Annotated in this window: 54 protein-coding genes, 1 tRNA gene and 4 pseudogenes; 27 read left to right on the forward strand and 32 right to left on the reverse strand. The window is 70.4% G+C overall.

The genetic code is table 11. The features are described from left to right. Positions 1-174: 174 nt before the first annotated feature. A complete protein-coding gene (locus ACF08M_RS31180) occupies positions 175-1,122 on the reverse strand; it encodes a CBM35 domain-containing protein (RefSeq protein ID WP_392188612.1) in 948 nt (315 codons plus the stop codon). Positions 1,123-1,275: 153 nt separating this feature from the next. Then, a complete protein-coding gene (gene cdgB / locus ACF08M_RS31185; protein WP_392188613.1) occupies positions 1,276-2,919 on the reverse strand; it encodes a diguanylate cyclase CdgB in 1,644 nt (547 codons plus the stop codon). Between the two features lie 370 nt (positions 2,920-3,289). Here cdgB and ACF08M_RS31190 point away from each other — a divergent pair, with 370 nt between their 5' ends. Next, on the forward strand, positions 3,290-3,796 hold the full coding sequence (locus tag ACF08M_RS31190) for a flavin reductase family protein (RefSeq protein WP_392188614.1): 507 nt from the start codon (positions 3,290-3,292) through the stop codon (positions 3,794-3,796). A gap of 182 nt (positions 3,797-3,978) precedes the next feature. Here ACF08M_RS31190 and arfB read toward each other — a convergent pair whose 3' ends face one another. Then, positions 3,979-4,413, reverse strand: a complete 435-nt coding sequence (gene arfB, locus ACF08M_RS31195; RefSeq protein ID WP_392188615.1) for an alternative ribosome rescue aminoacyl-tRNA hydrolase ArfB — start codon at positions 4,411-4,413, stop codon at positions 3,979-3,981. 282 nt (positions 4,414-4,695) lie between these two features. Here arfB and ACF08M_RS31200 point away from each other — a divergent pair, with 282 nt between their 5' ends. Together ACF08M_RS31200 and ACF08M_RS31205 are read left to right on the forward strand one after the other, a co-directional pair. Continuing rightward, positions 4,696-5,271, forward strand: coding sequence for a TerD family protein (locus tag ACF08M_RS31200; RefSeq protein ID WP_392188616.1), 576 nt, complete (start codon positions 4,696-4,698; stop codon positions 5,269-5,271). A 284-nt stretch (positions 5,272-5,555) separates the two neighbouring features. Next, a complete protein-coding gene (locus ACF08M_RS31205; protein ID WP_392188617.1) occupies positions 5,556-7,136 on the forward strand; it encodes a M4 family metallopeptidase in 1,581 nt (526 codons plus the stop codon). Between the two features lie 28 nt (positions 7,137-7,164). On the opposite strand, the gene ACF08M_RS31210 is transcribed toward ACF08M_RS31205, so the two are convergent. Both ACF08M_RS31210 and ACF08M_RS31215 read right to left on the reverse strand, forming a co-directional pair. Beyond that, positions 7,165-8,574, reverse strand: a complete 1,410-nt coding sequence (locus tag ACF08M_RS31210) for a M1 family metallopeptidase (protein ID WP_392188618.1) — start codon at positions 8,572-8,574, stop codon at positions 7,165-7,167. A 67-nt stretch (positions 8,575-8,641) separates the two neighbouring features. Further along, positions 8,642-8,917: pseudogene (locus ACF08M_RS31215) on the reverse strand (heme-binding protein); the annotation flags it as partial. A 119-nt stretch (positions 8,918-9,036) separates the two neighbouring features. Between ACF08M_RS31215 and ACF08M_RS31220 the strand changes: the two are divergent. Further along, positions 9,037-9,534: a hypothetical protein gene (locus ACF08M_RS31220; protein ID WP_392188619.1), complete on the forward strand. Its 498-nt coding sequence runs from the start codon at positions 9,037-9,039 to the stop codon at positions 9,532-9,534. A gap of 68 nt (positions 9,535-9,602) precedes the next feature. Here the strand turns inward: ACF08M_RS31220 and ACF08M_RS31225 are convergent, their stop codons facing one another. Then, positions 9,603-10,280 carry a pentapeptide repeat-containing protein gene (locus ACF08M_RS31225; RefSeq protein WP_392188620.1) on the reverse strand — a complete coding sequence of 226 codons (678 nt, stop codon included), beginning with the start codon at positions 10,278-10,280 and terminating at the stop codon, positions 9,603-9,605. Positions 10,281-10,475: 195 nt separating this feature from the next. On the opposite strand from ACF08M_RS31225, the gene ACF08M_RS31230 reads away from it, so the two are divergent. Continuing rightward, positions 10,476-11,477, forward strand: a complete 1,002-nt coding sequence (locus ACF08M_RS31230) for a zinc-binding dehydrogenase (protein ID WP_392188621.1) — start codon at positions 10,476-10,478, stop codon at positions 11,475-11,477. A 25-nt stretch (positions 11,478-11,502) separates the two neighbouring features. Here ACF08M_RS31230 and ACF08M_RS31235 read toward each other — a convergent pair whose 3' ends face one another. After that, entirely contained in the window at positions 11,503-11,979 is a 477-nt protein-coding gene (locus ACF08M_RS31235; protein ID WP_392188622.1) for a GNAT family N-acetyltransferase, read from the reverse strand. Between the two features lie 22 nt (positions 11,980-12,001). Beyond that, positions 12,002-12,931, reverse strand: a complete 930-nt coding sequence (locus tag ACF08M_RS31240) for an aminoglycoside phosphotransferase family protein (RefSeq protein WP_392188623.1) — start codon at positions 12,929-12,931, stop codon at positions 12,002-12,004. A 24-nt stretch (positions 12,932-12,955) separates the two neighbouring features. Between ACF08M_RS31240 and ACF08M_RS31245 the strand changes: the two genes are divergently transcribed. Continuing rightward, positions 12,956-13,636, forward strand: a complete 681-nt coding sequence (locus tag ACF08M_RS31245; RefSeq protein ID WP_392188696.1) for a rhomboid-like protein — start codon at positions 12,956-12,958, stop codon at positions 13,634-13,636. 61 nt (positions 13,637-13,697) lie between these two features. Continuing rightward, positions 13,698-15,098, forward strand: a complete 1,401-nt coding sequence (locus tag ACF08M_RS31250; protein ID WP_392188624.1) for an NAD(P)/FAD-dependent oxidoreductase — start codon at positions 13,698-13,700, stop codon at positions 15,096-15,098. Between the two features lie 177 nt (positions 15,099-15,275). On the opposite strand, the gene ACF08M_RS31255 is transcribed toward ACF08M_RS31250, so the two are convergent. Both ACF08M_RS31255 and ACF08M_RS31260 read right to left on the reverse strand, forming a co-directional pair. Further along, positions 15,276-16,184 carry an aminoglycoside phosphotransferase family protein gene (locus ACF08M_RS31255; protein WP_392188625.1) on the reverse strand — a complete coding sequence of 303 codons (909 nt, stop codon included), beginning with the start codon at positions 16,182-16,184 and terminating at the stop codon, positions 15,276-15,278. Positions 16,185-16,453: 269 nt separating this feature from the next. Continuing rightward, a tRNA-Thr gene (locus ACF08M_RS31260) sits at positions 16,454-16,527 on the reverse strand. Positions 16,528-16,706: 179 nt separating this feature from the next. Here ACF08M_RS31260 and ACF08M_RS31265 point away from each other — a divergent pair. From ACF08M_RS31265 to ACF08M_RS31275, 3 genes are all read left to right on the forward strand, one after another. Continuing rightward, entirely contained in the window at positions 16,707-17,843 is a 1,137-nt protein-coding gene (locus tag ACF08M_RS31265) for an ABC transporter ATP-binding protein (protein ID WP_392188626.1), read from the forward strand. A 232-nt stretch (positions 17,844-18,075) separates the two neighbouring features. Then, positions 18,076-18,489 carry a hypothetical protein gene (locus ACF08M_RS31270; protein WP_392188627.1) on the forward strand — a complete coding sequence of 138 codons (414 nt, stop codon included), beginning with the start codon at positions 18,076-18,078 and terminating at the stop codon, positions 18,487-18,489. 34 nt (positions 18,490-18,523) lie between these two features. Next, positions 18,524-19,234, forward strand: a complete 711-nt coding sequence (locus ACF08M_RS31275) for an NDP-sugar synthase (RefSeq protein ID WP_392188628.1) — start codon at positions 18,524-18,526, stop codon at positions 19,232-19,234. A 129-nt stretch (positions 19,235-19,363) separates the two neighbouring features. On the opposite strand, the gene ACF08M_RS31280 is transcribed toward ACF08M_RS31275, so the two are convergent. From ACF08M_RS31280 to ACF08M_RS31310, 7 genes are all read right to left on the reverse strand, one after another. Further along, on the reverse strand, positions 19,364-21,001 hold the full coding sequence (locus ACF08M_RS31280) for a DoxX family membrane protein (protein ID WP_392188629.1): 1,638 nt from the start codon (positions 20,999-21,001) through the stop codon (positions 19,364-19,366). Between the two features lie 182 nt (positions 21,002-21,183). Then, complete coding sequence (gene rlmB / locus ACF08M_RS31285) at positions 21,184-22,140, reverse strand: 23S rRNA (guanosine(2251)-2'-O)-methyltransferase RlmB (protein ID WP_351075296.1); 957 nt, start codon at positions 22,138-22,140, stop codon at positions 21,184-21,186. An 83-nt stretch (positions 22,141-22,223) separates the two neighbouring features. Continuing rightward, complete coding sequence (cysS, locus tag ACF08M_RS31290) at positions 22,224-23,627, reverse strand: cysteine--tRNA ligase (RefSeq protein WP_392188630.1); 1,404 nt, start codon at positions 23,625-23,627, stop codon at positions 22,224-22,226. A 146-nt stretch (positions 23,628-23,773) separates the two neighbouring features. Beyond that, the gene (locus tag ACF08M_RS31295) at positions 23,774-24,178 is read right to left on the reverse strand and encodes a PPOX class F420-dependent oxidoreductase (RefSeq protein WP_392188631.1); all 405 of its coding nucleotides are present in this window, start codon (positions 24,176-24,178) and stop codon (positions 23,774-23,776) included. A 121-nt stretch (positions 24,179-24,299) separates the two neighbouring features. Next, positions 24,300-24,803 carry a 2-C-methyl-D-erythritol 2,4-cyclodiphosphate synthase gene (ispF, locus tag ACF08M_RS31300; protein ID WP_392188632.1) on the reverse strand — a complete coding sequence of 168 codons (504 nt, stop codon included), beginning with the start codon at positions 24,801-24,803 and terminating at the stop codon, positions 24,300-24,302. After that, the gene (gene ispD, locus ACF08M_RS31305) at positions 24,793-25,539 is read right to left on the reverse strand and encodes a 2-C-methyl-D-erythritol 4-phosphate cytidylyltransferase (RefSeq protein ID WP_392188633.1); all 747 of its coding nucleotides are present in this window, start codon (positions 25,537-25,539) and stop codon (positions 24,793-24,795) included. Before ispD ends, ispF begins: the two co-directional genes overlap by 11 nt. A 333-nt stretch (positions 25,540-25,872) precedes the next feature. After that, entirely contained in the window at positions 25,873-26,355 is a 483-nt protein-coding gene (locus ACF08M_RS31310; RefSeq protein ID WP_006380568.1) for a CarD family transcriptional regulator, read from the reverse strand. Positions 26,356-26,984: 629 nt separating this feature from the next. On the opposite strand from ACF08M_RS31310, the gene ACF08M_RS31315 reads away from it, so the two are divergent. Beyond that, complete coding sequence (locus tag ACF08M_RS31315) at positions 26,985-27,644, forward strand: DUF461 domain-containing protein (protein WP_392188634.1); 660 nt, start codon at positions 26,985-26,987, stop codon at positions 27,642-27,644. 94 nt (positions 27,645-27,738) lie between these two features. Here the strand turns inward: ACF08M_RS31315 and ACF08M_RS31320 are convergent, their stop codons facing one another. Then, a complete protein-coding gene (locus ACF08M_RS31320) occupies positions 27,739-28,419 on the reverse strand; it encodes a response regulator (protein WP_392188635.1) in 681 nt (226 codons plus the stop codon). Beyond that, positions 28,416-29,690 carry a sensor histidine kinase gene (locus ACF08M_RS31325; protein ID WP_392188636.1) on the reverse strand — a complete coding sequence of 425 codons (1,275 nt, stop codon included), beginning with the start codon at positions 29,688-29,690 and terminating at the stop codon, positions 28,416-28,418. Before ACF08M_RS31325 ends, ACF08M_RS31320 begins: the two co-directional genes overlap by 4 nt. 198 nt (positions 29,691-29,888) lie before the next feature. Here ACF08M_RS31325 and phoU point away from each other — a divergent pair, with 198 nt between their 5' ends. After that, complete coding sequence (gene phoU, locus ACF08M_RS31330; RefSeq protein WP_392188637.1) at positions 29,889-30,566, forward strand: phosphate signaling complex protein PhoU; 678 nt, start codon at positions 29,889-29,891, stop codon at positions 30,564-30,566. Between the two features lie 251 nt (positions 30,567-30,817). After that, positions 30,818-30,967 (forward strand): hypothetical protein, encoded by a 150-nt coding sequence (locus ACF08M_RS31335; protein ID WP_392188638.1) that lies wholly within the window; start codon positions 30,818-30,820, stop codon positions 30,965-30,967. Between the two features lie 172 nt (positions 30,968-31,139). Here ACF08M_RS31335 and ACF08M_RS31340 read toward each other — a convergent pair whose 3' ends face one another. After that, complete coding sequence (locus ACF08M_RS31340) at positions 31,140-32,441, reverse strand: MDR family MFS transporter (protein WP_392188639.1); 1,302 nt, start codon at positions 32,439-32,441, stop codon at positions 31,140-31,142. Positions 32,442-32,678: 237 nt separating this feature from the next. Here ACF08M_RS31340 and ACF08M_RS31345 point away from each other — a divergent pair, with 237 nt between their 5' ends. Further along, positions 32,679-33,437: a phosphoglyceromutase gene (locus ACF08M_RS31345; protein ID WP_352279017.1), complete on the forward strand. Its 759-nt coding sequence runs from the start codon at positions 32,679-32,681 to the stop codon at positions 33,435-33,437. A gap of 130 nt (positions 33,438-33,567) precedes the next feature. On the opposite strand, the gene ACF08M_RS31350 is transcribed toward ACF08M_RS31345, so the two are convergent. Both ACF08M_RS31350 and ACF08M_RS31355 read right to left on the reverse strand, forming a co-directional pair. After that, positions 33,568-33,975 carry a hypothetical protein gene (locus ACF08M_RS31350; protein ID WP_392188640.1) on the reverse strand — a complete coding sequence of 136 codons (408 nt, stop codon included), beginning with the start codon at positions 33,973-33,975 and terminating at the stop codon, positions 33,568-33,570. 92 nt (positions 33,976-34,067) lie between these two features. Then, the gene (locus ACF08M_RS31355) at positions 34,068-34,679 is read right to left on the reverse strand and encodes a hypothetical protein (RefSeq protein WP_392188641.1); all 612 of its coding nucleotides are present in this window, start codon (positions 34,677-34,679) and stop codon (positions 34,068-34,070) included. Between the two features lie 135 nt (positions 34,680-34,814). Between ACF08M_RS31355 and ACF08M_RS31360 the strand changes: the two genes are divergently transcribed. Together ACF08M_RS31360 and ACF08M_RS31365 are read left to right on the forward strand one after the other, a co-directional pair. Next, complete coding sequence (locus tag ACF08M_RS31360; protein ID WP_392188642.1) at positions 34,815-35,063, forward strand: hypothetical protein; 249 nt, start codon at positions 34,815-34,817, stop codon at positions 35,061-35,063. Continuing rightward, a complete protein-coding gene (locus ACF08M_RS31365; RefSeq protein ID WP_392188643.1) occupies positions 35,060-35,302 on the forward strand; it encodes a hypothetical protein in 243 nt (80 codons plus the stop codon). Before ACF08M_RS31360 ends, ACF08M_RS31365 begins: the two co-directional genes overlap by 4 nt. Before the next feature lie 44 nt (positions 35,303-35,346). On the opposite strand, the gene ACF08M_RS31370 is transcribed toward ACF08M_RS31365, so the two are convergent. From ACF08M_RS31370 to mshA, 4 genes are all read right to left on the reverse strand, one after another. Beyond that, a complete protein-coding gene (locus ACF08M_RS31370) occupies positions 35,347-35,688 on the reverse strand; it encodes an SCO0607 family lipoprotein (RefSeq protein ID WP_392188644.1) in 342 nt (113 codons plus the stop codon). A 113-nt stretch (positions 35,689-35,801) separates the two neighbouring features. Next, positions 35,802-36,593: a hypothetical protein gene (locus ACF08M_RS31375; RefSeq protein WP_392188645.1), complete on the reverse strand. Its 792-nt coding sequence runs from the start codon at positions 36,591-36,593 to the stop codon at positions 35,802-35,804. 533 nt (positions 36,594-37,126) lie between these two features. After that, positions 37,127-37,645: a YbjN domain-containing protein gene (locus ACF08M_RS31380; RefSeq protein WP_392188646.1), complete on the reverse strand. Its 519-nt coding sequence runs from the start codon at positions 37,643-37,645 to the stop codon at positions 37,127-37,129. Further along, entirely contained in the window at positions 37,638-38,990 is a 1,353-nt protein-coding gene (gene mshA, locus ACF08M_RS31385; protein WP_392188647.1) for a D-inositol-3-phosphate glycosyltransferase, read from the reverse strand. Before mshA ends, ACF08M_RS31380 begins: the two co-directional genes overlap by 8 nt. A 208-nt stretch (positions 38,991-39,198) precedes the next feature. Here mshA and ACF08M_RS31390 point away from each other — a divergent pair, with 208 nt between their 5' ends. From ACF08M_RS31390 to ACF08M_RS31400, 3 genes are all read left to right on the forward strand, one after another. Next, entirely contained in the window at positions 39,199-39,990 is a 792-nt protein-coding gene (locus ACF08M_RS31390; RefSeq protein WP_392188648.1) for a class I SAM-dependent methyltransferase, read from the forward strand. Between the two features lie 317 nt (positions 39,991-40,307). Further along, a complete protein-coding gene (locus ACF08M_RS31395) occupies positions 40,308-41,390 on the forward strand; it encodes an NlpC/P60 family protein (protein ID WP_392188649.1) in 1,083 nt (360 codons plus the stop codon). 480 nt (positions 41,391-41,870) lie between these two features. After that, positions 41,871-43,265, forward strand: coding sequence for a PP2C family protein-serine/threonine phosphatase (locus tag ACF08M_RS31400; protein ID WP_392188650.1), 1,395 nt, complete (start codon positions 41,871-41,873; stop codon positions 43,263-43,265). Here ACF08M_RS31400 and ACF08M_RS31405 read toward each other — a convergent pair. From ACF08M_RS31405 to ACF08M_RS31415, 3 genes are all read right to left on the reverse strand, one after another. Further along, positions 43,247-43,582 carry a DUF2516 family protein gene (locus tag ACF08M_RS31405; protein ID WP_392188651.1) on the reverse strand — a complete coding sequence of 112 codons (336 nt, stop codon included), beginning with the start codon at positions 43,580-43,582 and terminating at the stop codon, positions 43,247-43,249. The two genes, ACF08M_RS31400 and ACF08M_RS31405, sit on opposite strands and share 19 nt — an antisense overlap. 123 nt (positions 43,583-43,705) lie before the next feature. Then, entirely contained in the window at positions 43,706-44,392 is a 687-nt protein-coding gene (locus ACF08M_RS31410; RefSeq protein WP_392188652.1) for a hypothetical protein, read from the reverse strand. Positions 44,393-44,419: 27 nt separating this feature from the next. Beyond that, positions 44,420-44,905 carry a helix-turn-helix domain-containing protein gene (locus tag ACF08M_RS31415; protein ID WP_392188653.1) on the reverse strand — a complete coding sequence of 162 codons (486 nt, stop codon included), beginning with the start codon at positions 44,903-44,905 and terminating at the stop codon, positions 44,420-44,422. A 424-nt stretch (positions 44,906-45,329) separates the two neighbouring features. Between ACF08M_RS31415 and ACF08M_RS31420 the strand changes: the two genes are divergently transcribed. From ACF08M_RS31420 to ACF08M_RS31430, 3 genes are all read left to right on the forward strand, one after another. Beyond that, positions 45,330-46,409 (forward strand): protein phosphatase 2C domain-containing protein, encoded by a 1,080-nt coding sequence (locus ACF08M_RS31420; RefSeq protein ID WP_392188654.1) that lies wholly within the window; start codon positions 45,330-45,332, stop codon positions 46,407-46,409. Positions 46,410-46,950: 541 nt separating this feature from the next. Then, entirely contained in the window at positions 46,951-47,571 is a 621-nt protein-coding gene (locus ACF08M_RS31425; protein WP_392188655.1) for a histidine phosphatase family protein, read from the forward strand. A gap of 875 nt (positions 47,572-48,446) precedes the next feature. Continuing rightward, positions 48,447-48,920: a hypothetical protein gene (locus ACF08M_RS31430; protein WP_392188656.1), complete on the forward strand. Its 474-nt coding sequence runs from the start codon at positions 48,447-48,449 to the stop codon at positions 48,918-48,920. On the opposite strand, the pseudogene ACF08M_RS31435 reads toward ACF08M_RS31430, so the two are convergent. Then, positions 48,917-49,771, reverse strand: a pseudogene (locus tag ACF08M_RS31435) (IS200/IS605 family accessory protein TnpB-related protein); the annotation flags it as partial. The gene ACF08M_RS31430 and the pseudogene ACF08M_RS31435 sit on opposite strands and share 4 nt — an antisense overlap. Positions 49,772-49,907: 136 nt before the next feature. Here ACF08M_RS31435 and ACF08M_RS31440 point away from each other — a divergent pair. Together ACF08M_RS31440 and ACF08M_RS31445 are read left to right on the forward strand one after the other, a co-directional pair. Further along, entirely contained in the window at positions 49,908-51,383 is a 1,476-nt protein-coding gene (locus ACF08M_RS31440; RefSeq protein WP_392188657.1) for a hypothetical protein, read from the forward strand. Further along, a complete protein-coding gene (locus ACF08M_RS31445; protein ID WP_392188658.1) occupies positions 51,380-52,345 on the forward strand; it encodes a DUF6801 domain-containing protein in 966 nt (321 codons plus the stop codon). The genes ACF08M_RS31440 and ACF08M_RS31445 overlap by 4 nt, the downstream gene beginning before the upstream one ends. A 192-nt stretch (positions 52,346-52,537) precedes the next feature. Here ACF08M_RS31445 and ACF08M_RS31450 read toward each other — a convergent pair whose 3' ends face one another. Beyond that, on the reverse strand, positions 52,538-52,909 hold the full coding sequence (locus tag ACF08M_RS31450) for a VOC family protein (RefSeq protein ID WP_392188659.1): 372 nt from the start codon (positions 52,907-52,909) through the stop codon (positions 52,538-52,540). Positions 52,910-53,265: 356 nt separating this feature from the next. Here ACF08M_RS31450 and ACF08M_RS31455 point away from each other — a divergent pair, with 356 nt between their 5' ends. Together ACF08M_RS31455 and ACF08M_RS31460 are read left to right on the forward strand one after the other, a co-directional pair. After that, positions 53,266-53,760 carry a hypothetical protein gene (locus tag ACF08M_RS31455; RefSeq protein WP_392188660.1) on the forward strand — a complete coding sequence of 165 codons (495 nt, stop codon included), beginning with the start codon at positions 53,266-53,268 and terminating at the stop codon, positions 53,758-53,760. A 27-nt stretch (positions 53,761-53,787) separates the two neighbouring features. After that, positions 53,788-53,916, forward strand: a pseudogene (locus tag ACF08M_RS31460) (ArsR family transcriptional regulator); the annotation flags it as partial. 225 nt (positions 53,917-54,141) lie between these two features. Here the strand turns inward: ACF08M_RS31460 and ACF08M_RS31465 are convergent. Next, positions 54,142-54,672 (reverse strand): hypothetical protein, encoded by a 531-nt coding sequence (locus ACF08M_RS31465; protein ID WP_392188661.1) that lies wholly within the window; start codon positions 54,670-54,672, stop codon positions 54,142-54,144. Positions 54,673-54,956: 284 nt separating this feature from the next. Between ACF08M_RS31465 and ACF08M_RS31470 the strand changes: the two are divergent. Continuing rightward, positions 54,957-55,109, forward strand: a pseudogene (locus ACF08M_RS31470) (MFS transporter); the annotation flags it as partial. Positions 55,110-55,249 lie beyond the last annotated feature (140 nt).

Raw genomic sequence — 55,249 nt, forward strand, 5'->3', positions numbered from 1 at the left:
CCGCACCCGAACCAGCCACTTCGCAGCACTTCGCTCCGCCGATCGCCAGATCGACGGAGCGAAGCAGACGGGCCCCGAATAAACCAACAGCATCCGCACCTGGCGTGAGGCGGGGCCTTCTGGTTCTCGGCAGCCGGCACGCGCCCCGCGGAGACAGAGACGCGTCGGGAGAACTCAGCCCTTCGCGGGCGTGACCTCGAGCCAGTCGAGGATCACGTCACACTGATTTCCGTCCTGGCACGAGATGTTGATCTCGTTCTCGCCCTTCATCAGGTCGACCGGCGCCCAGGTGGTCTGCCAGTTCTTCTCCCAGTTCGGGTCCGAGGACTCGATGAAGTTCTTGAGACCGATCGGCTGTGAGTTCGGCTTCCCGTTGACCGTCAGCGTGGCGTTGGCGTCCTTGGCCGGGATCGCGTAGCGCACCGTCAGTCGGTACGAACCGCTGGTCTGCATGTTCGCCCGCCATGTCACGGACGACCCGACCGCGTTGAAGCCGGTGACGTACGAGCCGTTGGGGCCTTCCGCACCCTTGACGGTCTTGTCGAGGGTGGCCGAACCGCCGAGCTTCAGCGTCGCCGCGTCCTGCTTCGGCAGCTCGGCCGGCGCCTCGGGGCTCGCGGACTCCTTGGGCTTCGGGGACTCCTCGACCTGGTCGCCGGGGCCGGCGGAGGTGGTGGCCTCTTCCTTCTTCTGGTCCTTCTTGTCGTTGCCCGTGAGCAGCGCGGCACCGATGCCGATGAGCACGACCAGGACCACCGCGACCGCGCCGATCAGCAGGCCCTTGGTGTTCGGGCCGCCCTTGCCGCGGCCGCCCTGCTGCGGGGCATGCCCGGGGGAGGCGCCGCCGGGGTACGTCTCCGGTGCGGCGTACTGCGCGTTCGGCTGGCTGTACGGCTGGCCGTACGGCTGCTGCGGCACCTGCTGCCCGTACTGGCGCTCGCCCACGGTCCGCACCTGGTTGTACGAGGTCCGGGGCACACCGGGCTGCTGGGCCGCCGGACCCGGGTAGCCGTAGCCGCCCGTCCGCGGTGGCTGGGCGCCCGCTGCCTGTCCGTCCTCGTACAGGTAGCCGAACGGATCGTCGTCCTCGGGCTTGTTTGCGCCGTTGTTCCCGGCCGTCATCCCTGGGTCACTCCTCACCATGTCGCCAGCCGTCGCCGAATATCGCCAGCCGTGGCCGACCGGCCGAGCCTACCCCGAACGGACCCCACCAAGAATTGCCGTCGCACGTCCTGGAACCGCCCCGGGGCGGGGAAACACGCACCGCCGTGAACGTCAGCCGGCCCTGCGGTGAACCTTCGCCCTGGACCGCTTCTCCACGTACATCCGCTGGTCGGCGGAGCGCAGCACCTCTTCGGCGGTCATGCCGCAGGCGGCCCAGCCGATGCCGAAACTCGCCCCGACGCGCACCGCCCGCCCGTCGACCCGGATGGGCGGGATGATCGCGTTGCGCAGCCGTACGGCCAAGTCCGCGGCATCCGCGGCGCCGAGCCCGTCGGCGAGGACGACGAATTCGTCACCCCCGAGCCGGGCGACGGTGTCACCGTCGCGGACACAGGTGGTGAGGCGGCGGGCGACCTCGATCAGGACGGCGTCACCGGTGTGGTGGCCGAAGCGGTCGTTGATGGACTTGAAGCCGTCGAGGTCGCAGAAGAGGACCGCAAGGCCCTTCGCGCCGTCGTCGTGCTCGGTGTCGGGCGCGACGGCGTGCACGTGATGGTCGTACGGGCCGCCGGGGGCCGAGTCCACGTCGTAGCCGGAGGTCCGTGCGTCCGGGTCGTCGGCGTCGCCGTACGCCGCATCCAGCACCTCGACCGCGGAGGTGGCCTCCGAGTGCGGGCGCTCGCACAGCCGGGAGCCGAGCCGGGAACGCAGCTCGGCGCTGTTGGGCAGGCCGGTGAGCGCGTCGTGCGAGGCGCGGTGCGCGAGATTCAGCTCGTGGCGCTTGCGCTCCTCGATGTCCTCGACATGGGTGAGCAGGAAACGGGGGCCGTCCGTGGTGTCGGCGACGACGGAGTTGCGCAGCGAGACCCAGAGGTAGGTGCCGTCCCGCCGCCCGAGCCGCAGCTCGGCGCGGCCGCCCTCGGCGGAGGTGCGCAGCAGGGTGCCGATGTCCTCCGGGTGGACGAGGTCGGCGAAGGAGTAGCGGCGCAGGGCGGACGCCGGGCGGCCGAGAAGCCGGCACAGGGCGTCGTTGGTGCGCAGCAGCCGGCCGTGCTGATCACCGCCCATCTCGGCGATGGCCATGCCGCTGGGGGCGTACTCGAAGGCCTGGCGGAAGGACTCCTCGCTGGCCCGCAGCGCCTGCTGTTCACGCTCCAGACGGACCAGGGCGCGCTGCATGTTTGCTCTGAGCCGGGCGTTGCTGATCGCAATGGCCGCCTGCGACGCGTACATCTGGAGTGCCTCACGGCCCCAGGCACCGGGGCGGCGGCCGTTGCGCGGGCGGTCGACGGAGAGGACACCCAGGAGGTCGTTGCCGCCGCCGGACGCGTACATCGGGGCGTAGAGCCGGTCCAGGGGGTGCCACTCGTCCTCGAAGCGGGGCTCGGGGCCCTCGGTGTGCCACTGCGGTACGTCGTCGTCGAGAAGGACCCAGCCGTCGGTGTGGGGTATGAAACGGAGCTCGTCCCATTCCTCACCCATCGACAGCCTGCGCTCCCAGGAACTGCGCGAGCCGACACGGCCGGTGATCAGGGCTTCCGCGGCGCTGTTGCCGGCGAAGGCGGCGACGACGAGATCGCCGTCGGCACGGACCAGGTTCACGCAGGCGAGCTCGTAGCCGAGACCGTCGACGATTCCGTCGGCCACGGTCTGCAGTGTGTCGGCCAGGCTCCGCGCCGTGTTGAGATCGGCCATGGCCTGGTGCAGCTGCCGCATCGTCGCAAGACGGACGTACGGCTCCGACTCGGCCTCCATTGCCCGCACTCCCCGAGACCCTCGACAGCACTCCAGGTTTCATATCGACGTACTTACTGCAGTGTCACGGCCACTGAATCACAGTGAGCTGTGCAGTCGGTACACAGGGTCAGCAAATATTGCACTCTGTGACTCAAGTCACAACAGATGGTGAAGGGGCTCCGGTGCCGCGTCGGCGCGGTCCGTCCTTTTCTTGAACGCAAATCCGGGCGTTGCAGTGCCGGCCCCCCGGCGCTCCGGGTCGGGGTCCTAGGACCAGGCTGGTCCCCTGGCCCGATGCGACGGCGCGCCGTCCGCGGCTAGCGTGCCGGATGTGTTGCAGACGAAACCTCCCGCCCCGCGTTCCGAGCCCGTCCCCCATGCTGAGGGGGTGAGCAACGATGAGTTCCGGGCCGCCCTCGCCCGGCTGGCCGCCGGTGTCGTGCTGATCACCGCCGAGGAGCCGCCGCTCGACGAGAACGGGCTCGGCGAGGATGTCGGGATGACGGCGACCGCCTTCATGTCGGTGTCGCTGGACCCGCCCCTCGTCATGGTCAGCCTGCGCAACGACTCGCGGATGGACGACCTGCTGTCGGAGCAGCCGCTGTGGGCGGTCTCCGTACTCACCGAGAGCCAGCGGCACATCGCCGGACGGTTCGCGATGAAGGGCCGGATCAGCGACCGGCTGCTGTTCGAGGACATCCCCTACCGGAGGGGAGAGGTCACCGGCGCGCCCCTGGTCGGCGGCGCACTGGCAACACTGGAGTGCCGCACCGAGCAGCGGGTCCTGGCGGGCGACCACACCCTGGTGATCGGCCGGGTCCTGAGCGCGGACCTGCCGAGCGGGGACGGCTCACCGCTGACGTACTTCCGGGGACGGTACCGGCGGCTGGGCTGAGGGGACATCGCGGAAAGCCGCACGGCCGGGGCGAGAGGGCTCCGGTGCCGCGCCGCCGCCGAAACGCGGCCGGGACGAGAGGCAGACGCCGATGGCCGCGTGGTCGGGGCGAGGGGACCCCAGTGCCGCACCGCCGCCGAAACGCGGCCGGGCAAGGGGGTGCCGGAAGGGTGCGGGCGCGGTCACCAGTCGCGGCCGGAGCGGCCGCGCTTCGTCTCGCCGCGCTGCTTCTTCTCGCGCAGACGGCGTTCGTTGATGCCGCGCGGAATCCTGGTCCTGCGGCGCGGCCTGGGGGGCGGCGCCGTGGCCTCGGCCAGCAGGGAGGCGAGCCGCACGAGAGCCGTCTCGCGGTTGCGCCACTGGGAGCGGTGCTCGGACGCCCGTACCGCGATCACCCCGCCCACGAGCCTGCCCTCCAGACGCTGGAGCGCCCGCTCCTTCCACACCGGAGGAAGCGACTCGGTCGCCGCGAGGTCGAAGCGGAGCTCCACCTGGGAGTCGCTGGTGTTGACATGCTGCCCGCCGGGCCCGGAGGACCGCGAGAAACGCCACATGAGCTCGGCCTCCGGCAGGGAGACCGAACCGCGGATGACATAGGGCCCGGACATGGCACCCATGTTCCCCGGCCCACCGGGCGTTCGTCACCTTCTTTTGCCGTACGCGCGCCCTTTTTGCCGTACGTGCGCCTTCTTTTGCCGTACGCGCGCCGTACGGGCCCTGCCGGCCGCCGTACGGGCCCCCAGCCGGTAAGGATCCCCCGGGCCGCCGTACCGGCCGGGGGACTTCGGTAAAGAAAGCAAAGGGAGCAGGAACCTCCTGGTCCCTTGCCCACGTTATGACCTGTGACGGTAGCTTCGTGATGGCATGAAGCCCGCACTCGACGATGAAAGGGACTTCCCATGGCTGTAAGCCTGTCCAAGGGCGGCAACGTCTCGCTCACCAAGGAGGCCCCGGGCCTGACCGCCGTCACGGTCGGCCTCGGCTGGGACGTCCGCACCACCACCGGCACCGACTTCGACCTCGACGCCTCGGCGATCGCGGTCGACCCGGCCGGCAAGGTCGTCTCCGACGGCCACTTCGTCTTCTTCAACAACAAGTCGACGCCGGACCAGACCATCGTCCACACCGGTGACAACGTCACGGGCCAGGGCGAGGGCGACGACGAGCAGATCAACGTCAACCTGGCGGGCCTGCCGGCCGAGGTCGACAAGATCGTCTTCCCGGTCTCGATCTACGACGCCGAGACCCGCAGCCAGAACTTCGGCCAGGTGCGCAATGCGTTCATCCGCATCATCAACCAGGCCGGCGGCACCGAGATCGCCCGCTACGACCTGAGCGAGGACGCCGCCACCGAGACCGCCATGGTCTTCGGCGAGCTCTACCGCAACGGCGCGGAGTGGAAGTTCCGCGCCGTCGGCCAGGGTTACGCCTCCGGCCTGCGCGGCATCGCCCAGGACTTCGGCGTCAGCATCTGACACGTACGGCGCCGCTCTCCGGCCCGAGAGCTCACCCCACGGAAGCCCCCGACCGTCGCGGTCGGGGGCTTCCGTGCGCGCCGACCGGGTTTCACTCCCCGGCCGTTCTCCACAAACACCCTGCGAACATTCACAGTTGACCGAATAGCGAACCCAAGCGAACCCCATTCGGACAAGAAGTGGTCAAAAAAATGTGAGGCATTTGTTAGTACACCGTCAATCTTGGTCATTCGGTGGCACGCTCTCGGCTCGTAACCCCCCACGGAACGAGCAACGGAGAGAACATGACCCCCCACATGAACACCCGTCGCGCCGCAGCCCTGGCCGCCGCGGCCGCGATGGTCGTCGTCGGCGTCCAGTCGGGTGCGGCAAGCGCCGCTCCCGACAACGGCAATGACGGTCCCTCCGCCTCTCGCAGCGCCGTCCCCTTCGGCGCGAACACTGCCTCGCAGCGCACCGCCGCCATCAAGTCGGCGCAGACCGACGCCTCCTCGACCGCCGAGTCCCTCGGCCTCGGCGGTCAGGAGAAGCTGATCGTCCGTGACGTGATCAAGGACGCCGACGGCACCGTCCACACCCGCTACGAACGTACCTACGCCGGGCTCCCGGTCCTCGGCGGCGACCTCGTGACCCACACCGCCCGCAGTGGAAAGCTCAAGGGCGTCACCAAGGCGACCAAGGCCCGGATATCCGTGCCGTCGACGACGGCGAAGATCAAGACCGCGGCCGCCGCCCGCAAGGTGATCTGGGCGGCCGGCTCCAAGCCCGTCCTCGCCCTGGAGACGGTCAAGAACGGGGTGCAGAAGGACGGCACGCCCAGCAGGCTGCACACCATCACCGACGCCACCACCGGCAAGAAGCTCCGGAGCTTCGAGGCGATCGAGACCGGCATCGGCAACAGCCAGTACAGCGGTAAGGTCGACCTGACGACCACCGCGGCCGGTTCCGGTTTCGAGCTGGTCGACGGCGACCGCGGCGGCCACAAGACGTACGACCTCAACCAGGGCGAGAACGGCACCGGTGACCTCGTCAAGGACGACGACGACACCTGGGGCGACGGCACCGGCAACGACCGTCAGACCGCCGCCGTCGACGCCGCCTACGGCGCCGCGCAGACCTGGGACTTCTACAAGTCGGCGTTCGGCCGCGACGGCATCGCGGGTGACGGCAAGGCCGCGTACTCGCGGGTCCACTACGGCGACGCGTACGTCAACGCCTTCTGGGACGACAGCTGCTTCTGCATGACGTACGGCGACGGCGCCGACAACAAGAGCGCCCTCACCGCGCTCGACGTCGCGGGCCACGAGATGAGCCACGGCCTGACCGCGTCCACCGCCAACCTCAACTACTACGGCGAGTCCGGCGGCCTGAACGAGGCGACCAGCGACATCCTCGGCACCTCGGTGGAGTTCGCCGCCGACAACAGCACCGATGCCGGCGACTACCTCATCGGCGAGAAGATCGACATCAACGGCGACGGCACCCCGCTGCGCTACATGGACAAGCCGAGCAAGGACAGCGGCTCGGCGGACTACTGGGACAGCAACGTCGGCGACCTCGACGTGCACTACTCCTCCGGCGTCGCCAACCACTTCTTCTACCTGCTGTCCGAGGGCAGCGGCGCGAAGACCATCAACGGGGTCGACTACGACTCCCCGACCAAGGACGGCTCCACGGTCACCGGCATCGGCCGGGACAAGGCCGTCCAGATCTGGTACAAGGCCCTCGCCGAGTACATGACCTCGACCACCGACTACGCGGGCGCCCGTGAGGCGACCGAGAAGGCGGCGACCGACCTGTACGGGGCCGACAGCGCCGAGCTCAAGGCCGTCGACGCCGCCTGGACCGGCGTCAACGTGAAGTAGGTTCCGACAGCGGTACGACGGGAGCCGGTCAGCCCTTCGAGGCGGGCCGGCTCCTGCCGTACAGCCAGGTGTTCCACAGCTTCGTCAGATCCTTGCCGGTCGTCTTCTCCACATAGGCGGTGAAGTCCGCGGTCGACGCGTTGCCGTGCCGGTGGGCCTTCGTCCAGCCCCTGACGAGCGCGAAGAAACGTTTGTCGTCGCCCACGGCCTGCCGGATCTTGTGGATGACCATCGCCCCGCGCCCGTACACCGGCGCCTGCGAGATGTCCGCGGCCGTCGGCGGATCGGCGGGCGGGAAGGCCCAGTTGTCGTCGTTGGCGAAGGCGGCGTCGAACCGCTTCTGGACCGGCTTGCCCTCCTGGTCGTCCTCCCACAGCCACTCCGCGTACGTCGCGAAGCCCTCGTTGAGCCACATGTCCCGCCAGCTCTTGGGCGTGACGGAGTCCCCGAACCACTGGTGGGCCATCTCGTGGACGAGGAGCCCGGCGTCCGGCGGCCCGGGGAAGAACGGCCGGTTCTGGGTCTCCAGGGCGTATCCGGCGTCCCCGGAACGGTCGATGATCGCCCCCGTGGCCGAGAAGGGGTACGGGCCGAAACGTTCCGCCTCCCATGCCACGATCTCGGGGACCCGGGCGAGAATCCGCGCGCTCCGCGCCGCCACCGTCGTCTCCGCGGCGGTGAACACCTTGATGCCCTCCGGGGTGGTCGATGTCTTCGTGTCGAAGTGGCCGATGGCGACCGTCGCCAGGTAACTCGCCATCGGTTCGGCGACGTGCCAGTGGTACGTGGCGGTGTCGCCCGAGGTCCTGCGCGACATCAGCTCGCCGTTGGAGACGGCCGTCAGCCCCTTCGGGACGGTGACGGTGATGTCGTACGTCGCCTTGTCGCTCGGATGGTTGTTGCCGGGGAACCAGGCCATGGCGCCCACCGGTTCACCGAGAGCCACCGCTCCGCCCGCGGTCCTCAGCCAGCCCTCCTTGGACGTGTCGGGGTCGGTGAGGGTCCGCGGGGAGCCGGAGTACTGGACGACCGTACGGAACGTCCTGCCCTTGCGGAGCCGGCTCTCGACCTCGGCGTCGGGGCGCAGCGTCAGCTCGTGGCCCGCGCGGTTGACGGCGGCCGGGCGGCCCTCGACGGTCGCGGACCGCACGGTGAGCCCGGCGAGGTCGAGGTTGAAGGCGCTGAGGTCCTGGGTGGCGCGTGCGGTGATCGTGGCGGTGCCGCGCAGCCGGTCGGCGGCCGGGTCGGCGTCGAGGGCGAGGTCGTAGTGCGTGACGTCGTAGCCGCCGTTGCCGGCCCTCGGGAAGTACGGGTCGCGCAGACCGGCGGCGCCGGGGGCGCCCCCGACACCGCCGATGCAGCCGGTGGAGGTCGTCAGAACCAGCAGGGCGAGGGCGGCGGCGCGGGCCGTGCGGCGTACTGGTGTTCGCTGATTCACGTCTGCGATCCTAGGACGACCCCGGGCGCGCCGCCTGTGAGCATCGGCACGCCGGCGCGACGGGAACCTACTGCGCGAGGGCGGCGACGCCGGCGTTCGCGAACTTCTCGTCGAGGCCGCCGCTGGGGGCTCCGGCCACGCCGATGCCCGCCACCGGGGCGCCCTTGACCTGCACCGGGGCGCCGCCCGCGAGGAACAGGGTGCCGGGGATGTCCTGGAGGTTCGGGGCCTGCTCCAGGCGCTTGGCCGGCTCGGAGGTGGGCGCGTTCCAGGAGGCGGCGGTGTACGCCTTCTGCACGGCCGACGCCTGCGGGCCCGCGCCGTCGCCGCGCAGCGCCACGATCCGCGCCGCCCGCGCCCGCCCGCACCCGCCCGCGGTGCTCCGGCGCCCGCCGTGCGCCCTCAGCCCGTCGGCCGGATGCCCCGGCACCGGCGCGCCCGGGGGCGTGACACCATCGGACCGTGCTCGACATCGGCTACTCCCTCTCCCGACGCTTCCCCGATCCCCCGCAGACCGACTACCGCCGCGCGGACGTCCACGCCCTGCGGCACGACCTGTTCTCCGGTGACGTCTACCTCGCGGACACCGAGGCGGACCGCGAAGTGTCCACAGCCTGGGGATGGGTGCCGGTGCTCGACTTCGCGTGGGCGCTGTGCGACATCGTCGAGCAGATCGACCAGGATCCGCGCGGCAACCGCTCGCACCGGCAGCAGTTCGCCGAGCTGGACTTCACCGAGTCCTCCGACCGGATGCTCTTCGAGCGCCGCTTCGGCTGGGTCGACGTGGAGGCCGACTGGATGCCCGGCGACGAGCCCCCGCTCACCTTCAGCCACTCGGTGCTGCGCCGCGAGGCCCGTGACTTCCTGCACGACCTGATCGCCGACCTCGCGGACATGCACGAGGGTCTCGCCGACAACCCCGTGATCTGGGACCTCCAGGCCCGCTTCCCCCGCACCTGACCCCGCAACCCCGACCCGGACGGGAAGAGCCCTGCGTCTCCGCCCGCCCCCGCCCCGGACAGGGAGCCCTATGCCTCCACCCGCACCCCGATCTGGGCCGCGAACGCCGGGGCCAGCTCCATCAGCTGCGCCGGGCTGATCACCGCACCCGCCAGCCGCTCCACCCCGCGCGCGATGTCCAGCTCCGCGACCGTCCGCAGGTCCACCGACTCCATCCGTACGGAACTGAAGTCGGCCCGCTTCAGCACACAGTCCCGGAACTCCACCCGCACCAGGTGCGCATCCCCGAAATCGGGCTCGGACAGCACACAGCCCTCGAACACCACGTCCTTCAGCCGCGCCTTGCGCAGGTTCAGGTAGTCGATCTTCCCGCCCCGCACCAGCACCCGTTCCAGCACCGCGCCGTGCAGCTGCACCCCGCCCAGCCGCGCGTCCACCACCTCCACGTCGCGCAGCGACGCCCCCGCGAGGTCGGTGCCCACCCCCCGCACGCCCGTCAGCACCGAGTCGATGAAGCGGGCTCCGACCAGCTCCGTACGGTCCAGGGCGCAGCCGTCCAGCGCGCAGTCCATGAAGCGGGCCCCCGGACCCGGCTCGTCCGCGAGATCCGTCCCCTCGAAACGCACACCGTCGTAGTCCCCGTCGGGCTCCAGTCCCACCCCGTCGTACGGAACGAGCGGCGGCAGCCGCACCTCCGGCCGCCGTGCCGCTGTGATGGTGCCCGTCTTCCCTCTGCCGCGTGCCATGCCCCCATCGTGAACCACCCCACTGACAATGCCCCTCCCCGGCTCCGCCGCAGCGGGCTCCCGCCCGCCTCCGCCCGAACCCGCTTGACCTCAAGCGGACTTGAGGTCGGAGAGTGGCCCGCACGGGACCCGCAGGCCCACGCGCCCGCCGGCCCGGCCGACGCCCACCACCACCGAACCCACGGGGAGCCCACCGTGCACGCCATCCGCCTCCACACCTTCGGACCGGCCGAGAACCTCGTCCACGAGCGGGTCGAGGACCCCGTTCCCGGCCCCGGCCAGGTCCGGATCGCCGTCGGCGCGGCGGGCGTGCACCTCCTCGACACCGCCCTGCGCGAAGGCATGACCGGCCCGTTCCCGGCCCCCGCCGAGCTGCCGACCGTCCCGGGCCGCGAGGTCGCCGGCCGGGTCGAGTCGCTCGGCGAGGGCACCGACCCCGGCCTGCTCGGCCGACGCGTCGTCGCGCACATCGGCACGGCCCCCGGCGGATACGCCGAACTCACCGTCGTCGACGCCGAGAGGCTGCACACCATCCCCGACGGCCTCGACGAAGCCGAGGCCGTCGCCATGATCGGCACCGGCCGCACCGCCCTCGGCATCCTTCAGTTCACCGCACTGGGCCCCGGCTCCACCGTCCTCGTCCCAGCCGCCGCGGGCGGCATCGGCACCCTGATCGTGCAGTACGCCAAGAATGCCGGGGCCACCGTCATCGGCCTCGCAGGCGGCCCGGCCAAGGTCGCCGCCGTCCGCGCGAACGGCGCCGACCTCGCCGTCGACTACACGCTCCCCGACTGGCCCCGGCAGGTCCGCGCCCACCTCGACGGACTCGGCCGCCGCGCCACCGTCGTCTACGACTCCGTCGGGGGCGCCACCGGCCGCGCCGCCGTCGGCCTCCTCGGCAGGGGCGGGCAGCACATCGTGTTCGGCTGGTCCGGTGAAGGTCTCCACGACGGCGCCCCGCTCACCTTCACCGCGGAGGAACTCGCCGAGCGCGGCATCACCTCCGAGAGCGTGCTCGGCCCCGTCATGACGGAGAAGGCGGGCGGCCTGCGCGCCCTCGAAACCCGCTCGCTCGCCGAAGCAGCCGCCGGCCGGCTCCGCCCCGCCGTCCAGCGCTTCCCGCTCGCCGAAGCGGCCGCCGCACACCGTGCCCTGGAGACCCGGGGCACCATGGGCAAGGTCGTCCTGATCCCGTAGCCGCCGCCCGGCAACCCGTGGCGGCTCACTCACCGCCGAGCTTCGCCAGCGCCCCGTCCGTCAGCCGGTACACCGTCCACTCGTCCTGCGGCCGTGCGCCCAGCGACTCGTAGAACGCGATGGACGGGGTGTTCCAGTTCAGCACCGACCACTCCAGACGCCCGTAGCCGCGCTCCACACAGATCCGCGCCAGCTCCGCCAGCAGCGCCTTCCCGTGCCCGCCACCACGCCGCTCCGGACGTACGTACAGGTCCTCCAGGTAGATGCCGTGCACTCCGCGCCAGGTGGAGAAGTTCAGGAACCACAGCGCGAAACCGACCACCTCGCCGTCCTCGTCCGACTCGGCAATGTGCGCGTACGCGGCGGGCCGTTCGCCGAACAGCGCCTCGTGCAACTGCTCCTCGGTGGCCTTCGCCTCGTGCAGGACCTTCTCGTAGTCGGCCAGCTCGCGGATCATGGCGTGGATGACGGGAACATCGTCAGGGGTAGCGGTGCGAATCATGAGGGCAGCGTAAACAGGGGCGTCAACTCCGCCGTCCCCGCCCCAGCAGTTGCCGGGCGGTCTCGGCCTGCTCCGGCTCCAGCCGCCGCGCCCCGCCCGACACCGCCCACAGACCGTTCTGCAGCAAGCGCCCCAGCGTCCAGGCCCGCGCCCGCGCCCGGTCCGCCCCCAGCGCCTCCGTCAGCAGGTCGAACCGCCACCGCACCGCCGCCGCGTCGAACCTGGTGACCAGCGCCGGAAGCAGCTCGAACCCCGGATCGCCGACCAGCGGCTTCGGGTCGATGGCCACCCACCGGCCCTCCTCCCCCGCCCTCCCGGCCAGCACGTTCCCGTAGTGCAGGTCCCAGTGCAGCAATCGGTCCCCCGGCTCCCCCGCGACCTCCCGCACCGCCGCCGCACAGTCCGCCAGCAGCCGCCGCTCCTCCTCGTCGGCCAGCACCGCCACCGCCCCCGGCACCGCCTCCAGCATCTGCGCCGCGATGTCCCCGAGCCCCCGCAGCCCACCACCCGCCGGAGCCGGTACGGACGACAGCCGGACCAGCAGCCCCGCCAGAATCCGCACCGCCTCCCGCTCGTCCGCCATCCCTCTCAGGGAACGGTGCCCGTCCAGCCCCTCCAGCAGCAGCGTCCCCGTCGCCGCGTCGTGGTCCAGCAGCCCCACCGCCCCCGCACCCGCCTCGCCCCACGCCCGCAGCGCGACCGGCTCCCCCACCGTCTCCTCGTCCACCGGCTGAAGCTTCAACGCCGCCCGGCGGCCGTCCGCCACCCGCACCACCGGAAGCACCAGCGCGCACACCCCGTGGAACGCCTCACCGTCCCGCCGGAGCCCCCACCGCTCCAGGAACTCGGCGGCCCGCCCCGGCAGCGCCGCGACGAAAGCCCGCCCGGCGGCGCCGTTGTACCTGGACTGGGTCTCGATCAGCTCGTCCGGAATGTCGATCACGCCGGCCATCGTAGGACCGTGCGTCAATCGGTTATGACTCCGAGCAGCCCCGCCCCGCCCACCCGGCACGACACCACGGCCGGTTCGTGGATCCGCAGCGCCGGCTCCTGGATCCGCAGCGCACCGGGCACCTACATCTGGCTGACCGCACTCTTCGTCACCACCGTCGTCATCCACCAGATGTCACCGGACTTCGAGGAGGACTTCCTGCGCCAGCGCTCGACCAACATCCATGAACTCTCCCAGGACCCCGTGCACGTACTGATCACCAGCGCCTTCTGGATCGACGGCGGCCGATGGGCCCCGTACGCCGTCCTCTACACCGTCTTCCACGCCACCGCCGAGCGCTGGCTCGGCATCCTGCGCTGGCTCGCCGTCGCCCTCGCCGCCCACGTCCTCGCCACCCTCGTCAGCGAAGGCGTCCTGGCCTGGGCCATCCGACACGGACACGTACCGCAGTCCGCCGCCAACACGCTCGACGTCGGGGTCAGTTACGCGCTCGCGGGCGTCATCGCCGTCCTCACGTACCACGTCCCACAGCCCTGGCGGTACGTGTATCTCTTCGCCGTCGTCGTCTTCTACGGCATCCCGCTCATCGCCGGCCGCACCTTCACCGACCTCGGCCACTTCGCCGCCGTGCTCATCGGCCTGGCCTGCTACCCACTGACAACGGCCCGCTCCCGGCCGCAGACGAAAGCACCTCCGGCGCAGTAACGTCCCGCCCCATGGAGAGAAGCCGCAACCAGGGCTTCGCACCGGACAGAGCAGGGGCAGCATGAGCACCGTCAGTATCGCCAACGGCGGCATATCGTTCTGGTACGCGGACCAGGGCACCCCCACCCCCCGGGAACCTCTGCCCGGCGACACCACCGCCGACGTCTGCATCGTCGGCGGCGGATACACCGGACTGTGGACCGCCTACTACCTCAAGAAGGCCGTCCCCTTCCTCAACATCACTGTTCTCGAAGCCAGGTTCTGCGGCTACGGCGCCTCCGGGCGCAACGGCGGCTGGCTCTACAACGGCATCGCGGGCCGCGACCGCTACGCGAAACTCCATGGCCACGAGGCCGCCGTCCGCCTCCAGCAGGCGATGAACGACACCGTCGGCGAAGTCGTCCGGGTGACCGCCGAGGAACACATCGACGCCGACATCCACCAGGGCGGTGTCCTCGAAGTCGCGTACACCCCCGCCCAGCTCGCCCGGCTCAAGGACTTCCACTCCGTGGAGATCGCCTTCGGCGAGACGGACCGCGTCCTGCGCGGCGCCCGCGAGACCGGCGAGCGCATCAATGTCACCGGAGCCGTCGGCTCCACCTGGACCCCGCACGGCGCCCGGCTGCACCCGGTCAAACTCGTCAAGGGTCTCGCCGCCGCCGTCGAGGCGCTCGGCGTCACCGTCCACGAGTCGACGCCCGTCACCGAGATCAGACCCAAGCACGCCCACACCCCGTACGGCACCGTCCGCGCCCCGTACATCCTGCGCTGCACCGAGGGCTTCACCGCGAACCTCAAGGGCCAGAAGCGCACCTGGCTCCCCATGAACTCCTCGATGATCGCCACCGAACCGCTCCCCGGGTCCGTCTGGGACACCATCGGCTGGGACGGCCGCGAAACCCTCGGCGACATGGCCCACGCCTACATGTACGCCCAGCGCACAGCCGACGACCGCATCGCACTCGGCGGCCGCGGCGTCCCGTACCGCTACGGGTCGGCCACCGACAACGACGGACGCACCCGGCCCGCCACCGTCGAGGCCCTCCGCGACATCCTCGTCCGCCTCTTCCCCACCACCGCGGGAGCCCGTATCGACCACGCCTGGTCCGGTGTCCTCGGTGTCCCCCGCGACTGGTGCGCCACCGTCACCCTCGACCGCTCCACCGGCCTCGGCTGGGCCGGCGGCTATGTCGGCTCCGGCGTCGCCACCACCAACCTCGCCGCCCGCACCCTGCGCGACCTGATCCAGCAGGACTCCGGCCAGTGCGGCCCCACCGACCTGACCACCCTCCCCTGGGTCAACCACCGCGTCCGCCGCTGGGAACCGGAACCCTTCCGCTGGCTCGGCGTCCACGGCATGTACGCCGCCTACCGCGCCGCCGACCGCCGCGAACTCACCTCTCCCCGCCCCGGCACGGACCCCCTCGCGAAGGCCGCGGACCGGCTGGCGGGACGGCACTGACCGAACGCATCGCGGGCACCCGCCACCAGATGGTGGCGGGTGCCCGCGATGCGTTCGGTCAGTTGCCCGGGGACCATTGCGGGGAACGCAAGAACTCGTTCCGGCGGCCTCTCGCAAGACGCTCCGTGACCGCCGCCCGCCCTTCTTCCCGCGTACGCATCCGGACCTGAAGGCAGGTCACACGCCGGATCGGTGGTCGGCAAGGACCTCGGCGATCACGTGCCGCGAGCGGGCGGCGAGCGGGGGATTGGTGTACCGGTAGTAGGGCAGCTGGATCAACGCGACGGAGAGTGCCCAGCCGCGGCCTCGCTGCCAGGTCGCGGCGTCGGCCGACAGCGCGTCACGGAAGCCTTCCCGGTGCTCGGCGGAGAAGATCTCCCACGCGGGAATCAGGTCGCAGGCGGGGTCACCGACGCCCAGGCCCCCGAAGTCGATGACCGCGCTCAGCCTGTCCTGCCGGAACAACAGGTTTCCCGAGGACAGATCGCCATGGATCCAGACGTCCGCCCCGCTCCGGGCCGGGGCCCGGAGCGCTGTTTCCCACGCCGCGGTCACCTCGTCGGTGTCGACGGTCGCTGCCAGCTCCGCGATCGCCCTGCGGGTGGCGGCGTCGCGGGCGGCCAGCGGCACACCGCGGAAGAAGTTGTGATCGCCCGGCGGCGGCCCGCCGCCGGTGTCGATCGCGTGCAGGGCGGTGACGAACCCGGCCAGGTCCACGGCGGTGCGGCGCGGATCGGCGATGCGCTCCACATTCTCGCCCTTGAGCCAGGGGTACACCGACCAGTTCCAGGGATAGCCCTGACCGGAGGTTCCCCGTCCCAGCGGCTCGGGAACGGGCAGCGGCAGAAACGACGCGAGCCTCGGCAGCCACCGCTGTTCCTTGGCGACCTGGCCGGCCGCTCCCGGGATACGGGGCAGCCGTACCGCCATGTCCTCGCCGAGCCGGTACATGGCGTTGTCCGTCCCCGAAGAGGCGACCGGTTCGAGCGGCAGATCCGCCCACTGCGGAAACTGCGCGTCGACCAGCCTCCTCACGAGAGAGACGTCGATCTCCGCTTCGTCGGCGTGCATCTTCCCGGCAGCCAAGGACACTCCTTCGTCGGGCCCGGCGCTTCCCGTTGACGTCCGGCCGTCCGGCCGTCCGGCCCACCGTTCCGGAAGACCCGGCACTCCACAAACGAATATCCCGCCCGGCGGTCGGCCACGGTCCGTTCGCCCGGAGCGCCGGTCATCCCGAGAACGCCGGTCACGGCCGGGGACGGCGCCGAGCCGCGCGGCCCGCTCCCGGCGTCGCCACCGCATCCGCTGAATGAAAGAACCCCAGCTCAGAGCACATCTGAGCTGGGGTTTCCCAGAGCCCCCTGTCGGATTCGAACCGACGACCTACGCATTACAAGTGCGTTGCTCTGGCCAGCTGAGCTAAGGAGGCATGCCGGAGCAGTGTAACCAACGCCGCCCCCCTCGCGGTCCCAAAATTTCCCGTCCCTCGAACTACTGACAGATTTCAGATGTCCAGGTAGCGTCGCTGAGGATTCACCCAAGTGGACCAGACCACTCCCTTACTCGGATCGTCCGGCACGTTCCTGCCGGTGAAGGAGAAGATTCAGCATGGCCAGTGTCACGTTCGACAAGGCGTCCCGCGTCTACCCCGGCTCCACGAAGCCGGCCGTGGACCAGCTCGAGATCGACATCGCGGACGGCGAGTTCCTCGTCCTCGTCGGTCCTTCCGGTTGTGGCAAGTCGACCTCCCTGCGCATGCTCGCGGGTCTTGAGGACGTCAACGGCGGCGCGATCCGCATCGGTGACCGCGACGTCACGCACCTGCCCCCGAAGGACCGGGACATCGCCATGGTGTTCCAGAACTACGCGCTCTACCCGCACATGACCGTCGCGGACAATATGGGCTTCGCGCTCAAGATCGCCGGTGTCAACAAGACCGAGATCCGGGCGAAGGTCGAAGAGGCGGCCAAGATGCTGGACCTCACCGAGTACCTGGACCGCAAGCCGAAGGCGCTCTCCGGTGGTCAGCGTCAGCGTGTCGCGATGGGCCGTGCCATCGTGCGTGAGCCGCAGGTCTTCCTCATGGACGAGCCGCTGTCGAACCTCGACGCCAAGCTGCGTGTCTCCACCCGTACGCAGATCGCCTCGCTCCAGCGCCGTCTGGGCATCACGACCGTGTACGTCACGCACGACCAGGTCGAGGCCCTGACCATGGGTGACCGTGTCGCGGTCCTCAAGGACGGTCTGCTCCAGCAGGTCGACTCGCCGCGCAACATGTACGACAAGCCGGCGAACCTCTTCGTGGCCGGCTTCATCGGCTCCCCGGCCATGAACCTGGTCGAGGTGCCCATCACCGACGGTGGCGTGAAGTTCGGCAACAGCGTCGTCCCGGTCTCCCGCGAGGCGCTCTCCGCCGCCGCGGACAAGGGCGACACGACCGTCACGGTCGGCATCCGCCCCGAGCACTTCGACATCGTCGAGCACGGCGGCGCCGCCGCGAAGTCCCTCTCGAAGGACAGCGCCGACGCCCCGGCCGGCGTGGCCGTCTCGGTCAACGTCGTCGAGGAGCTCGGTGCCGACGGCTACGTCTACGGCTCCGCGCAGGTCGGCGGCACGGACAAGGACCTGGTCGTCCGTGTCGGCGGGCGCGCCGTTCCGGAGAAGGGCACCAAGCTGCACGTCGTGCCCCGCCCGGACGAGCTGCACGTCTTCTCCACCTCGACGGGCGCCCGCCTCACCGACTGACGTCCCGCGCACCCGCACCACGGCCACGGCCACGGCCCCGCACGCTCTCCGTGCGGGGCCGTTCGCGCGCCGCACGGCGGGTCCGGGTTTGAATCCGTGCGGCGCCAAAGCCCCGGCGCGCCGGGCATTTCACTGCCGTCCGTCAACACGCGATTCGAAAGGCGCCCTCGAACCATCCCACTCAAGGGTGACAAGATGTCGCCAAATCATTACTGCCCGCTACGCTCGCTGCGTGACCCACACCGCTCGCCGCATCGGCCGATCCCTCGCTTTCGTTCTGCCCGTCGTGATGGTCCTCTCCGGGACTCTCGCCGTCACCAGCGTGCCGTGGGCAGCGCACAACTCCGAGTCGCAGGTCCTGGCCGCATCGGCTCAGAACGTGTCGAAGCGCGCCGAGGCGCGCACCCCGCAGGACATCCTCCGCGACCGGCTGCTCCTGGAGCTCCGGGAAAAGGACCCGGGGGTCGCGCTGACGGACCTGCAGCGTTCCGTCGAGGCCCGTCCCTCGCTCGCCCGGCACTGCATGTCGATCGCGAAGGCACTGGGCCGCGCGGCGGTCGAGCAGTACGGTCCGACGCGCGCCCACCGCTTCTCGCGTCCCGTCTGTGACACGTCGTTCGCCTCGGGCGTCGCACAGTTCAGCTGACCGGCCTGTCCGGGCACGGCATATCGTGCCTGACATGCATACGTATCCGACGCAGGCCGTGGTCCTGGCTGGTGGCCAGGGTTCGCGGCTGCGGCCGTACACCGACGACCGCCCCAAGCCGATGGTCGAGATCCCGGGAACCGGGACTCCGATCATCGGCCATCAGCTTTCCTGGCTGGCCGCCGAGGGCGTGACCGACGCCGTGGTGTCGTGCGGTCATCTGGCCGAGGTGCTGCAGGAGTGGCTGGACTCGGCGGTGCTGCCGCTGCGCGTGACGACCGTCGTGGAGTCCGAGCCCCTGGGCCGCGGCGGCGGGCTGAAGTACGCCGCCGCCCGGCTGCCCGATCCCGGCCAGCCCTGGTACGCCACCAACGGCGACATCTGGACGCGCTTCTCGCTGCGCGAGATGGCCGCGTTCCACACCGAGCGCGACGCCACCGCCACCCTGGCCCTGGCCCGCCCACGGATCCCGTGGGGCGCCGTGGAGACGGACGCGTTCGGCCACATCACCGACTTCATCGAGTCGCCGCCGTCCCCGTATCTGATCAACGCCGGTGTGTACGTCTTCTCGCCGACGTTCACGACGCTGCTGCCGGACCGGGGCGACCACGAGCGGACGACGTTCCCGCGGCTGGCCCGCGAGCGCCGGCTGGCCGGGTACCCGCTGCCGCACGGGGCGTACTGGCGGGCCATCGACACGGCGAAGGACCTGACCGAGGCCGCCAAGGAACTCGACGGGCAGTAGCGGGGGCCTGGCACCCGCAGGACGCAGGACCTGAAGCCCGCAGAACGGAGGACCTGAGGCCCGCAGGGCGGAGGGGCGGTCACCGGGTTCGTTCCGGTGACCGCCCCTCCGTCATGGGGGCCGGGCGGCTCAGCCGAGCAGGCCGCCGATCGGGTTCTGCCCGCCGCCGGAGGTCCCGCCGGTCGAACCGCCGCCGCCGCTGTCCGAACCGCCTCCGGTGGGGCCGCCGCCGGTGCCGGTGGACCCTGAGGAGCTCGGGCCGGAGCTGCCGGACGGGGGCTGCTGCGGGGCCGTCTGCCGCGGGGGCTGCTGGGCGGTGCCCTGCGTCTGGCTGGGCTGTCCGGCACCGGCCCCTGCCTGCCCGGACTCGCGGACGGATCCCGCGGCGGGCGTGGACCTGTCGGCGGAGGGGGTGGTGGCGGCGGCGCTGCTGCGGGAGGGCGAGGGCCGCTGCCCCTCGGGCGTGTGGGAGGCCCGGCCGCTGCGGGACTCCTGCGGCAGCGGGGAGCCGGGGAGCTGGTTGGTCGGGTTGCCGTTCGGGCCCGGCACGGTGACGACCCCGGAGGAGCGGACCGCGCCACCGAGTACGGAACCCACGAGCAGGGTGAGGCCGACGACGACGGTGGCGACGACGCTGCCCCGCCGCAGCACCCGGCGGCGGAGGTCCCAGATCGCCGAGCGCGGGCCGAGCCTGCGCCACGCCTCGCCGGCGAGGCGTCCGTCGACGGAGTAGACGGGGGCACCCGCGATGATCAGCGGGCTCCAGGCGGCGAGGTAGATGATGTCGGGCGCGTCGTAGGCGGCGACGGTGCGCCAGCTGACGGTGACCAGCAGGGCTGCGGAGAGAAGGGCGCCGACGCAGGCGGCGACACGCTGCCAGAGACCGAGGACGGTGAGCACACCGACGACGACCTGGAGGAAGGCGACGGTCAGTCCGGCGCCGACGGGGTGCGAGAGCGCGAAGTCGCGCAGCGGCTCGGCCAGCGCCCAGGGCTGCAGCGAGGTCAGCCACTTGACCATGGAACCGCGCTCGCCGCCGTCGAAGTAGACGGGGTCGCACAACTTGCCCATGCCGGCGTAGATGGAGATGAAGCCGAGGAAGACCCGCAGGGGCAGCAGCACGACGCCGAGGTTCATCCGGCGCCCGGGGTAGTACGCGTGCCGCACGGAGTCGTTGCCCTGGCGCCGGCCGTGGGCCTCGGCACTGTCGTCGTACCCGCCCTCGGCGTACCCGCCCCAGCCGTACGGTCCCGTGTCGACCGGGTCGTAGGCACCCACCGCCTGGCGCATGGGCGGCAGCAGAGGGCCGTTGCCGGGGCGGCCCGGATGGTGGGGCGCGGTGATGACGGGGTTGGGCTGGGTCTCCTCGAGGAGCTCGATGACCTGGGTGCCGCCCGTGCCGGGCCCGCCGTCGACCTCGTGGCCCGCGTGGGCGGCATAGGAGTCGTACGCGGTGGCCGGGCTGCCCGCGGTGGAGTTCCGTACGGCCTGGAGGAGTCCGCCGGCGCCGGGGTCACCGGGAGCGGACCGGCCGCTCCACACGACGGGCGAGCGCCTGCCGCGCGCCGGTGCGGTGCCGCCACTCATGGCAGGGATGCTGGGCACGCCCGCGGGGGCCAGACCGCGCAGCCGTGCGCGCTGGCCGGGGGCGAGCTGCACCCGGAAGCTGGCGTGGTTGACGATGACCTGCGCAGGGTCGCAGTCCACCTTGGTCATGCTCAGGGCGGGTTGTTCGTCGAACCGAGGCGTTCTGGTGTCCACACTCATCTAACCGAGTGATGTGTGTTTAGGACACTGCCTTGACGGCCCTGATATGTCCGAGGCCCGTCAATGGGAGGCGGGCCGGGGGCACCCCGGTCGGCCGCCCCCCGGCCGGGTGTACCTCAGAGCCTGTCGGGTGACCTCTGATCGGGCGTGGCCGCCCGATCAGAGGTCACCCGACAGGGCTCTCAGGCCCGGCGCCGCGCGACCTCGTACAGCACGATCCCGGCCGCGACACCGGCGTTCAGCGACTCCGCGCCGCCCGGCATCGAGATGCGGACCCGGTAGTCGCAGGTCTCGCCGACGAGGCGGCCCAGGCCCTTGCCCTCGCTGCCGATGACGATGACGACGGGGCCGTCGAGGGCCTCCAGGTCCTCGACGGTGTGCTCGCCGTCCGCCGCGAGGCCGACGACCGTGAGACCGGCCTTCTGGTAGCCCTCCAGGGCCCTGGTCAGGTTCGTCACCCGGGAGACCGGCGTACGGGCCGCCGTGCCCGCCGAGGACTTCCAGGCGCCCGCCGTCATCCCGGCCGCGCGCCGCTCGGGCACGACCACGCCGTGACCGCCGAACGCGGAGACGGAGCGGACGATCGCACCCAGGTTGCGCGGGTCGGTGACGCCGTCGAGGGCGACGATCAGCGGGTCCTCGCCGTTGTCGTACGCGGCCGCGGTGAGGTCCTCCGGGTGCGCGTACTCGTACGGCGGGACCTGGAGGACGAGGCCCTGGTGGTTCAGGCCGTTCGTCATCCGGTCCAGTTCGACGCGCGGGGCCTCCATCAGGTTGATGTTGCCGCGCTCACCGGCGAGCTGGAGTGCGTCGCGGACCCGCTCGTCGTTGTCGATGTACTGCTGGACGTACAGCGTCGTCGCCGGGACGCCGTCGCGCAGGGCCTCGTAGACCGGGTTGCGGCCGACGACCATCTCGGACGTGCCCTTGACGCCGCCGCGCCGGGGCGCGGGGCGGCGGGCCGCGGCCTGCTTGGCCTGGGCGTTGGCGATGCGGTTCTTCTTGTGTCCCTTGCGGGCGGAGGCGGGCGGCGTCGGGCCCTTGCCTTCGAGGCCACGGCGTCGCTGCCCACCGCTGCCGACCTGCGCGCCCTTCTTGTTGGACGTGCGGCGGTTCCTGCGCTGGCTGTTCCCGGCCATGACCTACCTGTTTCGTTGCTTCTCAGACATGCGTACGTAAGTGAAGTGTGCCGCCCGGGAGGCCGGGCGGCACACGGGGAGGACTACTGGCGCGGGCCGAGTGTCCACCGCGGTCCGACCGGACTGTCCTCGATGACGAGGCCGGACTGGTTGAGCTGGTCGCGGATGGCGTCGGCGGCGGGCCAGTCCTTGCGCTCGCGGGCCGACTGGCGCTGGTCCAGGACGAGGCGTACGAGCGTGTCGACGACCCCGTGCAGATCGTCGCCGCGGTCGCCCTCGCCCGCCCAGTGGTCGTCGAGCGGGTCGAGGCCGAGGACGCCGAGCATCGCGCGGACCTCCGCGAGCCGGGCGACGGCGGCCTCCTTGTCGTCGGCGGCGAGCGCGGAGTTGCCCTGCCGGACCGTGGTGTGGACGATCGCGAGCGCCTGCGGGACGCCCAGGTCGTCGTCCATCGCCTCGGCGAAGGCCGGCGGCACCTCGGCGGCGGGCTCGACCGTCTCGCCCGCCTTCTCGGTGACGCGCTGGACGAAGCCCTCGATCCGCGCGAACGCGGACTCGGCCTCGCGCAGCGCCTCCTCGCTGTACTCGATCATCGACCGGTAGTGCGGGGTGCCGAGGTAGTAGCGCAGCACGATCGGGCGCCACTGCTTGACCATCTCGCTGACCAGCACGGAGTTGCCCAGCGACTTCGACATCTTCTCGCCGGCCATGGTGACCCAGCCGTTGTGCACCCAGTACTTCGCGAACGCGTCGCCGTACGCCTTGGCCTGGGCAATCTCGTTCTCGTGGTGCGGGAAGATCAGGTCGATGCCGCCGCCGTGGATGTCGAAGGCGGTGCCGAGGTACTTGTGCGCCATGGCGGAGCACTCCAGGTGCCAGCCGGGGCGGCCGCGGCCCCACGGGGTCTCCCAGCTGGGCTCGCCCGGCTTGGTCGCCTTCCACATGGCGAAGTCGCGCTGGTCGCGCTTGCCGGTCTCGCCCTCGCCGGACGGCTGGCGCAGATCGTCCAGGTCCTGGTTGGAGAGCTCCAGGTAGCCGGGGAAGGAACGCACGTCGAAGTAGACGTTGCCGTCGGCCGCGTAGGCGTGACCGCGTTCGATCAGGCCCCGCATCATCTCGATCATCTCGGGGACGTGGCCGGTGGCGCGCGGTTCGTACGTGACCGGGAGGCAGCCGAGCGCGTCGTAGCCGGCGTTGAACGCCCGCTCGTTCTCGTACCCGATGGCCCACCACGGGCGGCCCTGCTCGGCCGACTTCGCGATGATCTTGTCGTCGATGTCGGTGACGTTCCGGATGAACGTGACGTCGTAGCCGCGGTACTCGAACCAGCGGCGCATGATGTCGAAGTTCAGCCCGGACCGGATGTGCCCGATATGCGGGGCGGCCTGGACGGTCGCGCCACAGAGGTAGATCGAGACACAGCCCGCTGTGAGCGGGACGAAATCACGGATCTGCCGGGCGCTGGTGTCGTACAGGCGAATAGTCACGCCTCAAGGGTAGTGGGCGCGCACCAGTGCCCCGCGACCCCTTGGCGATCGCGGGGAAAAGTTTGTGGCAGCGGAGTGTCTCCGGGGACTTTCGTTCGGATCAGCCGCGAGCTCGGCGTGATTCGGGCGAGAGGCACTGAGCTCCTCTAAATGCGTCCGACGACCTTCCGTGGAGTGATCCGGACGACCACGCGCTCGGCGTCGTCGACGGACGAGGGGTTGAATTCCGCGTACTTCTTGCCGGTGTACTTCATGGACAGTTCGTCGATGAGCTCCTGGCCGCCCTCGGTGGTGAGCGCCGCGGTGCCGCGGATCTCGGCGTACGTGTACGGGGCCGCGAAGGGCTGCACGACGACGGAGACCCGCGGGTCACGGCGCAGGTTCCGCTCCTTGCGGCGGCCGGCCGTCGTCGAGATGAGCACGTCGTCGCCGTCGCGCCTGACCCAGACCGGGGAGACCTGGGGGCTGCCGTCGGGCTGGATGGTGGCGACGGTGACGAAGACGGGGGTGTCGAGAAGCGCCTTGAGTTCTGCGGAGAGTGCGACGGTCATGGTGTGTTCGTCCTCCGGTCGGGATCGGTGATTCCTCTACCCGTACCCCAACCCCGTTTCCTGGCTCCCGCTTCCCGGTTCCGCCCACCGGAACGGTCGAGGCGGGCGCGGCGCCCGTGGATCAGTCCGTGCGGTAGACCAGCGCGGTCGCGATCCCGGCGAGGCCCTCGGCCCGTCCGGTGAAGCCGAGCCCGTCGGAGGTGGCGGCGGAGAGCGAGACGGGCGCCCCCACGGCGGCCGACAGCACCCGTTGCGCCTCGTCGCGCCGCTTGCCGATCTTCGGCCGCGCCCCGACGACCTGCACGGCGACGTTGCCGATCTCGAAGCCCTCGGCCCGGACGATCCGCGCCGCTTCGGTCAGCAGGGTGACCCCGGCCGCGCCGGACCACTCGGGCCGCCCGGTGCCGAAGTGCTGCCCGAGATCGCCGAGCCCGGCGGCGGAGAAGAGGGCGTTGCACGCGGCGTGCGCGACGACATCGGCGTCGGAATGCCCGGCCAGGCCGGGGCCCTCGCCCTCCCAGAGCAGCCCCGCGCACCACAGCTCGCGGCCCTCCTCGAAGGCATGGATGTCCGTGCCGATCCCGACGAGCGGAATCACCGGCCCGGCGCCCCGTTCAGAAGCCATCGTTCGCCCTCCTGCGCGCGAGTACCGCCTCGGCCAGTACCAGATCCAGCGGCCGGGTCACCTTGAACGCCTCTTCGTGCCCGGGTACGACCACGACGGGCGCCCCGAGTCGCTCCACCAGGCCCGCGTCGTCCGTGGCGCCCTCGCCGCTGACGGCGACGGTCCGGTGTGCGCGCACGAGCGTGTCGCGGTCGAAGCCCTGCGGTGTCTGCACGGCGCGCAGCCGGGCCCGTACGGGCGTGCCGAGCACCGGCTCCGGCCCGTCCGGCCCACCCGGCTCGACCTCCTTGACGGTGTCGGCGAGCGGCAGCGCGGGGACGACGGCGAGCGCACCGTCCCGTACCGTCTCGATCACCGCGTCCACGGTGTCGACGGGCACCAGCGGGCGCGCCGCGTCGTGGACGAGGACGACGGAGACGTCCTCGGGCAGGGCGTCGAGGCCGAGCCGCACCGAGTCCTGCCGGGTGTCGCCGCCGGGAACGACGAGGTAGTCGGTGCGTTCGGGCAGGGCGTGCTCGTCGAGCAGGTTCTTGACCTCGGCGGCGCCGTCCGGCGGCGCCACGACGACGACCAGGGAGACGGAACGGGACGCGGCCATGGCCCGTACCGCGTGAATGAGCATGGGCGTCCCGCCCAGCGCGCGGAGCGCCTTGGGGGCACCCGGGCCGAGCCGTACGCCGCGGCCGGCCGCGGGAATCACGGCGGCCGTGCGGTACGGACGCGATTGATCAGACATCGATTGGACTCCGAAGCTTCGGCATGTTTGTTTCCCTCACCGACATGGGTATGGCCACAAGCGAGCCGGGCGCCACGCCATGACTCGACCGGGCCCTTTCCGTGACACCCGGTCGGCGTCGGGCAAGCCGCGCCGGCCGCTCGGGATCGGCTGCACAAGATCGCGAGCAACGTATCGGGGGGATTGCTGCTGAAGCCAACGCGCGGGTGAGTCCTGGCGTAATCCGGACACGTCGTGGCTGAAACCGAACATGCCGCGGCGCCCGACGACATACCGTGAATACGGTTGTCAGCGGGCACCGCGGCAGATTCTTTACGGCCGGCGCGCGCCGGTTCAGGACGCGAGTACCTCGTCGAGCAGAGCCTCGGCCTTGTCTTCGTTCGTGTTCTCCGCGAGAGCGAGCTCGCTCACCAGAATCTGGCGAGCCTTGGCGAGCATCCGCTTCTCACCTGCGGAGAGTCCACGCTCGCGCTCACGACGCCACAGGTCGCGAACCACTTCAGCGACCTTGATGACATCGCCGGAGGCGAGCTTCTCCAGATTTGCCTTGTAGCGCCGGGACCAGTTCGTCGGCTCTTCGGCATACGGTGCACGCAGCACCTCGAAGACCCGGTCCAGCCCCTCCTGCCCGACCACATCGCGTACGCCCACGAACTCCGCATTGTCCGCCGGCACACGAACCGTCAAGTCGCCCTGGGCGACCTTGAGCACCAAGTAGGTCTTGTCCACGCCTTTGATCTGGCGAGTTTCGATAGCCTCGATCAGCGCGGCCCCGTGATGGGGATAGACCACGGTGTCGCCAACCTTGAACGTCATGTGACAGGTACCCCTTCCGTGGCTATCAAGAGTAACACGAGAAGAGCTTCTCCTGAATGGCGTTTTCGCAGGTCAGGGCATATCTCAGGGCTTGACAACAGCAACACGTACGTGCTGCGGAAGGCTCACGGGGGACGGTATTCGCAGGTCGGAGCGGCTGTGCGGGCGAGGCGAAACACGGACGTTACACCCATCCGAACCCCCCTCCGAAGTGGCCGAACGTCCCGTTTTGCCTGGTTCCGGATGATGAACTTTCCGTACTCCGTTCGGATGTCGATCACCCGTACGGACGTAAGTGCGGTTGATCAATGGATATTGATCAGCGCCCCGATGCGATCGGATATACGAGCGGAATGCGCCACCCTCCATGAATTGATCACCCGCGATATGTGAACGGCGCGTGTCGACCGGATTCGGCGATGCACCGGTCTCCGAACCCCTGCCCGGAGCGGGCCCGAACGGCACCCTCCCCGGAAGCCCCGGAGCGCGAAGGAACGCCAAGGGGCGGGTCGGGTGCGGGGCGAGAGGGGCGGCTCGGTAGCCTAAGGCCGCTGACACACCCTTAGGGCGGCTTTAAGTCGCTCGCCCCTCCCGTCCGCAGTCCGAACGTTCAAGGAGTTGCCGCCGCCGTGAGCCGCAGCCTTCGACACGGCGCTCTCGCCGCCACAGCCATCGTGTTCTCGATCGCCTCGCTCACCGCGTGCGGTGCGGGCAATGACGCAGCGACGCTCAAGGTCAGGCCGGACTCTGCTGCCACCACCTCCGGTGACATCAGCATCCAGAACGCGAACGTCATCACCCAGCCCAAGCGTGACACCGAGGGCCCGGCCGTCGTGTCCGCGACGCTGTTCAACAACGGCATCAAGCCGCAGACCCTGGACTCCGTCACCCTGCCGGGTACGAGCGCCGCGGTGCAGCTGCACGCAGCCAAGGGCAAGGGCCCCGTCGTGGTCCCGGCCGGCGGCCGCGTCGTGCTGGGCGGCAAGGGCAACGCCTCCGCCGTGATCGAGAACAGCCGCGAGGCCGCGCAGGCGGGCAATGTGCAGCCTGTCGTCTTCAAGTTCAGCTCGACCGGGGAGATCTCGCTCGGCGCGTTCGTCGTTCCGGCGACCAGCTACTTCGAGGGCTTCGGCCCGAGCTCGCTGCCGACGCCGCCCGCCACGCCCTCCGGTTCCACCTCCGCGAGCCCGGGAACGCCCGGCGGGTCCGGCTCCGAGTCCGACTCCGAGTCCACGGGCGACACGGTCAACCCGAGCGATGCCTCGTCCGCCTCGGCACAGACCGGCTGACCGGTCTGACCGCGCGCGCATGCACGGATACGTGAACGGCGGAGGGCGCCCTCCCTTTCAGGGGGGCGCCCTCCGCCGTCGCGTACGGGCCGGTCTACGGCTCGAACTTGTACCCCAGGCCCCGCACCGTCACCAGGAAGCGCGGCGCACCCGGGTCGGGTTCGATCTTGGCGCGCAGGCGCTTGACGTGGACGTCGAGGGTCTTGGTGTCGCCCACGTAGTCCGCGCCCCAGACCCGGTCGATCAGCTGCATCCGGGTCAGGACCCGGCCCGCGTTGCGCAGCAGCATCTCCAGCAGGTCGAACTCCTTGAGCGGGAGGTCGACCTTGCCGCCGGAGACCGTGACGACGTGGCGGTCCACGTCCATCCGGACCGGGCCCGCCTCCAGGGCGGCCGGTGTGACCTCCTCCGGCTCACCGCGGCGGCGCAGCACCGCGCGGATGCGGGCCACGAGCTCCCGCGTGGAGAACGGCTTGGTGACGTAGTCGTCGGCTCCTATTTCCAGGCCGACGACCTTGTCGATCTCACTGTCCTTGGCCGTAACCATGATCACGGGGACGTTGGACCTGCTGCGCAGCTGACGGCAGACCTCCGTACCGGGCAGGCCCGGCAGCATCAGGTCGAGCAGCACGAGGTCGGCGCCGTTGCGCTCGAACTCGTCGAGCCCGTCCGGGCCGGTCGCCGCGACGGCGACCTCGAAACCCTCCTTGCGGAGCATGTACGACAGGGCGTCGCTGAATGATTCCTCATCCTCGACGACGAGCACTCGGGTCACGGAAGGACCTCCGGGGCAGGGAATGGTTCAAGGGTGTCGGGGTGAGCGGGTCCGCAGGGGCCCTCGTCGCCGTTGACGATGAGCGGTCCGCCCGAGCTGCGGTCCCGTTCCCGTACGGAGCCCGCTTCGGGCAGCCGCAGGGTGAAGGTGGAGCCCTGGCCCTCCGAGCTCCAGACCGTGACCTCCCCGCCGTGCGAGGCGGCCACATGCTTGACGATGGCGAGGCCGAGGCCGGTGCCACCGGTGGCCCGTGAGCGGGCCGGGTCGACGCGGTAGAAGCGTTCGAAGACCCGCTCGCGGTCCTTCTCCGAGATGCCGATGCCCTGGTCGGTCACGGCGATCTCGATCTGGTCCCCGCCGGGTACGGACAGCCGCCTGGCGGCGATGCCCACTCGGGTACGGGCGGGGCTGTAGTTGACGGCGTTCTCGACGAGGTTGCCGAGCGCCGCGGCGAGCTGGCCGCGGTTGCCCCAGATACGGAGCTCCGCGGTGCCGCCCGCCGCCATGGTGATCTGCTTGGAGCCGGCCTGCTGGCGGCAGCGGTCGATGGCCTCGGCCACCAGTTCGTCCACCCGGACCGGTTCGGCATCCTCCAGTGGGTCGTCGTTCTGCACCCGGGAGAGGTCGATGATCTCCTGCACGAGGTTGGTCAGCCTGGTCGCCTCGATCTGCATCCGCCCGGCGAACCGCTCCACCGCCTCCGGGTCGTCGGAGGCGTCCGTCACGGCCTCGGAGAGCAGCGAGAGCGCGCCGACCGGGGTCTTGAGTTCATGGCTGACATTGGCGACGAAGTCGCGCCGTACCGCTTCGATACGGCGGGCCTCGGTGAGGTCCTCGACCAGCAGGAGCACCAGCCGGGAGCCCAGCGGGGCGACCCGGGCGGAGACCGCGAGGGCCTCGCCGCGGCCCGTGCCGCGCCGCGGAAGGTCCAGTTCGACCTGGCGTATCTCACCGTCGCGGCGGGTGTCCCTGGCCATGTTCAGCATCGCGTCGACGGCGAGCCGCCCGCCCCTGACCAGTCCCAGCGCATAGGCGGCGGAGCTGGCCTTGACCACGCTGTCGCTCTCGTCGAGCACGACCGCGGAGGAGCTGAGTACGGAAAGGACCGTGTCCACCCCCGGCGGGAGGGGGGCATTGCTGTCGGGCCGCAGGGACGTGCGCGTCGGCTTCTTCTGGTCGCGCTCGCTCCAGCGGAACGCAAGCATGGCGATCACACCGGTACACGCACCGCCGATCGCCGCAGCTGCGGCGACTGCCGCGTTCACGTCCATACGTCAAGGTTATGCGGGTCCGGGAGGAGTCTCCCAGCCATCCGAGTGCCTGTCCGAACACTCGTCGCCCAGAGTTCACCGAGGGGCAAGGGGTGGTTCACTTGCGCGGCCGGAAGCCGACGCGTACGCCGCCCAGGGTGGCAGCGTGGGGTTCATACCTGGCCCCGGCCTTACACAGAGGACTGGAGAGGGACTTCCATGCGTGACGCCTATCACGAGGAACTCGACTCGATCGGCGAGGGGCTGGTCGAGATGGCCCGGCTCGTCGGGTCGGCGATCGGCCGGGCGACGACGTCCATGCTCGATGCCGATCTCAAGCTCGCGGAGAGCGTGATCGCCGCGGACCAGAAGGTCGACGACCTCCAGCACGACCTGGAGGCGCGGGCCATCGCCCTGCTCGCGCGCCAGCAGCCGGTGGCGACCGATCTGCGGATCGTGGTCACCTCGCTGCGGATGAGTGCCGACCTGGAGCGCTCGGGGGACCTCGCCCAGCATGTCGCCAAGCTGGCCCGGCTGCGGTTCCCGGAATCGGCGGTGCCGCACGACCTGCACGCCACCATCCTGGAGATGGGGCAGCTGGCGCAGCGCCTGATGGCCAAGGCGGCCGAGGTCATCATCACCAAGGACGTCGATCTGGCGCTTCAGCTGGAGCAGGACGACGACGAGATGGACCTGCTGCACCGCACGCTGTTCCAGCACCTGATGGACGACCGCTGGAAGCACGGCATCGAGACGGCCGTCGACGTGACGCTGCTCGGCCGCTACTACGAGCGCTTCGCCGACCACGCGGTGTCGGTCGCCAAGCGCGTGGTCTACCTGGTGACGGGCGAGCACGCCGACGAGATCCAGCAGCAGACGGCTGTGGAGGGCGCCTGACCGCGGGCGGACGGCCGCGGTGAAGGGCGCACAGCCGCAGACGCACAGCCGCGGGCGAGGACCGGACCGCGGGGGTGTCGGGCGTACGCGGTCGCATTTCCGTCGCACATATGTCTCTGCGCGTGTGCGCCCTTGATGCGCCCGCCCGGGTGGGCATGCAATGGGGTGGGGCGGCTCGTCTTGGCCGTACGCCCCGGTCGTACGCGTGTCGCCGTGGCGTACGGCCCTGTCGCACGCCTTGAGGAGGAACCATGACCGATTCCCCCACGACCGAACCCCGGCAGGATGCACCCGCCGACGTGGTGCAACTGCCCCTGCTCGGCGCCTGCGGCTGCGGCTCGGGCTGCGGATGCGGCTGCCAGTCCGGGGCCCCGTGCCAGTGCGGTGGCTGCTGCGGCTGACCGGCCGCCACGGAAGCCGAAGGGCGCCCCGCCCGGAGCAGGCCACTCGCTGCTCCGGACGGGGCGCCGTCGTGTGCGGACACGGTGGGACGGGCCCGGCTCCGGGCCGGGAGCGGCTCCAGGGCCGGGAGCGGCTCCGGGGCCGGCCACCGCGTGCCCCGCCCCACCGAGGTCAGGCCACCTGATCCACCGTGCCCTGCGGCGCGACCGCTTCCGCCCCGGACACCGGCACCGCCGCCTCCGCCGTCTCCGCCGCCGGAATCCCGCGCATCAGCAGCCCGTAACCGAGCGCGGCCCCCGTCCCCAGGACCGCGCACGTTCCCCACAGCCACTCCGCGCCGAAGCGGTCGATCACCACACCCGACATCAGCGGCGCGACCAGCGCGGCGGCGGACCACGACATCGTGTACATGCCCTGATAGCGGCCACGGCCCCGGACGGGCGAGAGCCGGACCACCAGACTGCTCTGGATGGGCGAGTTGACGATCTCGGCGACCGTCCAGACGCAGATGGTCAGCGCGTACACGGCGACGGATCCGGCGAAGGCCGTGAGTCCGAATCCGTACCCCGCCAGCAAGGACGACACGATGAGCAGCCGGCGCGGATCGCGGTGCTCGATGAAGCGGGTGACCGGGATCTGGAGTACCACGATCAGCACCCCGTTGACGGCGATGGCGGTGCCGAAGTCGGAGCTGGAGAACCCGTCCGCGCCCATGGCCACCGGCAGTCCCACGTACCCCTGCTGGAAGATCAGCGCGATCACGAAGGACAGTCCGACGACGCTCATGAACCGCCCGTCGCGCAGCATGGTGGAGAGCCGGACCTCGTCCGCCCCGCCGGCCGCGCGGCCGGGCACCGCCGGCTTCCCGGGCCGCGACTCGGGCACCTTCATGAAGACGACGAGGGCGCAGACCAGCGTCATCGCGGCCTCGCCGAGGAACCCGGCGAGATAGCTGTACTCGGCGACGAACCCGGCCCCGGCCGAGGAGACGGCGAAGCCGAGGTTGATCGCCCAGTAGTTGAGCGAGAAGGCCCGCACCCGGTCCTCGGGCCGGACGATGTCGGCCATCATGGCCTGCACGGCGGGCCGCGAGGCGTTGCTGGCCATGCCGACGACGAAGGCGACGGCCGCGATCGCCACCGGGTGGACCATGAACCCGAGGACGGCCACGGACACGGCGGTCGAGGTCTGCGCGATGAGCATGGTGGGCCGTCGGCCCAGCCGGTCGGTCATCACCCCCGCCCCGAGCGAGGAGACGACCCCGCCGAGCCCGTGCAGCGCCGCGACCAGCCCTGCGTACGAGGCGGAGTAGCCCCGGTCCAGGGTCAGGTAGAGCGCCATGAAGGTGGCGACGAACGCCCCGAGGCGGTTGACCAGCGTGCTGGTCCACAGCCACCAGAACTCCCTGGGGAGACCGGACACGGATTCATGTGCGGCCCGTCTGAGCCCGGCGACAGACGTGGTGACAGGCATACGGAATCCCCCAGGAAAGTACGGAGCGGGCATCATCGGTAAGAGGTCCGATGGCCATCCGAACATTACGAATCCCGGTTCCCGGACCGCCAGTCAATTGACACCGACCGTCAATCGTCCCGCTCCCCGGCTCCCCACACACTCCCGCACCCGCCCCTCCCGCCCCTCCCGTCCCCCGCCTGTCCGCCCCGTGACCGGCCACGCAGCGCCCGTACGCCTTCGATTACGCTCGGGCCCATGGCCGACGCACCGTACAAGCTGATCCTCCTCCGCCACGGCGAGAGCGAATGGAACGCGAAGAACCTGTTCACCGGTTGGGTGGACGTCAACCTCACGGAGAAGGGCGAGAAGGAGGCAGTCCGCGGCGGTGAGCTGCTCAAGGACGCCGGCCTGCTCCCCGACGTCCTGCACACCTCCCTCCAGAAGCGCGCCATCCGCACCGCGCAGCTCGCGCTGGAATCCGCGGACCGCCACTGGATCCCCGTCCACCGCTCCTGGCGGCTGAACGAGCGCCACTACGGCGCCCTGCAGGGCAAGGACAAGGCGCAGACGCTCGCCGAATTCGGCGAGGAGCAGTTCATGCTCTGGCGCCGCTCGTACGACACCCCGCCGCCCGCCCTGGAGGACGGCACCGAGTTCTCGCAGAGCGACGATCCGCGCTACGCGACGATCCCGCCGGAACTGCGCCCGCGCACCGAGTGCCTCAAGGACGTCGTCGTCCGCATGCTGCCGTACTGGTACGACGGCATCGTCCCGGACCTGCTGGCCGGCCGAACGGTCCTGGTCGCCGCCCACGGCAACAGCCTCCGCGCCCTGGTCAAGCACCTCGACGGCATCTCCGACGCCGACATCGCGGGCCTGAACATCCCGACCGGCATCCCGCTCGCCTACGAGCTGGACGCCGACTTCCGCCCGCTCAAGCCGGGCGGCACGTACCTCGACCCGGACGCGGCGAAGGCCGCCATCGAGGCCGTGAAGAATCAGGGCAAGAAGTAGCCGGCGCCGGACGAGCCGGAAGCGCCCACAGCGCCGGACGAGCCCCCTGCACGCGGTTGCCCCGCGGCAGGGGGCTCGTCGCTGTGCCGTGCGGGGCCGGCCGGCACCCGGTCCCGCCCCTCGCCTCTCCTCACCCGCCCTGTTCGCCCGGGTTGTCGCACAGGCCGCCGAGCTCGGCGACGAGTGCCGCGTCCCGCATGCCCGGCAGGGTGTACCCCTCCCTCTCGTCCCACGGGACGTCGACGTCGTCCGTGTGGACGTGCCACCCGGCACCGGAGACGGCACGGCGCAACTCGGTGACGGAGTCGAGCACATGGGCGATGACCGGCAGCCACCGGCCGGGGTCGCTCGGCAGTTTCGTGGACCCGGCGACGATCTCGTCGTCCTGGTCGTCGTCACCGCCGTACAGATACAGACTCTCCTCGTCGTCGTACGGGAACGACTTTGCGCGGGCGGCGACGATGCGCTCGACGGCGGCCGCCTCGGAGCCGGTCAGCGGCTCCGCGCGACGGGCGCTGTAGTAGACAGAAACGCTCATGGCCGGAGCGTACGGCGGGGGTGTGACACCGCCCGGCCGGGCGGCAGTTGCGCGGTCGCGGCGGGCGTGCGGGGCGTGTCGGTCCGGCCCGGTCAGAGCGGGAGGCCCCGGCCCAACGCCCGCTCCACGCGCCCCGCGAGGCCGTCCCAGGGGCGGCACTCGACCACCGGCAGTCCGTGCCGGGCCGCTTGGTCGGCCAGCCAGTGCGAGTACGCCGCACTGACCCGCGCCCGGTGCCGCTGCACACCGCTTGCGGGCTCCCGGGCGGCGTAGTTGGCGGTGATCCGCTCCGGGTCCCCCTCGTGCAGGAACACCGCCCGTACGCGGCGGCCCGATACCGAGCCCTCGTGGATCGCCGCCGCGGCGGCGGCCGGGGTGAGGTAGTCGCCCTCGATCACGGCGGGTACGTCGACGGTCAGGCGGTTGCGGACCACGCCGAGCACCGCGGGTTCCAGGGCGCGGGCAGTGGCGATCTGAAGGTTCAGCACATGCTCGACGGCGAGCTGCGCGGTGTCGGGGATGCCGTCGAAGTGGTGGACGGCGGGGTGGTGTTCGGCCGTCGTCATGGCCTCCACGGCGCTGACCACGTCATCGAACTCGACCACGAACCCCTGCATATCGGCGGCCAGTTGGAGGGCGACCCTGCTCTTGCCGACACCGGACGCTCCACCGATCAGCAATATGTCCCATGATGTTCCAGTCACGGCGGAACCGTATCGCGTGGGCTCCGCGTCCACCTCCGGCCCTGGCGCTACGGTGGCCCAAGTACCGGCCCCTACACGGGCGGAGCCGATCGGACGGGCCGTGCGGAGAGAGCAAGGAGAGCGGGGAGAGCAATCATGGGCGAGCCCCTGAAGACCTTCGTCGGCGGCGCCGAAGTCGACGTGCCCAACAGCATTCCGGATATCCGGGCCACCCTGCCCGAGGAGAGACGCGAGGAGTTCGACCGCGCCATCAACGCCGCCGGTGTGGACGAGATCCAGGCGGTCATGCGGCACTGGATGCTGGAGGCCGTACCCGATCCGGAGGCCGAAAAAATCCTGGACCGCCTGGCGCAGGACGAGGCCGAGAGGCGGAGCGTCGCTTGAGTTTCCGCATCTCCTACGCCCCGCCCGCCGACGACACCCTGGCCAAGATGCGCGACGGCGATCCCTTCCGCGCCGAAATGGCACGCACCCTGGGCCTCGACCCGTACGGACACGGGTCGTCGCCCGTCAAGAGCGAGCGCGACCGCCGCGAGGCGACGGTCGCCGGGGCGATCGTCCTCTACTACGTCTCCGGTTCGGTCCTGACCGTCACCGTGGTGAGACTCGTCCCGCTGCCCTGAACCGGCAGCGGCCTCACCGCCCGGACCGGGCCGGCCGGCACGTCCTACGAACCGGCCGGGACTTCGATGATGTTGCCCTTCTCGTCCACCGTGTGGGTCTGCCAGTAGATGTCCCACTTGTCGTCCACATGCTCGGGGACCTTGCCCTTGGGGTACCGGACGTACCCCTTCGGCGGGTCCTCGCCGTCGGGCTGGCAGGCCGATCCGGTGCCGCCGACCGTCATGATCGGGTACTCCCCGCCGCCGCAGATCGCGTCCGCGGTCGAGCAGCCCGTGGTCAGCACCGCCACGGTCAAGGCGGTCAGGGCGAGCCCCACTGCACAACGGTTCGCACGGCGCCCGCCCCTGGTGGACGCCACCGGGCCGATTCGGCTGATCCCGTACATGATCACTCCTCTGTGTCGGCTGATAACTCCCAGCCTGCACGGAGCGCCAAACGTCGATCATGAGTACGAATACTCACGCGTGGGGCATCACATACTCGTCCGCCCCGCGCCCCCTACGCCAGCTTCGCCGCCTGCGCCTGGACCACCGCGGTCGGCAGCTCGAAGTCCCCGCCGCCGCCCATCGCGGCCAGGTTCATCGAGGAGAACGAGGCGAACGAGGCGCCCTGGCGCATCGCCACGAGCTTGAACTCGATCTTCTCCCCGCTCTGTTCCACCTGCACGGTCCAGGCGGCCGACTCCTCGCCGCCCTTGACCTGTTCCTCGGTGATCCTGGTGACCTTCTGCTTCTCACCGGCCGCCGTGAACTCGAAGCCTCCGGCGCACTCGGTGGCCGCGGTGCGCAGCGAGGCGACCGACTCCTGCGCGCCCTTGCCGTCGTACGAACCGAGGGCCAACTGCGTCGTCGTGATGTCGAACGCCGCCTTGAACGCCTCCTCGGCGTCCCCGCTGTCCTGCTTCTCCAGGTTGCTCTTCTTCGGCTCGCTGACCACCGTGCGCTTGGTGAACGCGCCCGGCTGACCGACCTGCGCGCCCATCAGCGCGTCGGCGAACGGGGCGCAGACCTCCTTCCCGGTCTTGATGTCGTCGACGGAGATCGTGTCCTTGGCGGCGGCCTTGGAGATCTTGTGACCCTTGACGTCGCCCTGGGTCAGCGCGGCCTTCTCCAGTTCGGCGGCGCCCAGCGCCTTGGCCGCGGGCGCGGCGGCAGCAGGCTCCTTGCCCTTGGCGTCCGCCCCCTTGTCCCCGGAGCCGGAGTCCGAGCCGCCGCCGCACGCGGTGGCGAGCAGGGCCAGGGACACCGCGGTGGCGGCAACTGCGGTACGGCGTATGGCGGTGGAACGCATGGTCCGATCCGTCTCTATGAGCAGGGTCTTCGGTTTTGCTCACTCTATGGACGGAAAATGGTTTGATGATCAATCAAGTCGGGCATGGGATGCGATTGTGACGGCGCCGTGATCATCCTGTGCATGCGCTGTCCGCGACGTGAGTTCACACCGGAACCGGAATCCAGCACAGAGGTGCGGTCACCCCCGTGCGGGCTGATGGAACAGCCCAGGCCGTCCTCCGCTCCGCCGGTCTGACGGACGGCCGGGCCGGTGACCGAGCCGCGACGACGGCCGCGGCGCTGCCGAGCAGTCCGCGCCTGCTGATGTCCCCCGCGTTCCGCATGTTTTCCCTGGTCGCCATGGATCCGAGCACCCTTCATACATGTGAACGATGTTCATACCTGCGTCGGCGGCGAGCATGCCACGACGCCCCGGCGCGGCGAAAGAGTCGCGCACCGGTGAGAACGCGAGCAGGGGGAGTCCGGAGAGTTGGGGCGAAGCGAATCAGCAGGAAGGCAGGCCGGTCCGGCCGGTCGAGCGGTGCACGGAGATCAGCTGGCCGGGCGCTGGGTCAGGTGGGTGAACGCGTCCAGATTCCTGGTGGACTCACCGCGCGATACCCGCCACGCGTACTCCTTGCGGATCGCGCTCGCGAAACCCAGCTCCAGCAGGGTGTTGAAGGAGTCGTCGGCCGCTTCCAGAACCGCGCCGAGCAGCCGGTCCAGCTCCTGCGGGGTGACCACGGAGAGCGGCAACTTGCCGACCAGGTAGATATCGCCGAGCCGGTCGATCGCGTAACTCACCCCGAAGAGGCGGAGGTTGCGCTCCAGCAGCCAGCGGTGGACCGCCGCGTCGTTCTCGTCCGGGTGCCGGACGACGAAGGCGTTGAGGGAGAGCGAGTGCCTGCCGACCCGCAGCGAGCAGGTGGTGGACAGCTTGCGCGTGCCGGGCAGCTTGACGACGTAGTCACCTGGTTCGGGGCTCTCCCATTCGAGCCCGGCGTCCGCCAGGGCCGCCTCGATGACCTGCGCGACCTGCGTCGTCGCCGCGGTACCCGGTGCGTCAGCCATGGTGCGAGCGTACGCGACGGCGGTGTTCGTACATCGCGGCCGTGTACACATCGGCGGTCGCGGACGCAGCGGTGTCCCAGCCGAAGCCCTGGGCGTGCGCGGCGGCCGCGGCACCCATCCGGGCGACCAGTTCCGGCGCGTCGGCGAACCGGGCCAGCGCCTGTGCGTACGCCTGCGGGTCGTGCCCCGGTATCAGGAAGCCGCTGACCCCGTCCCGCACCGCCACCGGGAGACCGCCCACGGCCGCCGCGACGACCGGGGTGCCCGACGCCTGGGCCTCGATGGCGACCAGGCCGAAGGATTCGCTGTGCGAGGGCATGACCAGCACGGACGCGGCCCGGAACCAGTCGGCGAGCCGGTCCTGCCCGACCGGCGGGTGGAACCGTACGACATCGGCGATGCCCAGCCGCGCCGCCAGCTTCTGGAGCCCCTCCGGCTTGGCGAGCCCGCTCCCGCTGGGGCCGCCGACGACCGGTACGACCATCCGGGAGCGCAGCGAGGGATCGCGGTCCAGCAGGGCGGCGACGGCCCGCAGCAGCACGTCCGGGGCCTTCAGCGGCTGAATGCGGCCGGCGAAGAGCGGGATCAGGGCGTCCTTCGGCAGCCCGAGCCGCGCCCGGGCCGCGGCCCGGCCGTCGGCGGGGCGGAAGCGGTCCAGGTTGACCCCGGGGTGGACGACGGCGACGGAGCCGGGATCCGCCTCGTAGAAGCGGACGAGCTCGTCCACCTCCTCGGTGGTGTTGGCGATCAGCCGGTCGGCCGCGCTGACGATCTGCGTCTCGCCGATGACGCGGGCGGCGGGCTCGGGGGTGTCGCCCTGTGCGAGCGACGCGTTCTTGACCTTGGCCATGGTGTGCATGGCGTGGACGAGCGGAACGCCCCAGCGCTCGGCGGCGAGCCAGCCGACATGGCCGGAGAGCCAGTAGTGGGAGTGGACCAGGTCGTAGTAGCCGGGGCGCTGGCCGGCCCACGCCTGCATCACGCCGTGCGTGAAGGCGCAGAGCTGGGCGGGCAGCTCCTCCTTGGCCAGACCCTCGTACGGTCCCGCGTCGACGTGCCGGACCAGGACACCGGGCGCCAGCTCGACCGCCGGGGGCAGCCCGCCGGTGGTGGACCGGGTGAAGATCTCGACCTCGATGTTGATCGCGGCGAGGCGCCTGGCCAGCTCCACGATGTAGACGTTCATGCCGCCCGCGTCACCCGTGCCGGGCTGGTGCAGCGGTGAGGTGTGCACGGAGAGCATCGCGATGCGGCGGGGCTTGCGGTGACCGCCGGGGAAGGCGGCGGGGAACCTGAGGCGCGGCGCGACACGGCTGCTGCCGAGCCGGGAGACGTACTGACTCACGTCGTCCGGTCCTCCTCACACAGGGCATGACAGCGGAGGGACTGGAGCCCCTCGCCAGGGGCTGCAACAGTGGGATACCTCCTTTCATTTCCGCTTTACCAAATCATTACGGTGCGGGAGCCGCACGCCGGGGCCGGGAGGCAGGGCCGGATCCGGGGCCGGGCCCCGCGCCGCCCCCCACCCCCGGGGCATCGTTACGCTCGCTGCCATGCGCCCCATCGGCACCGCGACCCGCGGGACCACCAACCCGAACCGGCTCCGCCGCATGGACCGCTGGATCGCCGCCACCCACGGCCCGGCCCTGCGCCGCGCCGACGCCCCCATCGCCGTCGACCTCGGGTACGGCGCCGCGCCCTGGACCGCCGTCGAGCTGCTCCAGCGCCTGCGCACCGCCGAGCCGCGCACGACGGTGGCGGGCATCGAGATCGACCCGGAGCGGGTCGCGGCGGCGAAACCGTACGCACGCGAGGGCCTCACCTTCCTGCACGGCGGCTTCGAGATCCCGCTCCCCGTGCGCCCCGACCTCATCAGGGCGGCGAACGTGCTGCGTCAGTACGACGAGGACGAGGTCGCCGCGGTGTGGCAGCGGCTGTGCGGCCGCCTCGCGCCGGGCGGGCTCCTGGTGGAGGGGACGTGCGACGAGATCGGGCGCCGGCACGTATGGGTGGCGCTCGGCCCGGAGGGCCCGCGCACGGTGACGTTCGCGACCCGGCTCGGCTCCCTGGAACGCCCCTCCGACCTCGCGGAACGCCTGCCCAAGGCACTGATCCACCGCAATGTGCCGGGCGAACCGGTCCACGCCTTCCTGCGCGACTTCGACCGGGCGTGGGCCGCGGCCGCCCCGTACGCCTCACTGGGAGCCCGGCAGCGCTGGATCACCGCGGTGCGGTCGTTGTCGGCCGACTGGCCGCTGGCGGACGGGGTACGGCGGTGGCGCCAGGGCGAAATCACGGTGAAATGGGCCGCCCTCCAGCCCGTCCGACAAGCCGACAAGCGCTGAACGGGACCGGCGAACACCTGTACGGGGAGGCAGGTGGGAACGCGGACGGCGCATCGTTCGTCCAGACGAAGGGGAGCGATTCCCGGGGCGCGGAAAGCATTTCCGGGGGGCGCGGGGGCGTTTCCGGGGGCGCGGGGAGCGATTCCCGGGGCGTCGGCCGACCCGTGTGACCGTCAGGACAACAGGGGTGCGCCTCTGTTGCTTTTCGGTACGGCATGGCACGATCTCGTCATCGGCAAAAGTTACTGACGGTAAATCAGATTCATTGAATTCATAGGACCCATAGGACTCATCGGATTCATCCGGAGGGGGATCTCGTGAACCGACGTCACTGTGCCGCAGCCGCGATCGCTCTGGCCTGCGCACTGACCGTACTCACCGCGCCGGTCCAGGCTTTCGCCGCGCCCGCACCCCCGGCCCCCTCCGCGTCGCAACCCGCTTCCGGGTCCGGGGCGGCGAAGCCGAAGAAGACCCTCGAAGAGGTGCGCAAGGAGATCGACGCCCTCTACCGCAAGGCAGGGGCGGCGACCGACGCGTACAACCTCGCCGAGGAGAAGGCCAAGAAGCAGTCCGGCGAGATCGTCAGGCTCGCCCGGGCCATAGTCGAGGGCCAGGCGAAGCTCGCCGAACTCAAGAACCAGGCGGGCGCCCAGGCCCGCGAGCAGTACCGCAGCGGCGGACTGCCGCCCGGCACCCAGCTGATGCTCAGCGACGACCCGCAGCTGTTCCTGGACGGGGTGAACCGGGTCAGGGAGGGCCAGCAGGCCACTCAGGGCGTCCTCGGCGAACTGACCAGGACCCAGCAGGACTTGGAGACGTACACCCAGGACGCGAGCACCAACTGGAAGAAGCTCGAAGCCGGCCGTCTCAAACAGGCCGAGGCCAAGAAGAAGATCAACGCGCAGATCGCCGCGGCGAAGAAGCTGGAATCCCGGCTGAAGAAGGAGGAGCGGGCCCGCCTGCTCAAGCTGGAACAGGAAGCCGAGTACAAACAGCAGACCGCCTGGCTGAGCTCCGGCGCCCTGAAGGACATCAACCGCGAGGCGAGCGCGAGCGGGAAGAGGGCGGTCGCCTTCGCGACCTCGCAGATCGGCAAGCCCTACGTCTGGGGGGCCGAGGGTCCCGATTCGTACGACTGCTCGGGGCTGACGTCACAGGCCTGGGCGGCGGCGGGCCGGCCGATCCCGCGCACTTCGCAGGAGCAGTGGCGGCTGCTGCCGCACATCGCCATCAAGGACATGCGCCCCGGCGACCTGATCATCTACCACGGCGACGCCAGCCACGTGGGCATGTACATCGGCGACGGCGCGATCGTCCACTCCCCCCGCCCCGGCCGCAACGTCACCCTGGCGGGCGCGGGCTCGATGCAGATCCTCGGAGTCGTCCGCCCGGACAAGTAGGGGCGCCTTCCGGGTGGGCGGACCGGCCCCGGAGGGGCAGACCGAGCCCGCCCGGCGACCGAGGCCGAAGGGTCGGCGGGGGACGCCCCGCACCGACGGGGAGGGGGGACAGAGAGGGGCGCCCCCGCACCGGCGGGGAGGGGGACAGAGGGGGCGCCCCCTTCCTGCCCCCGACGCCCACGGGTGGCGAGGCGCCGCCCCGGCGCTCCGATGCCACGGGGAACGCCCCCGCACCCCGCACGGGAGTGACCCGCGCCACCCGCCCCCTCCCGCCCCGCGTGACCTTTGTCATGCCCGGAGATTCGCCCCACCCCCGCACATCTCGCCGGATCCGTGAGCTGACGCGGCTTATGCCGGTGCATATGACAGTGGCAAGTTTTGATACGCCATTCCGTTCCCCCGCCAAGGACCGCTATCGTCCCCGTCTGGCGGATCGTCGCTCCGCCGTGCCCTCGGGGGGAGGGAAGGAAACCCGAACCGATGCCCGTACCCGCACCCGTACCCGCACCGCAGCAGCACGCCGTTCCCGCTGCGGAGACCTCCCACGGCACCCACCTCACCCTCCTGGTGATCGAGAACGACCCGGCGGGCACGTTCACCGTCCCCGAGCTCCCGGCAGCGGCCGGCACCCGGGTCCGCATCCGCACCGCCCGCAATCTCACCGAGGCGGGCCGGCTCCTCACCGACGACGTGGACTGCATCCTGCTGGACCTGGCCCTGCCCACCGGCGGCGAGGCACGCTCCACCGGCCCCGAGGGGGCGGAAGGGGCAGAGCGCGACAACGGGCTCGCCACCCTCGAACACGTGCTGCGGATCGCCCCGCGCCACGCCGTCCTCGCCCTGACCGCGGAGGACGACGCCGAGCTGGCCGCCGAGGCGGTACGGGTCGGCGCCCAGGACTACCTCACCCGCGGCGAACTCGACGGACTGCTGCTCAGCCGCGCCATCCGGTACGCCGTCGAACGCAAGCGCGCCGACATCGCCCAGCACCAGCTCACCGAGTCCCGGCTGCGCGCCCAGGAGAACGCCCGCCTCGAACGCGGACTCCTCCCCACCCCGTTGCTCGACGGCTCCGATCTGCGCTTCGCGGCCCGCTACCGCCCCGGCCGCAGCCGCGCACTGCTCGGCGGGGACTTCTACGACACGGTCCGCACCCCCGACGGCACCGTCCACGCGATGATCGGCGACGTCTGCGGGCACGGCCCGGACGAGGCGGCGCTCGGGGTGGAACTGCGCATAGCGTGGCGGGCACTGACCCTGGCCGGGCTCTGCGGGGACGAACTGCTCGCCACGCTCCAGCAGGTCCTGGAGCACGAGCGGGAGAGCGAGGAGATCTTCGCGACGCTCTGCACCGTCGACATCGCGGCCGACGGCCGACGCGCCGGCCTCTGCCTGGCGGGCCATCCCGCCCCGCTGATCACCCGGCGCGAACGGGCCGCGCGCCTTCTCCCCCATGAAGACGGCGGCCCGGCCCTCGGCCTGCTGCCGCGCGCACGCTGGCCGCGCCGACAGGTGGATCTCGGCGGCTCCTGGAGCCTGATGATGTACACGGACGGGCTGATCGAGGGGCGCGTCGGGCCCGACAGTACGCAGCGGCTCGGCCAGGACGGCATGGTCGCGATGATCAACCGCCGGCTGGCGGAGGGGCTCACCGGCGACTCCCTCCTGGAGGCGGCGGTCACCGAGGCACGGGAGCTGAACGGCGGCGAGCTGACCGATGACGTCGCAGTCCTGCTGCTCGACCGCGACGAGGAGCACAGCCGCCGGTGGGGCGCAAACGGCGAACGGGGCCGGAGCATCCCGCGCCCCCGCCCCGAACCGACACCGTCCGCGCCCTCCGCGAGCGCCGCGAGCGCTCAGCGCCCGCCGTTGTAGGGCCCGTACGGCCCGTCGCTGCTGGAGCCACCACGCCGGCCGCGACCGCCCGAGACCGCCTGCAGCGCGGGCCGTACGTCCACCAGGAAGACGATGGACGCGACGGCTCCGGCGAGCTGCAGGAACAACATCGGCACGAAGAGATTCACGGCGACGGTGACACCGAGGATGATCAGCCAGAAGGACTTCTTCTGCTTGTCCGCGGCCCGGTAGGCGTCCTCACGGGCCGTCGCGGCCATGATCAGTGCGACCACGGCCAGGACGAGCATGACCATGTAGAGCAGCCAGACGAATGTGCTGAATCCTGTGAGCAACATGGTGTGCACCGCCTAATGAATGGATGAGCGCCTCGCGGCCAAGGTACCGGGACAACGAGCCGGGCACCCCGAAAGGTGCCCATCCCGCGCCCCGGTACACCTGCCGGCCGGGGCGCCGAGACCCTACTTCGCGGTCGGCGGAGTGGTCTTCTTCGCGGCGGGCTTGCGCGCGGGTGCCTTCTTGGCGGGCGCGGCCGGGGCCTTGCTCTCCGGCTTGACGGCCTTCGGGGCGGACGCGGGCTTGGCCGGACCGGACTTGGCCGACGGACCGGGCCTGGCCGCCGGGCCGGGCTTGGCGGCCGGGCCGGGCTTGGCGGCCGGAGCCGGCCTCGCGGTGCCCGTCGGCCGGGACTCCTTGCGCGGCTCGACGACGACGGCGATCTCGACGATCTCGTCGGCCGTCTCGCCACGCCAGTTCTTCACGGTCTGCTCGCCGCGCTCGGCGACCTTCTCGTACGTCTCCCGGGCACGCACCGCGTACTCCGCGGCCACACCCAGGCTCCGCAGCGCCAGGTCCTGGGCGCTCTCGCCCAGCTTCCGCAGATCGCTGTCGAACGACCCGATCACCTCGGTGACCTTGGCCTGCACGGTGGCCTGCGCCTCCTTGGCCTGCGCGGCCACCTTTTCCTGCACGGCCTTGGGGTCGGTGTTGCGTACCGCCTCGATACGCTCCGGCGCCTCGGCCCGCAGCTGCTCGATCAGCGCCGGAACCTTGCGCGCCTGCTCGACGGCGATGTCGGCCGTACCGGCGGCGAAGTAGAGGGGGGTCGGGTCGGTGAGGGTCTTACGCAGGTCATCGGTGATGGCCATGACTGTGGTCCTCCCGGATCATCAGACTCAGTGTGAGGGTTTTGAAGGCTTTGAAGCCGTGTCGGCATCGCCGCCACCGGCCTTGTGGGGGCCGTCGGCACCGGCGCCCGATGCGGACTCGCCGCCGGTCTCCGATCCGGCTCCGCCGCCGGATTCCGGTCCGGGCTCGAACCCGTTCTCCTTGCGGAAGGAGTCGTAGATCTGCAGCAGAACACTCTTCTGCCGCTCGTTTATGGACGGGTCGGCCAGAATCACCGCCCGCGTCTCCAGCTCCTCCCGCTCCCGCTCATCCAGAATCCCGGCTCGCACGTAAAGGGTCTCGGCGGAAATCCGCAGCGCCTTGGCCACCTGCTGCAACACCTCGGCGCTCGGCTTGCGCAGCCCGCGCTCGATCTGGCTGAGGTAGGGATTGGACACCCCGGCGGCATCGGCGAGCTGCCGCAGCGACAGCTGCGCGTTGCGCCGCTGCTCGCGCAGGTACTCACCGAGATTGCCGACGTTGAGTGATGCCATACCCCGATGGTGCGCCACCCTTGCTAACTTTTGCAAGCGGGCGCTTGCAAAAGTGCGCCACACCACTCGGGCGGCCCCTGTATCAGGCCATGGGAGACGGGCGATCCTCAGCGACGACCTCCTCGTCGCCATACAGGCCATCGCCGAATTCCACCACCGCTTCCCGATGCCGGCGCCCCTGCGAGGCACCAGCCGCACCTGGCTGAGCACAACCCTTGAGGCCACGGCCAGACATCTCGAAGCCTTCCTGAACCCGCCCAGTGAGCCCAAGGACAGACCAGCGTCCTCGGCTGATCACGCTGCCCCGGGCCGAGTGGGAGACCAGCGGACGGCGCCGAGCAGGACCCTTGGTTGACCTTCACCTTGGGGGAGCCCACAGCATCAGTGGGGCCGGGCGACGTGCTCGGCATGAGGAGGAACAAGCATGGGGTTGCTGACCATCGGGGCGTTCGCGAAGGCGTCCCGGCTGTCGCCGAAGGCACTGCGTCTTTACGACGAACTCGGTCTGCTGACCCCCGCTCGTGTCGACCCGGTGACCGGCTACCGCCTCTACGCACCGGAACAACTGGAGCAGGCCAGGCTGGTCGCCTGGCTTCGTCGCCTGGGAATGCCTCTGGCCCGCATTCAGCACGTCTGCACGCTGGATGCAGCCGCGGCAGCCCAGGAGGTCCGCGCGTTCTGGGTCCAGGTCGAGGCCGACACCGCCGCACGGCGGGACCTGGCCACCTTCCTCATCGGCCATCTGTCCTGGAAGGACCCTGCCATGTCCCCTACCGCCAAGCCCCTGGGAATCCGATATGCCGCTCTGTCCGACACGGGCCTGATCCGCGAGAGCAACCAGGACACCGCTTACGCCGGTCCCCGCCTGCTCGCCGTCGCCGACGGATGCGGCAGCCAAGGAGCCCCTGCCAGCGCAGCCGCTGTCGACGCGCTCAAGCGCCTCGAAACCGACAGCATCCCGGCCGGCAACCTCCTCAACGTCCTCGAAGACGTCATCGAACAGGCCAAACAGGCCGTGCACGACGTCGCCGGGAGCGGCTCTTCGCCCGAAGACACCGGCACGACACTCACCGCGATGCTCTGGACCGGATCGCAGCTGGGCCTCGTCCACATCGGCGACTCCCGCGTCTACCTCCTGCGCGACGGAGACCTGTGCCAGATCACCCACGACCACACCGTGGTCCAGTCGATGGTCGACGAAGGACGGCTCACCCTGGAAGAAGCTGCCTCCCACCCCCAGCGGTCGTTGTTGGTCCGGGCCCTGGGCCATGGAGCCGATACCACCACTGACATGCGCCTCCACGACGCCCGGCGGGGGGATCGATATCTGCTCTGCTCCGACGGTCTGTCGACCGTCGTGCCGAGAGAAGAAATCCGCCGGGTGCTCTCCGAGATCAGCACGCCCGAGCAGGCTGTCCGCGAACTCATCACCCTCGCCAACGGCTCCGGCGGCCTCGACAACGTCAGCTGCGTGGTCGCCGACGTCATGGAGCTCCAGCAGTAGGAGCGAGCGGCATGCACTTCGAGTTGCACCGGATCCGCTCTCAAGAACTGATCCGTGAAGCCGACGAATACCGGCTCTCCCAACAAGTCAGGAAAGCCACGCCGACTCCCGGAACCACGACAACCCACACTTCGCGACCGGCTCCACGGCGTCTGCTGGCCTGGCTCCGCGGATGAACACCACGGTGCCTACGGTTGAGCGGGACACCACCGCCCCGACCTGTCCCACTCAACCGTAGGCCCCGCAAGTCGGGTGCGGCATACGCCGGATTTCTTCGTCCGCCGCAGCGACGGCACAGCCCTGGCGGTGGACGTGCGGACGACGCCTCCCCCACGACGGAAGCCCACGTCCCGGCCCAAGCCCACGTCCCGGCCCCCGGTCACACGCTTCGCCGGGCCAGACGGATCGAAGCCCTGTCGCCCGCCAATCGGCCAGCACCAAGGCGGATCCAAGGCAAAACTGCCGCGATGGAACTATGCACCAGGAGCTCGGCGTCCGTCCCTGACAGACAAGATCACGGATGACGACGGAGGCCCGGGACATGACAGAAACCGCCGCTCGATATCTCTACCTCGCCCGGCACGGTGAAGCCTCGGCAGACGAGACAACCCTCACGGAAAGCGGCCGACGCCAAGCCGTTCTGCTCGGTGAACGGCTCCAGAACACCCCGCTTTCGGCGATCCACCACGGGCCACTGCCCCGGGCGCAGCAGACGGCCCAGCTGATCAGCGCACAACTTGACGCCGTCCCAGTGCACCAATCGGAACTGGCCGGCGACTACATCCCCTACCTGCCTACGAAGGAGGAACTGCCGCCGGATTCGGCCGACGCCATGCTCAGCTTCCTCGCTCAGTTTCCGGAAGAGGAGCGCAACGGTGGCCCGCTGGCGCGGAAAGCACTTGCGGAATTCACAGGTCCGGTCGACGGAGATCGACCCCGCCATGAACTGGTTGTCACGCACAACTTCCTCATCGGCTGGCTGATCCGGGCCGCCCTCGACGCGCCCGAGTGGCGCTGGATGGGCCTCAACCACAGCAACGCGGCTCTGACGGTCATCCGCTACGCACCCGACAAGCCGCCCTCCGTGCTTTTCTACAACGACATGCGGCACCTGCCCACAGAACTGCGCTGGACCGGCTTCCCGCCCGAATTCCACATCTGACTGAGAAGACCAGCGCCCGGACTTGTCTGGGACCGGACAGCTGAATCCCGGTCACACGTAGGCAAGTTCGGCAAGTTCCGGGAAGTTCCGGTCTTGTGCAGGTACGGCGGTCACAGCGCTTCTACGGTAGAAGCGCTGGTCGGCGGCCGTACCGGAAGCCCGGATGGATGTGCGTGAGGCATCGGCGGAGGACGTCGAACTGGAGTACCTCAGCACCGCTGCCGACCGGACTTCCGAAAGTGATCACACGGCGGGTGAATTCGAGCCTGATGCCCTGAAAAGATATCAAGTCGAACTTGTTTTTGGACGTACGCGGCCGAACCAGTCCACGCGAGTGCCCGCATGGCTAGCATCGGGGCCCGACCTCGCTTATGCGGCAGGGGGATTACGCGTGCTCGACACTACTTCGCTGCTCGACCAGATCGTGCCGGCCTCAGAAGCCGCGGCCATCGCCTTCGGTGTGAGCGTGCTGACCAGAACCCAGGACGAGGCCGCCCATGCGACCGTACGGCTGGGGCAACGCCTCATCGGCAGGCTCCTGAACCGTGACGCCGGCACGGCCCCCGACTCCGACCCCGTGCGCACCGCCGTCGTACGCCTCGCGGAGGCGGGCGCGGACCCGGACCTACTCACCCTGCGTCGCGCAGAGTTGAGGATCGCGCTGCGCACGGCACTTACGGACACACCGGGCCTCGCCGAGGAACTCTCGGCCCTCCTCCCGGCGCCTGAGCCTCCCCCCGCCGTCCACGCCGAGGGCGAGCGCTCCGTTGCCGTGGGCAGGGACAATTCCGGGAAGACCTTCACCGGCGACGGCGCGGACGGCGCCCCCGCCGGTGAGAGGGCGGTTCAGTGCGCGAGCGGACAGCACGCGCTCCGTGGCCGTGGGAGGCGACAACCGCGCGCCCATTTTCACCGGCGACAACGTAACGATCGTCTCCAGGCCGAGCCGCCACCCGGTCACGCTGGCCGAGAACCTCCATGTCCTCGCACAAAGGGTCCTCGACGACCTGGGGCGGGACCAGGTTCAACAGCAATTGCGGAGCGGGCATCCGTTGCCCGTGCGTTGTCAAGCGGCACCCGAGGAGCTGACCGGTCGGAGGAACGGTGCCCGGGAGACCTCGGCGGCACTGGCGAACGCTTCCCCGCTGGACCTGGCAGGTCCGCTGAAGAACATCGCGGATGTCTACCTGAAGGAAAGGCGCAGCCGACTGCTGGTGCTGGGCCAGGCCGGTTCGGGGAAGACCGTCCTGATCCGGCGCTTCGCGCAGGCCCGGCTGGAGGACGATGACTGGACCGGCAAGGGACCAGTTCCGGTGATCTTCAGTCTGGGAGCATGGAACCGTTCCTAGCCAGTGTGCATGAGTGGGTCCTGGACCCAGTCATGTGTGCTGGGCGCGTCCCGAACGGTGTTGGATGCGCTGGGTTGCCGCTTTCTCGTCCCGTTCGGCAGCACGCCTCCAGGGGCGTGTTCCGTTGCGGGTGGGCGGGTTCCCTCACGCCCCCGGGTACCTGGTTCGGCCTGGGCGGTCCGATGCCCCGCACGATCTCTCCGGTCGTGTGGGGGCGGTGCCGTCCGACGCCGGACCGGGTGTCCGAGGGCGCGTCGTCCGATCGCGATGCCGGCGGCATCATGACGGGACATCTTTCGTTTGGGGGTGGCCAGTGGTTTCTGCCAGTGCTGGGCCCCCCACACGCTGGTGTAGGCGGGGTCGACCGCGACAATGCTCAGGCCCTGCTCCGCGGCCATGGAGACCAGCCGGGCCCTGAGCTTGCCGGTCGGGATGCCGGAGATCAGCTGCCTGAACCGTTTCCTGCGGCCGTGCTTCTCCCGGGTCTTCTCGGCGGTGAAGTCGAGGTCCTCGATGCCGATCGCACCCGCACCGGTTTGCTTGGCCCAGTGCAGGAGCTGGGTCAGGGCGTGGCGGATCTGGGCATCGCGGTGAGTAGCGGTGCCGGACAGGTCGTAGAAGAAGCGCCGGGGCTCGCCTGTGGGGTTGCCGTGTGGGTCGAGGTGGTAGGCGGCGAAGTGGTCGGCGTTGGTGTCGACGCCGACCATGCCCCGGGCTCGGGCAGTGGCCAGCGGGATCGTCCGGACGACGGGGCGTTGCCAGGACGCGGTGAGGTACCAGCGGCCACGGCCGGTGTCGAGGTGGATGCGGTAGGCGACGGCCCGGTTCGCGGTGACGCGGTCGGCCCACTCCACGCAGCAAACCAACAGCAGCTCACACCCCAGGGCCACGTTCCTGCGGGACTGGCTGATCGAGCGCCTGGAGCGGGATCACCCCTTCCTGGCCAGGCGGCTCCCTGACAAAAGGACATGGGCCACTGAACTGATCGTGGGGGGCCACGTGCTGGCGGTCCTGGACGGGTTCGACGAGATGGCGAAGGACCTTTACGGAGACGCGCTGCGGCACCTCAGGGCCTTCAATCTGCCGCTGCTGCTGACGAGCCGCCCCGAAGCGCTCAAGGGCGTCAAGCCGAGCGAAGGGCTCTTTCCAGGGATCGAACTGACGAAACTCACCTTCGACGACTGGTCCACACGCCTCGGCGACTCGGCCGGATGGGCGTCCGTCCTGGGCCGGTTGAACAGCCACTCCGGCGAACCAGCCGCCGAACGGCTCGCCAACGTACTGAGAACTCCCCTGATGCTCACCATGGCCGAGGCCTTCCATGCGTCCGGCGGCGATCCTGAATGTTTGCTGAAACCAGCGGAGTTCAGCTCCCAAGGCGCGCTGGAGAAGCGCCTCCTGGACGCCTTCGTCCCCAGGACGTACGACCCCATCCTCAACCCGTCCGTCCCGAAACGCCGACGCTGGAGCGCCGAGCGCGCAGGCCACTGGCTCGGCTACCTCGCCACGCACCTGAAGAAACAGGAGCCGGACGCACAGAAGCGCGACGCAGACGGCATCGGCCCACAGGACGTCGAGTGGTGGCAACTGGGCACGAACATGAGCCTGCCCACGCGCATGGTCGTCTCCGGGGCCCTGTGCGGGCTTGTGTCGGGGACGGCGGTCGCACTCGTCCATGCCCTCATCAACGCTCCCCCGCTGGCGCTCCTGTCCATGCTCCTGAACGTGCTGGGAATCGGGCTGGCCTTCGGGCTCATGCACGGATTCGCGTCGAAAATCGAGGCCGGCGGCACGTTCAAGCCGTCCCGCATGCAGATCCGGGTACACGGCGAGTCGAGGGCGGTGAGGTCGAGGAGAGTGCGGGAGAGCCTCCTCCCCAGAGTCGGCGGCGGGCTGGCCGGCGGACTGATCTTCGGGATCGTCTTCGGTGGCGGAGTCGCGGTCTACGCGATGCTCCTGTACTGCCCCTGGCCCTTGGTCGCCGTGCTCTTCGGGAACTGGCTCGCGGTCGGGTCCCTGACCGGACTGGGGACCGGGATCGTCCTCGCGCTGGCGGCCTGGCTCGAGACGGACGCCAAGCCGGAGGAATCAGCCAGCGCGACGGACCTGTTGCGCACGAACCGCACCATCGTGCTCGTCCAGGCGGCCGCGGTGGGACTGGTCCTCGGGCTCGGATACGGAACCGCTGTCACGCATTTCAACGGCTTCGCCTTCGGCCTCGCGGCCGCGGTCGGGGTCGGCACGCTGACCGCGTGGGGCCGGTGGGTGGTCCTGGTCCGCCTCTGGCTGCCCCTTTCAAGACGCCTCCCCTGGAGGGTGAATGCCTTCCTGGACGACGCCCGCGCTCGAGGCGTACTGCGCCAGGTCGGCGCGGTCCACCAGTTCCGCCATGCCCGGCTGCGGGACCACCTCGCCGAGGCCCATCGGCAACCCGAACAGCCGACCGAAGGCAGGAGCCGGTGAGCGCCGGGCGCGGCACGGCCCGCGGCGGCACGGGAACGTACGGCACGGGAGCGGTGGCCCTGGGAGCCACCGGAGCAATGACAGCCGTGCTGGGCATCGTGGCAACGTGGGGAACCCCGCCCGCCTCCGCGCAGCCGGTGTCCATCGAGCTGAACTACACCTGCGCGTTCACGGGGATCGGCACCGTGCCGGTGACGATGAGGATCAGCACGGACATCCCGAGTTCGCTCGAAACCGGCGACTCCAGCCCGAGAGCCGCCGTGAACGGCGTCGCGACGGTGGCCGCGAGCTTCACCGGGCTGGCCCCGCTCGTCGGCGCGAGGACCCTGGAGGGCTCCGTGGACGCGGCCGCCACCGTGTCCGCGCCTCAGGGCGACAGCCGCCTGTCCGTGCCCATGACGATCCCCCGGACCCCCATCCCGGCCTTTGGCGCGTTCGACATGTCGGCCAAGGGCACCGCGCCTGCCGTCACCTTCACCCCGCCGGGCAACGCGCAGGTCACCGTCGGCGACCTCGGCCTGCACCTCACCCCGAGGGACGCGTACGGCAACCTGACCCCGATGGGCACGATGAACGCGGCTTGTACGGTGAACCCCGGGCAGAACACGGTCCTGCAGTCGCTCGACGTCACGGAGCCGGTGAAGACGACGGGGCCGGGCGCCGGAGGGAACGGTTCCGGAGCCTCCGGCGGGAGCGGTTCGGGAACTTCCGGCGGGTCGGCCACGGGCACGCGGCCGGGAGCGGGGACCGCCCGTTCGACGTCGCGTACGACCACCACACCGAGCCCGTCACCCAGCACGACCGGATCCGTTCCGCCCCCTCCCCTTCCCCTTCCCCTTCCCCTTCGCCGGGAGCACCGACAGCCGACACACCACGGAACGACCCGACGAGCACGCCGGACGACAAACACGGCGCCCCGGACCCCAAGCACCCGGTCGCACTGGTGTTGGGCGTCCTCGTGACAGGCACCGCCGCAGCACTGGTCGGCCTCGGCGCACGCCTGAGGAAACGGCGAGCGGACGACTGAGACGGAGCGGGGCCGCGGAACGGGCTTCGGGCCAGGAGTCACCCCCTGGGCCCGAGCACGGCTGTCGTTGTCCTGTTTTCTCTGCGACGTGCAGGCGGTCCCGCTCTTCGAAGTCCTCCCGCCCCGGTCAGCCTCGGCAGATGCAGAAGGGATGGCCGGCCGGATCAGTGAGAACCCGTGCCCTGGCGGCGTCATGAGGCTGATGGTCCGGCTTGCCCGCACCCAGCTGCAGCAGCCGGGCCTCGGCCTCATCCAGATCCGCGACGTCGAAGCAGAGGTGCAGTTGCTGGGGAACCGTCTGCTCGGGCCAGCACGGAGCCCGGTAGTCGTCGACCCGTTGAAAACCGATGAAGAGTCCGTCCTCACGGTCGAGACCCGCGAAGTCGGCGTCCGACTTCGGATGGGGTTCGAAGCCCGTGGCCTGCTGATAGAACGCCGCCAAAGCCGGCGGGTCAGGGCAGTCGAGCGTTATCGCGACCAACTTCATCTGCAGGGACATGGCACCTCCGGGCCGGCCAGTGGACTTCCGCGATGAACACCCTAGAAGCGGCTGCCCACGGCTGAACGGGATGCCGAACGTCGGCCCGTCCCACGGGAGCCCGGCCGGTTGACGGCCGCGGGCGACATCCCGCCGACTGCTGAAGGCAGTCAACTCCGCGCGGCATACGCGGGGTTCGGCACGCAGATCGACACCCTCCCCTGCCCGGACCTGCCGGGACCGGGCATCGGCATGCACCATCCCGGTGTCCGGTCTCCGCGAAGTGCGGGCAGTCCCACTTCTGCCGGTCCCCGTCCGCGCTGCGAGCCGGGTCTGATCTACTGCCCGTCGACGAACCCGAGGCGGGGAGAAGAGCGATGGGTGCACTGACTGACTACTTCCGCGCGGTGGACGCCGCATCGGTCGTACGGGCGCTGGAGCAGACGGATGGTGAGTCCCCGCTCTGCGCAGAGCCCCACGTGTTCGACGGAGTCGAAGCCAAGCACGTGGATCCGGCCGTCGTCCTGGCGCAGCTGATCGCCGCCATCGACCGGATCGAGTGGCGAGTGGACCTGGTGGAGGAGAGGACCGTATGGCCGACCTCCCCGGCTCCCGGCCCGAACGGCCCCGCGACCGAGGACGACCCGTGGGTGACGGGACCGTGGGTGTCGGAACTCGGCCCCCTGGCACGGGACACGCTGGCAGGAGCACGCGACTCCGATATACCGGCCGTCGTCGCCAGGTGGGTGGAAGCGGAGGAACTGGATGGAACACGCGTCGAGGACATGCAGCCACTGGCCGAAGAACTCGTCCGGCTTGCCAGGCGGGCTCGCGACGCCGGCGATCAGCTCTACTGCTGGATGTCGCTCTGACGCTGTCCGGCCCCGGATGACACGGACATCCGCGCTGCCCTGCGGGTACTCGCCCACCCATTGCGCTTGAGCGTGCTCAATCTGCTGCGCGAGCACGGTCCGTCCACCGCCACCCGGGGCGCCGACGCACTCGGCATCAACCCCGGCGCCGCGAGCTGCTGCCGCATCAGCCGACGTTCGCCCTGGTGTTCCCCGTCCCTTGCACCGCTCTGTGAGCCGGCAGTTCGTGGCCGTTTCCGGGAATTGGGGGAGAGCTCGACCAGGCGCCCGGCCCCGTAGGCCCAGGCCCACCCGGAACCCGGGGATACCGCGACGAAGAAAGCACCGCATAGGGCTGGCCCGAAGGATCCGCCCCCGTCGTCATTCCACTCGGGTGGAGGGTTACGAGCACTTGGGCAGGCCGGGGGCGGGGTCCTGATTCGTGCTCACATCCACCGCCGGAACATTGCCCCAATAGTCCTCGCCCTCGAAGTGCGTCCAGTACCAGATGTCATTGCCTCCCGAGTGGGAGAAGCCATGCCCCCAGCACGAATACCGGCTGGAGGTACCGGCGAGTGTGTGGACAACCTCGGAACGGTAGTCGCGTTGGCGGTACAACTTGGTCCCTGGCTTGTTGCCTGTGCAGTACAGGACCTTAGAGCGGACTTCACACTCGGCGGCATGGGTGGGCAGGCTGGTGTCCGGTGTGTCCGGCTGGCCATCAGGCGTGTTGCGCCCGGAAGGTGTTTCGACAGGAGCCACTTTCTGCGGCGTTCCATCGCTTACCGCGCCGCCCCCGCCGCCGCCCAACGCAGAAGTGGCGGCGCTGACCACGCCGAACACCCCTCCACCGACGGTCGTGATCACAGCTGCGACAAGGGCGACTTTGCCAGCCTCGGTCAGACCGCCGAACCACTCCCATGCCCGGCGCATGCGTAATCGCTGCCGGGGTGAAGGCACTGGTCCGGAACCCGAGTCAGGGGTTGGGTTCGGGTCGCTACTCGGAGATGGCGATGCCGAGGACAACGAAACCTCCTGGCCTTTCCACTGGCTGATCGGGCTCAAGACAGTAGAGGATTCGAGTGACCAAGGCCACAAGGCAAGGCCAGGGCGCGTACCGCCCGTTGACGACGAGACCACCTACTACCTCACCACCACGAAACCCCCAGGCCAGGTGACCATAATCTGAGGTCTCCACCGAACCCGGGGCGGTTCACTTCAGCGGCCCGGTCGCCACTGGTCTGGTGCTCCTGGCGGACGAACGCGGCTGGGGCGCTTCGGACATGGGGTGGATCGCGAGCGCGTTCAGTGTCGGAGCCGCTGCCGCGGCGTTGCCGCTCACCGTGTCGCCCCGGATACCGTGCGCCGGGCTGCCGCCCGGACCGTGACCACCCCACGGGTCCCGCACCAGTCGTCGACCACGGCGAGGCATACGTCTTCGGACAACTTCCGCAACACCTGCCGCCACTTGAGGGGGCGCCCGTGCCCAACTCCTCGTGCCGAGTGGAAC

It is taken from the genome of Streptomyces sp. NPDC015032 (assembly GCF_043080425.1).
Lineage (GTDB): Bacteria > Actinomycetota > Actinomycetes > Streptomycetales > Streptomycetaceae > Streptomyces.

What these genes read in the sequence shown, in the direction of transcription:
- ACF08M_RS31325 (WP_392188636.1), bottom strand. Translation starts at nt 29,690, where the DNA reads ATGGACGTGAACGCGGCAGTCGCCGCAGCTGCGGCGATCGGCGGTGCG.
- ACF08M_RS31455 (WP_392188660.1), top strand. Translation starts at nt 53,266, where the DNA reads ATGGGTGCACTGACTGACTACTTCCGCGCGGTGGACGCCGCATCGGTC.
- ACF08M_RS31375 (WP_392188645.1), bottom strand. Translation starts at nt 36,593, where the DNA reads ATGCGTTCCACCGCCATACGCCGTACCGCAGTTGCCGCCACCGCGGTG.
- ACF08M_RS31225 (WP_392188620.1), bottom strand. Translation starts at nt 10,280, where the DNA reads ATGGCACGCGGCAGAGGGAAGACGGGCACCATCACAGCGGCACGGCGG.
- ACF08M_RS31340 (WP_392188639.1), bottom strand. Translation starts at nt 32,441, where the DNA reads ATGCCTGTCACCACGTCTGTCGCCGGGCTCAGACGGGCCGCACATGAA.
- rlmB (WP_351075296.1), bottom strand. Translation starts at nt 22,140, where the DNA reads ATGGCCGGGAACAGCCAGCGCAGGAACCGCCGCACGTCCAACAAGAAG.
- ACF08M_RS31390 (WP_392188648.1), top strand. Translation starts at nt 39,199, where the DNA reads ATGCGCCCCATCGGCACCGCGACCCGCGGGACCACCAACCCGAACCGG.
- ACF08M_RS31265 (WP_392188626.1), top strand. Translation starts at nt 16,707, where the DNA reads ATGGCCAGTGTCACGTTCGACAAGGCGTCCCGCGTCTACCCCGGCTCC.
- ACF08M_RS31245 (WP_392188696.1), top strand. Translation starts at nt 12,956, where the DNA reads ATGACTCCGAGCAGCCCCGCCCCGCCCACCCGGCACGACACCACGGCC.
- ACF08M_RS31240 (WP_392188623.1), bottom strand. Translation starts at nt 12,931, where the DNA reads ATGGCCGGCGTGATCGACATTCCGGACGAGCTGATCGAGACCCAGTCC.
- ACF08M_RS31335 (WP_392188638.1), top strand. Translation starts at nt 30,818, where the DNA reads ATGACCGATTCCCCCACGACCGAACCCCGGCAGGATGCACCCGCCGAC.
- ACF08M_RS31345 (WP_352279017.1), top strand. Translation starts at nt 32,679, where the DNA reads ATGGCCGACGCACCGTACAAGCTGATCCTCCTCCGCCACGGCGAGAGC.
- ACF08M_RS31295 (WP_392188631.1), bottom strand. Translation starts at nt 24,178, where the DNA reads ATGACCGTCGCACTCTCCGCAGAACTCAAGGCGCTTCTCGACACCCCC.
- ACF08M_RS31200 (WP_392188616.1), top strand. Translation starts at nt 4,696, where the DNA reads ATGGCTGTAAGCCTGTCCAAGGGCGGCAACGTCTCGCTCACCAAGGAG.
- ACF08M_RS31310 (WP_006380568.1), bottom strand. Translation starts at nt 26,355, where the DNA reads ATGACGTTCAAGGTTGGCGACACCGTGGTCTATCCCCATCACGGGGCC.
- ACF08M_RS31465 (WP_392188661.1), bottom strand. Translation starts at nt 54,672, where the DNA reads ATGCGCCGGGCATGGGAGTGGTTCGGCGGTCTGACCGAGGCTGGCAAA.
- ACF08M_RS31380 (WP_392188646.1), bottom strand. Translation starts at nt 37,645, where the DNA reads ATGGCTGACGCACCGGGTACCGCGGCGACGACGCAGGTCGCGCAGGTC.
- ACF08M_RS31400 (WP_392188650.1), top strand. Translation starts at nt 41,871, where the DNA reads ATGCCCGTACCCGCACCCGTACCCGCACCGCAGCAGCACGCCGTTCCC.
- ACF08M_RS31425 (WP_392188655.1), top strand. Translation starts at nt 46,951, where the DNA reads ATGACAGAAACCGCCGCTCGATATCTCTACCTCGCCCGGCACGGTGAA.
- ACF08M_RS31180 (WP_392188612.1), bottom strand. Translation starts at nt 1,122, where the DNA reads ATGACGGCCGGGAACAACGGCGCAAACAAGCCCGAGGACGACGATCCG.
- ACF08M_RS31235 (WP_392188622.1), bottom strand. Translation starts at nt 11,979, where the DNA reads ATGATTCGCACCGCTACCCCTGACGATGTTCCCGTCATCCACGCCATG.
- ACF08M_RS31350 (WP_392188640.1), bottom strand. Translation starts at nt 33,975, where the DNA reads ATGAGCGTTTCTGTCTACTACAGCGCCCGTCGCGCGGAGCCGCTGACC.
- ACF08M_RS31205 (WP_392188617.1), top strand. Translation starts at nt 5,556, where the DNA reads ATGACCCCCCACATGAACACCCGTCGCGCCGCAGCCCTGGCCGCCGCG.
- ispD (WP_392188633.1), bottom strand. Translation starts at nt 25,539, where the DNA reads ATGTCTGATCAATCGCGTCCGTACCGCACGGCCGCCGTGATTCCCGCG.
- arfB (WP_392188615.1), bottom strand. Translation starts at nt 4,413, where the DNA reads ATGGGTGCCATGTCCGGGCCCTATGTCATCCGCGGTTCGGTCTCCCTG.
- ACF08M_RS31410 (WP_392188652.1), bottom strand. Translation starts at nt 44,392, where the DNA reads ATGGCCATCACCGATGACCTGCGTAAGACCCTCACCGACCCGACCCCC.
- ACF08M_RS31275 (WP_392188628.1), top strand. Translation starts at nt 18,524, where the DNA reads ATGCATACGTATCCGACGCAGGCCGTGGTCCTGGCTGGTGGCCAGGGT.
- ACF08M_RS31420 (WP_392188654.1), top strand. Translation starts at nt 45,330, where the DNA reads ATGGGGTTGCTGACCATCGGGGCGTTCGCGAAGGCGTCCCGGCTGTCG.
- ACF08M_RS31370 (WP_392188644.1), bottom strand. Translation starts at nt 35,688, where the DNA reads ATGTACGGGATCAGCCGAATCGGCCCGGTGGCGTCCACCAGGGGCGGG.
- ACF08M_RS31405 (WP_392188651.1), bottom strand. Translation starts at nt 43,582, where the DNA reads ATGTTGCTCACAGGATTCAGCACATTCGTCTGGCTGCTCTACATGGTC.
- ACF08M_RS31250 (WP_392188624.1), top strand. Translation starts at nt 13,698, where the DNA reads ATGAGCACCGTCAGTATCGCCAACGGCGGCATATCGTTCTGGTACGCG.
- ACF08M_RS31450 (WP_392188659.1), bottom strand. Translation starts at nt 52,909, where the DNA reads ATGTCCCTGCAGATGAAGTTGGTCGCGATAACGCTCGACTGCCCTGAC.
- ACF08M_RS31280 (WP_392188629.1), bottom strand. Translation starts at nt 21,001, where the DNA reads ATGAGTGTGGACACCAGAACGCCTCGGTTCGACGAACAACCCGCCCTG.
- ACF08M_RS31415 (WP_392188653.1), bottom strand. Translation starts at nt 44,905, where the DNA reads ATGGCATCACTCAACGTCGGCAATCTCGGTGAGTACCTGCGCGAGCAG.
- ispF (WP_392188632.1), bottom strand. Translation starts at nt 24,803, where the DNA reads ATGGCTTCTGAACGGGGCGCCGGGCCGGTGATTCCGCTCGTCGGGATC.
- ACF08M_RS31360 (WP_392188642.1), top strand. Translation starts at nt 34,815, where the DNA reads ATGGGCGAGCCCCTGAAGACCTTCGTCGGCGGCGCCGAAGTCGACGTG.
- phoU (WP_392188637.1), top strand. Translation starts at nt 29,889, where the DNA reads ATGCGTGACGCCTATCACGAGGAACTCGACTCGATCGGCGAGGGGCTG.
- cdgB (WP_392188613.1), bottom strand. Translation starts at nt 2,919, where the DNA reads ATGGAGGCCGAGTCGGAGCCGTACGTCCGTCTTGCGACGATGCGGCAG.